This window comes from Rhodococcus sp. IC4_135, from assembly GCF_011602025.1.
In the GTDB taxonomy this organism is placed as follows: domain Bacteria; phylum Actinomycetota; class Actinomycetes; order Mycobacteriales; family Mycobacteriaceae; genus Rhodococcus_F; species Rhodococcus_F baikonurensis.
In genome coordinates this window covers 57284-111878 of sequence record NZ_JAAOLG010000020.1, presented here as the reverse complement: position 1 = coordinate 111878, position 54595 = coordinate 57284, and the positions used below count along the sequence as shown (strand labels likewise).

Sequence of the window (54595 nt, the reverse complement as noted above, 5' to 3'; positions counted from 1 at the left end):
TCCCCGCCTGGACCGACGCCCACCACATCAAACACTGGGCCAAAGGAGGACCAACCGTCATGGACAACCTGGTCCTGCTCTGCCGAACCCACCACACCCTGATGCACCGAAAACCCGGATTCACCGGACAATGGGAAATCCAGATGGGCACCGATCACCTGCCCTGGTTCATCCCCCCACCAGGCATCGACCCCGACCAAAAACCCCGCCGCTCCACCACCCGGCGCTGAACCCGGAGGTCACCGAGCACACGCCCCGGTGACCCATTCCGGCGTGCTTCGATAGCCGGAAAGGGCTGCGCTGCGTTCGCTATTGCTAGCGTTGAGGATGTGTATGCACAGGGACCAGATGCGTTGACGGTAAACGGCCAACCGACAGTTCAGCACATAGATTTCACTGTCTTGGATTCTTTTCGATTTCCCGACGGGCAGGGCTTCCCCGATTCATATCGCACATTCATCAGACACGCTGGCTGGGCACGGACCTTCGGACTCTGGCTCATCTATCCGCCCGTCCTTCCCGGATTTGCCGACGGCTGGCAAGGGCGTGCCCGCAACCTCACCGCTCATCTTCATTCCGTCTACAAAGACGGACGGGACGACGAGTTCGATTGGATGGTCGAACCCGACGGCGATTGGTCGCTCCCCGACTCGCTGCAGGTTTTCGGATGGAGCGAGAACGGCGACGCTCTGCTGTGGGACACTACATCCCGCGGCGCCGACGGGGAGTTTCCGGTTTGGGAATCGCGCTCGTTCAACTCCCTCCACCGCCTCGGCGGGAGCTTCCACGAAGCACTACCGTCCATTCGCACCCGGGCTCTGGGCCTGTTCGGACCTCACACCTTCGACATCGAACCTCTCCAGGCAAACGCGCTCTGATCTACGCGTCCGGTCACTGATCGACAGTGAAGTCCCGGGCGATCCTCAGAGGTGCACCGCGCTCAGTTTCTACGTCGACAGTGACGGTGTAGGCGCCAGGGTCGTAAATAGGGGTGTTGGTACCGAAGGCTCCACCCCCTTGGCAGATGTTGAATCCGGTGTCGTCGTAGCGCGCGATTTCTGTTCCTGCGCTGTTGGTAATTCGCGCGTGACCTCGGCAGTATCCGAGGTCGCTGCCTTCTGGTCGGTTCAACTTCCAGTGGTAATTGACGTCTACGTAGAATCGACCGTTGTTCTTGTGAACGTCCGAAATCTCGTAATGATCTGGCCCACGAGTGAATCCGAATCCGTTCGGGGTGATCTTCGTGATCAGTTCGAGAGTGGCGCCAGTATTGTTCGGCGACGGCGCAGTCGAGGTCGCGCGGGCAGGTCCGGTACTCTTCAGGGTGTATTCGAGGTGATTGTCACCATTGAATTCGCCGGCGATTCCCGTGATATTGGCCATCAACTGGCTCGGGAGCGTGGTGAACAGAGACGTCACGACACTCATCTTGTGCAGAATCCGACCTTGGCTGTTGCCCACTGCGCCTGTCGCCCCGGCAAGTCCACATTGAGCGAGATCGCCGAGTGCCTTGGTGAATTCGCCGACGTTGGCTTTACTCGGGTCAGTCAAACTTTCGTACACCGTCACCAAACAGTCGTAGGCAGATTTGGTCGTCTGAAATGCATCGACCAACTCGTCTCCTTCGATCCCGTACATGTCGAGACCGGTAAGAATCGTCTCCAATTGTAATGCGGCGGCGTCGACATCAAGGCGGACGACTCCCGTGGTCGTGCCGGCAGGTAACACCAGCGTGCCGTTGCCTTTCGGGGTCAACAGTCCCGATTTCCCGCCACCCAAACTGGATCGAAGCAATACCGCAAGTTGATCAGTCCCTTTCAACGGCCCTTGATTCACGAATTGGCCGGTCGGTTGAGAATTGACTTCGTAATATTGTGCGGATTTCGTCGCAAAGTCGACGGCAATCCCTTCCTCAGCAGCGCGGAGGCAAGCAGAAACTACCCCCGGCTTAGAGGGAGTGAGCGTATATTGCGTGCCTGCTAGTTCGAGTTCGCTTTTCTCAGAGCATAATTCATCGGTTTCTCCTGAACTCGCCGCCCATACCTGAGTGAATGAGTCGGTGAGCACTTGCCCAACGTCGGTAAGGAGGACTTGGAAACTGCTGAGGTGAGTGGTGGTGGTCGTCACGGATTTCGACACCGCGTTCCATTCGGCAGGAAGCAAGTCACTACTGGCAGGATCATCGGAGTTGACCGCGACGATCGGTCGAACAGAATCGCTGATCTGTCGGACGATCTCGGGTTGTCCGGACAAGTCGAAGGTCAACGTGATCGGCGTCTTGGGCTGTAGTCCATTTCCGAGAGTGAGCTGCGCCGGGGTTGTCGAGACCAACTCTGCAGGAAAGACTTTACGGTTCGTCCCGACGCCACTCGAGAGTGTGAGCGTGGTCCCGATGTCCGCGATTCCCGCGGGCGCTGTTGCAGTGACACCGATCTGACCGATCTTCCCGCTAACCGATACACCGTTCTCGCCGACTTCAGCCTCGACAGGTCCATCACCTGCCGAGGTGTCGACAGTTGTAGCCACGGGCACAGCTGCGGTCACGGGAGTGTCGGACGAACTACATGAAAGCAGCGGGAGACACAGCGCCGCCACCACGAATACCGCGACTGACTGGGCCGAAGGGTTTTTCACCGGTAGAACCTCCTGAATTTTCGCTCCCGAGCAGGGGCAGGCCACCGACAGGGCGAACTCAGAGAGTTCTAACACGACTTCGGACTGAGTATCTGTAGTTCATCCAACGGACACCGTGGCAGTCAGTAGCATTTCCAGCACAGTAGCGATGGTTACATATTTCTGTTAACGTTGTTTACATGAGTTCGAGAGCAAAAATTCTGGCCGCAGCGACCGAGCTGCTCAACACGTCTCCCAACGGCGACATCTCCACCCGCGCCGTATGCGAGATGGCCGGCGTCGGCGCCCCCGCGCTCTACCGCCAGTTCGGCGACAAGGACGGACTGCTCGCAGCCGTCGTCGACGCAGGATTCGCCGAATACCTCGAGGGCAAACGCGCTGCGACGCCGTCCGACGACCCTGTCGCCGACCTACGGGCCGGCTGGGATGCGCATACAGCCTTCGCACTCGCACATCCCGCCCACTACCGGCTGATGCACTCACCTTCCGCCCAGAGCGCCGACACCGCCCTGCAGGCCCAGGCGCTACTTCGATCAGTTCTCGAACGATGCGCTGCGGCAGGCGTTCTGACCGTGTCCGTCGATGTCGCCACCCAGATGGTGATGTCGGCGAATGTCGGGGTTGCTCTGATGCTCGTCGTCAGGCCGGAACAGTACCCCGATCCGACGCTGTCACAGCGAGTTCGCGACGGAATCATCGCGTCCATCATCGACGAGTCCGACGCCCACCCGGACGCCTCACTCAACAGAGTTGCATCGACTCTCGACGCCCAACTGGCCGGCGTGGATTCAACTTCCCTCTCCACCAACGAAGTTGGCCTGATGCGCGAGTGGCTCCGCAGGCTGTCCGATGCACCCGAAACCAGATCAGGAGTTACATCATGACTGACACCACCACCCGCGTAGCCATCGTCACCGGAGCTTCCGGCGGCATCGGGCGAGCGACTGCAGAAAAGCTCGCCGCCGACGGAATGGCTGTCGCCGTTCACTATTCGGGAAATCTTCAGCGCGCTCAGCAAACAGTTGACTCCATTGTCACAGCGGGCGGACGCGCCATTGCGGTACACGCCGACGTCGCCGACGAAGGTGAAGTCGCGGCCCTGTTCGATACGGTCGAGGAGGAGTTCGGGGGCATCGACGTCGTCGTCCACGCAGCCGGAATCATGATCCTCTCCACCGTCGCCGAACTGAACTTCGACGATTTCGATCGGATGCATCGGACCAACGTCCGAGGGACTTTCGTGGTCGACCAGCAGGCAGCCAGACGTGTCCGGCGCGGCGGTGCGATCATCAATTTCTCCACCTCCGTGAAGAAGTTGGCGTTTCCGACTTACGCCGCGTACGCCGCCACCAAAGGTGCCGTCGACGCGATCACCCTGGTTCTCGCGAAAGAGCTACGCGGACGCGACATCACGGTCAACGCCGTAGCCCCGGGACCCACAGCGACCGATTTGTTCCTGGACGGGAAAGACGAAGCTACAGTGGAGAACCTGTCCAAACTGGCTCCCTTGGAGCGGCTCGGCACACCGGTGGACATCGCGGAGGCTGTCGCGTTCCTCGCCGGCCCAGCTCGTTGGGTCAACGGCCAGGTCATTTACGTCAATGGCGGCGTGATCTAGCGCAACCGTCTACGAAGGACCACACCTTGGCAATTCCGACAAAACAGTCAAACCAGTCGACTTTGGTTGTAATGTGCAAACAATGGAAAACCAGGATCGAGGGTCCGCCCGGACGTCACGACGACAGTTCATCAGCGCTGCAGGACTTGCTGCAACCGCCGTCATAACCCTCGCAACCTCGTCGACCGCCAAAGCCGCCGGCCCAACGGCCCCCAATCCAGGTTCGAGGATCGGCGACGCTGCCGAAGCCCAGGCCGTACAGCGAGTCGCGGAGAGGCTGCTGAACAACGGCGTTCCCGGCCTTGCCTTCGTCATCGTCAAGCCGGATGAAAAGAACCGCAAGTCAAGTGTCACCACCTCATATCACTACGGTCTGGCCGACGTCGAGAACGGTGTGAGGGTTACTCCGCGAACGCAGTTCGAGATCGCCTCGGAGACCAAGACTTTCACCGCTGCACTGCTGGCGAGACTGATCGCTCGGGGAGAAGTCGGATTGGACGACCTGGCGAGCAAGTATTCGGATGGGAACCCTATGCCGAAAGGCAGTAATGGTTCCGAAATCACGCTTCGCCAACTGGTCACCCACCGTTCCGGTCTGAGCGACGACCCACCCAATCTCTCGGCTGGGTGCGCCGATCCCACACAATCGTGCCCGGACGAGAAAGCGAAGTACACGAGAGACATGCTCTGGGAAGGACTCCAGGCTCCCGGGGCCTTGGAGTTCTCCCCCGGAAGCCACTGGCTGTACTCGGACTTCGGGTTCGGACTACTCGGCACACTCATGGCAGATAAAATCATTCCGGGACAGGAGAAACCGCCCTTCGCGGCGGCAGTCGCCCGCGAGATCACCGACCCGCTCGGGATGATGGGTACCGTGATCGAGACCAAAGCCACGGACCTGGCCATCCCGTATTACCTCGACGGCACAAGAGCACCGCTGTGGAACAACACCGGTGCGATCGCCGGCGGCGGTGGCCTGGTCAGTACCGCTGACGATATGTCGATCTGGGCCGCAACAACTCTCGGCTATGGCAATAGCCCACTCAAACCGGTGCTGACCTCGATGCTCGAGCAGATCGATACCCAAGCTCCGGAAAATCCGGCCTTCGGAATGGGAATGGCGTGGCAGCTCCAACCGGCGACGCCGAACTTTCCGCAACGGTTCGCCAAGAAGAACGGAGACAGCTCGGGATCCAACTGCATCACCCTGCTGGTGCCCGACAGTGGCTGGTCGATCACGATTCTGGCGAACGGCGGAAATGCGGCGATGATCGACCCCGCAGCAGTGAACCTGATGCATGATCTGGTTCCGAGACGACCGATATTCGGTAGTTCGACGGGAAGTTCGTCGGGCAGCGACGTCGGCTTCCAGACCGGGTCGTTCGGATAGACCCACTTGCTTACGCGCGCTACATCTTCGTCGAGCGTGCCATCACGAAGCAGTAGAGCCCGTAGGTGATGATCCCCAATCCGGCAAGGATCAGCAGGGCCACTCCGTACGGCTGCGCGCCCAGGGTCTTGAACGCTCCGTCGAGCCCGGAGGACTTGCCAGGTTCGGAACTGTTGACCGCGAGAAGAACCAGAACGCCGACTGCAGCGATGGCCAAGCCTTTGGCGACGTACCCGACGGTTCCGAGTCGGCGCACGAAGTCACTCGGTGTGCCTTTCAGATCATCCAGGAAGTTCTGGCTCGCGCCCTTGTACACGTGGTAGACGCCAACAGCGATGATTGCGATCCCGCCGAGCACCAATGCGATGGTCCCCAGGGTGTTCTCCATCAAACGCGCCGTGATTCCCGCACTCTGACCGCTGCTGGACTTCCCGCTACCGCGAGCGAATCCGAATGCAGTGAAGGCAAAACCGAAATAGACGAGCGAAATGCCCAGAGCTTTCGCGCGGTTGAAGAACTCCTTCTTCTTGTCGTCCGAAGACGGCGACGACGAGCTTCCCAACGCAGCTTCGGCCAATCTCCACAACGCCATGGCAAGGAAGGCGACGACGCCGACCCACAGGGCGAAGACGCCCCCTGGCTTTCCTGCCAACTCGGCCATCGCACCCGATTGGTCCGCAGACCCGGATCCACCGAGAGCAAGGCGGATCGCGATATATCCGATCAGCAGATGAACGACACCGCTGACGACAAATCCTGCGCGGGCAAAGCGCTCGAAGACAGTGTTCTGTGCGACGTCAGCCGCCGTGGACGCGACGCTTTTCTGGTCCTGCGGTGACGATTCTTTGTTCATCATGATCGTCGAACCATATACGGACAGACGCTTCCCTCGAACGCCTGCGTCAAGTGTTTCGAGATCAAGGGTTTCGAGGGTTCTGATCCGGCGTCGACCGCGGTTCTTCGGGGTTGGGAACCTTGGGGTCGATCGTGTCTGCATGATCTCGTTGCTGGTTCAGTTCCTCGCGAGAACTCGTCGCCTCTTTCCGATGCTGCGCTGCATGATGTTGCAGCGCAGACGCTTCCGCCGCTTTGGCGTCGGCCTCTGCCTGCACCATGCGCGCTTTGGCTGCTGTCTCTTCTGCCCGCGCCTCGCGCTCGCCTACTTGCAGCGACTTGTCTGCGACGTCTTCGCGGATCTGTTCTGCCTCGATGTGACGACGCTCGTCGCGCCTGTTTCGCGCCACCCACAGGAGTGCGGCCACGATCGCTATCACCACGACCACGGCAACAATTATCCAGATAATGCTGCTGGTACTCATACTGCGAGAGGTACCCACCTGCGGCTTTCTCACACGCAGGCAAACAAAGACGCCGAAATTACAGGTCGGTCGGATGCGTGTTGGCACCGCACAAAACGACGCACAGCTCACCGTCGGACGGCGGTGTCACCGTTCCGTTCAGAACCGGAACCAACGCTGCCGCGGTGCCCAACTCCACCAGAATCCGGAACTCCCGCCACAAGAATGCCCGAGCCTGTCGGATCGAATCATCGTCGACCACAACACTGTCTACCGAACTCTCCTGCAGCGTCTCCCAGGCGATGGCGCCAATTCGTGTGGCCCCTAATGAGTCGCCGGCAATGCTGTTCACTTCGATGTCTACCGGACGCCCCGCATCGAGCGAGGTGTGCAGGGTGGCAGCTCCGGTCGGCTCGACGGCTACCACGTGATCTTCGGGGCGAGCCGCCGCCACGATTCCGGAGACCAATCCACCACCACCGACCGCGATGCAATACGTGATCGGCCCGGACACCTCGTCTTCGATCTCGAGAGCGATGGTGCCGGCCCCACTGACGATGTCGGGCAGGTCGTAGGCGTGTAGTTCGAGCGCACCACTGGTGCGTGCGATGTCCGCAGCAGCGGCAGCAGCGAGTGCATACCGGTCGCCGACCTTGTGAACGGTTGCACCCAACTCCCCGAGTGCCTTCACCTTTGCTTCGGGCGCCGTCTCCGGCACCACCACTGTGCAGGTGAGTCCCCGCCGTCGTGCTGCCCACGCAGCGCCGATCGCAGCATTGCCGCCGGACGCGATCACCACACCGTCATCGGGCATGGTGCCGTTGGCTACAGCTCGTTCCACTGCATTGAGACTGCCGCGCACCTTGAAGGAACCGCCGTGTTGGAGGTACTCGAGCTTGAACAGAACCGATACCTCACCGTGTGGCGTCGGCACCGCAGTTCGGAAGATCGGGGTTCGCCGCGCCAGCCCTGCGATACGAGTTCGCGCGGCTTCGACATCCGAGCGCTCAATTGCCAGTGGACCTGCATTGTTGTCGGCGGTGAGAGTCATACACCAACCCTACGGTTCGCAACTTCGACCCGAAGCAGTCGGCCTGCCGTCGTTGGAATGTCTGTTTTTCACCAAAGAGTGCCCGCATCTGACCGAGACAATGACCATCGGGGTGAATAAATTTACTACTACAAGAACAACAGCGTCATCAAGGAAAGGCACACCCCATGTCGAAGATCGCAGTATTCGGTGGAAACGGTTTTGCAGGAAGCGCAATCGCGAAGGAAGCCGCTTCACGCGGCCACGAGGTAACCGTCGTCGCTCGCAGCGCGCAGTCCGGAACCGACACGAATGTCGTGCAGGGTTCGGTTCACGACAACACGATCGTGGAGCAGATCACGGCGGACAACGACGTCGTCGTCGTTGCCATCCCCGCTCGTGAGATCGACGGCAAGCGCCTGCTCGACGCCGTCACTCCCCTCGCAGATGCCGCCGCACGCAACGGCGCTCGCATTGCAGTGGTCGGTGGAGCCGGCAGCCTGTTGGTCGCCGAGGGCGGTCCGCGCGTCGTCGATACTCCCGACTTCCCGGACGCGTACAAGGGTGAGGCGCTCGCTCACGCCGACGTCCTCGACGCGCTCCGCGCAACTGACAGCAATGTCGACTGGTTCTACGTGAGCCCGGCCGCAGCATTCGGCGCCCATGCCGGCGTCGCTCCGAAGGGATCCTTCCAGGTGGGTGGCGACATTCTGCTGACGGACGCCGAGGGGAACTCCGCCATCGCGGGCGAAGATTACGCACACGCTTTCGTCGACGAGATCGAGACTCCGGCACACCGTCGCCAGCGTTTCACCGTCGCACACTGAACATGAGCAACCTTCGTAGGCGCGCAGCCTGGATGACCGTTCCCGCTGCCGCCGCCCTCCTGCTCACCGCGTGCTCCAACGACGCGGAATCCGCAACGCCCAGCAGTTCTACGACGTCCACGAGCGTTGTCGCCGAACAGGGCGATCAACTCGAATCAAACAAAACCATCGTCACGGATTTCTACGAACTGGCGTTCAACGGCCGTCAGGTTCAGCAAGCCGCAGACCGGTACCTTGGCGATGTCTACATCCAACACAACCCCACCGCCGCCGATGGGGCAGCCGGATTCGTGAGCGGCATAGGCGGTTACGTCGCGGCCACACCCGGATTGCATGCCGAGATCACTCGCGTTTTCGCCGAGGACGATCTGGTTGCCCTCCAGTCTCACACCACGTCTGCTCCCGGCGACCGCGGCCAGGCCGTATTCGACATCTTCCGCGTCGACAACGGCAAGATCGTCGAACACTGGGATGCCATTCAAGACGTGCCGGAAACGTCCGCGAATCCGAACACGATGTTCGACGGACCCACCTCGTCGCCGTCCAGGACGTCAGAAGTTCTGGAGCGCAACACGGCCAACGCGTTGACGTTCCTGCAGCTCGCCTTCAACGAAGGCAAAGCCGCCGAGGCTGCCGACCAGTTGATCGGCCCGACCTACACGCAGCACAACCCCTCGTTCGCGGACGGTAGGGATGCGTTTGTCACGGCTCTGGCCGGGATCGAACCTGCTACCGGAGACAAGGCCACCACGTTTCCGCGAACGGTAGCCGAGGGCGACTTCGTCTTCGTGCAGACCTTCGCTTCGTCCGGTGAGGGAACGGCCGGCAGCGGCTCGATGGACATCTTCCGATTCGACGAGAACGGCACGATCGTCGAACACTGGGACGCCGTCCAGGACTACCCGTCGACGACTGCAAGCGGCAACACGGTGTGGGACGACGGTCGCTGAGACGACAACTCCGCACAGTTCAGAGAGGGCTGCGTGATCAGCCGACGTTGATTCGTTCCAGATCGCCGTCGTAGTAGTCCAGCAAGCGCTGATCCATCACCCGGCGCCACAGCGGTGGTATCCACGCGATCACGATCATCACTGCGTAGCCGGCCGGAAGTTGCGGGGCTTCGGCTGCGCTGCGCAGGCTTTGGTACCGCAACTTCGGGTTGGCGTGATGGTCGCTGTGCCGCTGCAGTTGGTAGAGAAACAGATTGCTCACGACGTGATCGCTGTTCCAACTGTCAGCGGGGCTGCAGCGGACGTACGAGCCGTCGGCACGCTTGCCGCGCAGCAGACCGTAATGCTCGAGGTAGTTCGCCGCTTCGAGGAAGGTGAATCCGGCAACTGCCTGCAGCAGGAGCCAGGGTGCAACCTCCCAACCGAAGATGCCGATCAGCGTCGCGAAGAGGACAACGCTCATCGCCCACGCATTGAGGACGTTGTTCTCGAGGCTCCAGGTTCGCTTGCCTTTCCGCTGGAGTCGAGCGCTCTCGATACGCCAGGCAGAACGCAGGCCGCCGAACACACTTCGTGGCAAGAACCTCCAGAAGCTCTCGCCGAACCGCGAGCTGGCCGGGTCCTGCGGAGTAGCTACACGCACATGGTGGCCGAAATTGTGTTCGACGTAGAAGTGCCCGTACAGAGACTGTGCAAGCGCCACCTTCGCGAGCCACTGCTCGACCTTCTCGCTCTTGTGCCCGAGTTCGTGTGCTGCGTTGATACCGACGCCGGCGACTACGCCCACCGTGAACGACATCGCGATCTTCTCCGCGATTCCCATCGGAGCGTTGATCCAGCACCAGCAGGCGAAGACCAGACCGGCGTATTGCAAGGGGAGGAACGCGTAAGTGCACCAGCGGTAGTAGCGGTCCTTCTGCAGCCCTGGGATCGCATCGTCCGGCGGACTTTCGCCGTCTTCACCGGCCAGCATGTCGATGATCGGGATGACGATGACCAGCAACCACGCACCGGTCGCCCAGAACAATCCGAGACGAAGGTTGTCGACGAGAAACCAGGAGATGAACGGGCTGAGTGGAATCAGCAATCCGAGCGGCCACAGGTACCTCTTGCGGTCGCGCCAGCGCGGATTTTCGCCGGACGGCGAGTCAGTGTTCTGGACAGCCTTCGATCCGGTATGCCGTGCGTCGGAAGTAGCTGTCATTCGCCGATCTCGCCTTTCATCCCCTCGAACGATTCGCCCCACGCACCGTTCACGCTCAGCAAACCACGACTCACGCGCTGACGGATGTGGCCGCGAACGCACGGCGCTCTACTGGAAACCGACCGGGACACATGTCCGGCACGCGCTCTCCCCCGAGAAGCGACTGTTCACCCCGACAGCTGATCCGGACAAAATACCCCATCGATCTGCGGCAATCGACACCGACACAGCCTTTCGCTGCGCGTCGAAACGTCAAGGGTTTGGCAAGATCAGCCCAGCTCCGCCTCAACGAGTAACGGTAACCATCAGTGACAGAAATCATAAGCAGGGGACAGGATTCTCGCCCGGAGCGGCAACCAAAAAGACTGCGCGCCCTCAACTGGTCGGTTGCGGGCGCGCAGTCCAAAGGTGAGCAAGCGTCAGAGCGTTGCAAACACCTTCGTTTTCACTTCGTTCAGCCAACCGTTCGCGGTCACGAAATCTGTGACGCTCGACTGCAATCCGAAGACGTGCCCAGCCTGCGCCGCCGGCAGCCTTGTGAAGAGGTTGTCGTCGAGGACCGCCTGAACCGCCGCACTGGTCGACCCGTCCGCATTCAGCGGGTACAGCACGACCGTCACACCGTTCATGATGTCGGCCAACTGCTCCATCGGGTAGGACTCGTATCCGGCATCGGTGTAATTGGTCGGAACACCGGGCCCATACGCCAATCCGAGTTCGTTGACGACCAAATTGCCGATCGCACCGGTGGGCTGCTGAACCGAGAACGCGCCGGGTGCGTCTCCGAGTGAAATGTGAATCCACTTGTTGTTCGCGATCACGTCCGCGTACTCGCCGCGAACACGTTCGAGATTCGTTTCGTAAGCAGTGCGCGTCGACTCGAGCACGTCGGTCTTGCCGATCGCCTCCGCGATCTCGGTGGTGATCGTCTTCCAGTCGCCCCGGCTCTCGCCCTTGACGATGACAGTGGGCGCAATGCCCGACAGACGGTCGAACGCCGCTTGGTCCACCTCGTCGGCGTCACCGACGATGATGTCGGGATCCGCCGCAGCGATCGCTTCGAAGTTCATTTCCCCGAAAGGCCCGATGGTCGGGAGCCCGTCGACGAAGGCCTGTTGCTCCGGCGTGAATTCACTGATCCACTTGCCGTAGTCCTGCACAGCAGCCGGTTTCACTCCGAGGGACATCAGCTGCCAAGGAGTGTCGTACGACGCGGCGACGACGCGCTGCGGTGAAACCGGAACCTCGATGTCCCCGTACGCCGACGCGACGGTCCGGACGTCAGTCTGCTCGGAATCGGCCGACGACGAGGAACATCCGGTCATCAGCATCGCACCGACAACGGCTGCTGCCGCCGCTGCGATGACTCTGGAACCGAAAGAAGATGATCGAATTGCGCGCACGCAGAACTCCTACAGGGTGATTGTTTAGCCAACCCTAAGTTGATGCTCGGGCGCTACACAAGTCCGATCGAGGCCCTTTGAGTCGCTGTTCGGACTAGTCCTGTAGCCAATCGGCCATCGGCGTGCGCGGATGATCGATCAGGCTTGCGAACTCGCCCGGAGTCACACCCATCGTTCGACGGAATGCCGCGCCGAACGCGCTTTCGGAACGAAAACCCGTCTTCCGCGCCACAAACGAGATGCTTCGACCGAGTGCCAGAAGTTGCATCGCGTGATGAGCCCGCAGTCGCATACGCCATTCCGAGAAGGTCAGTCCCGTCTCAACCGGAAACCTTCGCGTGAGGGTCCTCGTGCTGACTTTCGCGTCGGCGGCCCACTCCTCCACCGATCGGGTGTCGGCCGGGCTGGCAACCAACTGATCTGCGATCTGCCGAAGCCACGGCGTCGTCGGCAGCGGTACATCGAAAATCAGTCGCGGAACGGGTTCGACGAGGTCGATGGCAAACGCCTCGGCTCGCCGACGCTCCGCGTCCGTCAAGTCGTCTCGGGTGAGGTGATCGAGTACTTGTTCGAGCAGCGGCGGGGTGGACAAGGCCACCACACGATCCAACCCGGTCACATCGGATGCCACCAACCACGTGCACGACAATTCGGTGCCGCTGCGCGCCGTCACCTCGTGGGGAACAAAGGAGGGGATCCACAGACTGACCCCGCTCGGCACGGTGTACACGGTCTCCGGAGTACGGACCTCGAGAACACCATCGATCGCCCACAGCAATTCGTGATCGCTGTGGCGGTGCATGTCCCAGGTGTAGTCGGAATCGACCGCCAGCCGATTGGTCGCCAACCGCAGGTAACCGTCGGCGCTGACACGCAGCGGTCGCACCACGCGTTGCCACTCGGACAGTTCGTCGAGTGGACTGCTGAGCGGGTAGTCGATCTGCTCGCTCACCGCAGAGTCGACAGTTCGGGGTGGCCGAACAGGCCGGGTAACCCACCGGTGTGCAGGAAGACCGTTTTTGATCCCGCCGTGATGGCCTTGTCCTTCACGAGTTGGATCAATCCCGCAAAGGCTCGGCCGGTGTACGTCGGGTCGAGGAATATGCCCTCCGTACGAGCCAAACATCTGATCGCGCCGGCTGATGCTTCCGTAAGCGTCGAATAGCCTTGGCCAACTTGGTTTCGGACGATCTGAAGATCCTCGGCTCGCACAGTAGACCCGGGCATCTCGTCCACTAACCCAGCGACAGTCGACACTGGATCGGCAACAGCCCCGACATCGACGCCGACAACCCTGTCGACGCCCAGATGGGCGACAAGGCCAGCCATCGTTCCGCCCGATCCGAGCGCAACCACGACGCGATCCACTCCGGGGAGTTGCTGCTCGATCTCGCGTGCGCAGTCGACGTAGCCCTGCGCGGCCACCGCGCTGGTGCCACCGAAGGGAATGACAAAAGGAACTCCGCCCGAGTCAGCGACGGCCTCCACCGCGGCGTCGACCGCGGATGCCGTGTCCCCACCGGCCCAGACGATCTCAGCGCCCGCGAGTGCATCCAGAACGAGATTTCCCTGCACGGATTCCGGCTCGGCACCACCGAGCACCAGCACACAACGCAATCCCAACCGAGCTGCTGCCGCTGCAGTCAACCGAGCGTGATTGCTTTGCGGTGCGCCGGTAGTGATCAGAGTCGTCGCGCCGACCGCCAAAGCCTGAGCGCAGGTGTACTGCAGCTTTCGGATCTTGTTGCCGCCGCCGCCCAGGCCGATGACGTCGTCACGTTTGATCCACAGGTCTTCCGGACCCAATCCGAGTGCCTGCGCGCAACGCGCCACAGGTTCGACGGGCGTCGGCCAACTGCCCAGGCTGATCGGCGGAACGTCGGAACTGAACATTCGACGAGTCTAGTTCGACCGTGCACCTACAGGCTGTGCTCGAATACAGTCCGTACTCGCATACAGTCGGGACATGGGAACTTTCACGACGACCACACGTGACGTACCGCTGACCGTCAGTCGACCGGATTCGCCGAGTGAACCGTTGCATGCAGTAGTCGTTCTCCAAGAAGCGTGGGGCGTGAACAAACACATCGAGAGCATCCTCGAGCGCCTCGCCGCCGCCGGCTATCTTGCCGTGGCTCCGCACCTCTACCACCGCGGCGCACAAACGTCCTTCACCGACTTCCCGTCCGCGAAGGATGCGCTCATGGCACTCGACAGCACAAGCATCGGCCACGACGTACGTGCCGCCGTCGACTACAGCCGATCCGAGGGAGCAGACAGAGTCGGCTCCCTCGGATTCTGCATGGGCGGCACCGCGTCACTGTGGTGTGCCGCGGTACCCCTCGTCGATTCCGCTGTCACGTACTACGGCGGCGGTGTCGCCGAGGCCCGATGGGACGGAATCGCGGCAGGCACCGAACTTGCAGCGCAACTGCAGGTCCCGTGGCTCGGTCACTACGGCGACCTCGATCCGAGTATCCCACCGGAGAGCGTCGAGCAATTGCGCACAACCGCGTCCGATCTCGCCCGGGTGTACCGCTATGCCGACGCCGGCCACGCGTTCAACAACGACACTTCGACCAGCCACTACGCCCCGCATTCTGCTGCCCTCGCCTGGACCCGCACTATGGAGTTTTTCGCCGAAACCCTGTGATTGCCAACGTAAGTCAGGGAACCCGCTTGACCACCGTGCCGGTGATCTCGTCCTGAACCTGTTCAGCCGTTACCGCTCGACTCTGCGCCCGACGTGATCGGGTGAAGTAGTAGATGCCGATCACGGCAAGAACAAACGGCACCCCGAACACCAAGGTCATCTTGAAATCCTCGACCCACAATGTCGTGACGAGGATCGCGACCATGAGGACACCACCCAGTATCGTCCCCACCGGGAAGAACGGAATCGTGAACGAGAGGGTTCGTCCTTCGCTTGTCATCCGCTTGCGAAAGAACCAGTGCGTCACGAAGATCAGCAGCCACGTCGCCATCGCTCCGAACATCGACAACGAGATCATCAACGTGAATGCCTGCTCGGGAAAGAGAACGTAGACGATGGTCGCGACGGCGATGCCCGACGTCGACAGCAGCAAGGCGTTGACCGGCGAGCCGTTGGCCCTGACCTTTCCGAGAATGGCCGGCGCGTCACCAGCACGCGAGAGCGAGAACATCATTCGCGAAGACACGTACAGCTGACTGTTCATCGCAGACAGTGCAGCGATGATCACCACGAAGTTCAGCACGCTGTCTGCGCCCGGAATCTTCACGACCTGCATCACCGTGACGAAAGGGCTTCCGCCACTCAAGATTTTGTCCATCGGAGCGATTGCCAGAATCAAGGCAAGGGTTGCGATGTAGAAGACGAACAGTCGGACGATCGTCACACGGAACGCCTTCTTCACCGCTACCGCCGGGTTCTCCGCCTCACCGGCCGCAATGGCGATCATCTCGATGCTCAAGTAGCTGAAGATCGATACGATCACGGCAAACCACATGCCGGACAGACCATTCGGAAAGAATCCGCCACCGGCAGTGTAATTGTGAAATCCGTAGTCCGGGTTTCCGCTACCGAACACGACGTACGCTGCCATCACGATGAACGCCACGATCGCGAAGACCTTGATCGTCGAGAACCAGTACTCCATCGTTCCGAAGGCCTTGACGTTGAACATGTTCACGCCGATCAACACTCCGGAGAACAACACGATCCACAGCCACGACGGTACGTCGGCGAACCAGAACTGCATGTATTCACCGATCGCGGTGACCTCGGTACCGACCGCGAGGACGATGCATGACCAGTAGAGATAGCGAACGAGGAAGCCGATCAACGGTCCGACGTAGAACTCGGCGTACGCACCGAACGAACCCGATGTCGCATGTGCGACGGTCATTTCGGCGAGGGCACCCATCAGCAGCAGGGCGATCAACCCCCCGATCGCGTAACTGATGATGACGCTCGGGCCGGCAAATCCGATGGCGAACTTACTGCCGAGGAAGAGTCCGGTGCCGATTGCACCACCGAGCGCGATCATGCTCATCTGCTTGGGGCCGAGTTCGCGTTTGAGACCTGATTCTCGCTGCTGAATGTTTTTGAAATCACTCATGAAAGCTCCTTGCGAAAGGCGGTACCTCCCGGTCCGCGGAAACTTGGAAGAATCAGGTGACTGCGTCGCGCTCGCGGAATTCGGGGCGATCCCAGGACTTGTTCTCGAGGATGTCTCGCAACACGTCGACGGCATTCCACACGTCGGCATATCCGAGATAGAGCGGAGTGATACCGAACCTCAACACTCCGGGTTCGCGGTAGTCGCCGATGACGCCCCGCGCGATGAGAGCCTTCATGATCGAATAGCCCTCGGGATGAACAAAACTCACGTGCGATCCACGACGCTCATGTTCGCGAGGCGTGATCAACTCCAAACCGTAGGCAGCGCAACGCTCCTCGACGAGGTCGATGAAGAGATCGGCCAGCGAGAGCGACTTGCTCCGGATGTCGGCCATGTCAGCTTTGAGCATGACGTCGAGACCACACTCGACGAGCGACAACGACGTGATGGGCTGAGTACCACTCAGAAACCGTCGTATTCCCGCGCCCGGTTCGTAGGCCGACTCCATCGCAAACGGTCGCGCGTGCCCCCACCACCCGGACAGCGGCTGGATTCCGGTGTTCTGATGGCGACGGTTGACCCAGATGAATGCAGGTGAACCCGGACCACCATTGAGGTACTTGTACGTACACCCGACCGCGAAGTCGGCGTCGGCGCCGCCCAGGTCGACTGTCACGGCGCCAGCAGAGTGTGCGAGGTCCCAGATCATGAGCGCGCCACGTTCCTGCACTGCTGCAGTGACTTCCGCCATCGCATACAGGTTTCCGGTGCGGTAGTTGACGTGCGACAACATCACCACGGCGGTGTCCGGCCCTACCGCCTCGGCGAGGTCACCCGGTTGGTCGATCAGGCGTAGTTCGTATCCCTGGTCGAGCAGCGAGATGATGCCCTCCGCAATGTAGAGGTCAGTCGGGAAATTGTCTCGCTCGGAGACGATCACCTTTCGGCTGGGGTCCTGTGCAGCCGCGATGGACAGTGCGGAGGCCAATGCCTTGAACAGGTTGATCGACGTCGAATCCGTCACTACCACTTCGCCTTCACCTGCTCCCAGCAACGGGGCAAGTTTGTCACCGAGGCGGACCGGGAGGTCGAACCATCCAGCCTCGTTCCAGCTGCGAACCAAGCCGTTGCCCCACTCGTCGCCGATCACTCTCGCGGCGCATTCCTGTGCGGCAATGGGACGCGCGCCGAGCGAGTTTCCGTCGAAGTAGAGAACGCCCTCCGGAATCGCGAACTCGCGGCGGAACTCCCTCAGGGGATCCACTGCGTCGGCCTTGACGCAGTCTTCCAACGAAAGGGTGGTTGTCGATGTCATGACGATTCTTCTCCTGCATGTGTCGGCGTTGAGGGTGATGAAGGCAGAGTCCGGAGCACGGCCCGTACCGGGCTGGCATCGAGGTCGAGGAACTTCAGCGGCAGTGCGATCAACTCGTAGTAGCCTTCGTCGACGTCGTCGAGGCAAAGTCCTTCGAGGATCGCGACGCCACGATCGCTTGCCGCGTGGTGCCCGTCCATGGTCTTGCTGTCCATCGGATCGAACGACGCGCCGTCGATTCCGATCAGAACTCCACCGCGGTCGGCGAACCAGTGGGTCAGGTCCGGAGAAACACCGGCGAAGTCGTTCTCCCACTCGCTCGGGTACTTCGGGTACGTCCTCAGAATCAGCCGTTGCGGCAGATGGCCGCCGAGTCGCTCCACGGTCTCTTCGACGGGCTTGATGCAGGCGGCACCGTCGACCCCCGTCATGTCGACCACCAGGGCCTCACCGAGATAGGGCCCGAGGGGAACGGAACCGATGGGCGCACCGTCGATGCGGGTGTGCGCCGGTGCGTCGGCGTGAGCACCGATATGAGGTGTGGTGGTGATTCGGTTGATGGTGACGGCGTCACTGCCGCCGAGGTCCGACGTAACAGCTCGGGTGAAGGCGGTATCACCTGGCCACACGGGCGTCGATTCGGAGATCGGCGGGCTGATGTCGATCAACCGCGCCCCCGAATCGCCCGTGTGTCGGCCGATCCTCGGAACCATCCAGACCCCTTCGTCGCAACAGTCGACCGTGTCGATCTCGACCGTTTGATAATTCGATGTGTTTGGCAAAAGCTAGAATCATCGGCGGGCGCGGTCAATAGTTGCTGAATATTTTCGCGACGGCAGGGAGAAATCGGATGATTAATGCGATCGAACGGGCGGCAGCCGCGGCTCGGCCGAATCATGTTCGGCTCGACGACGTCGATACGGCGATTCTCCGCGAACTCGTCCGGGATGCACGCATCCCCAACAATGCACTCGCCGAGAAGGTCGGGATAGCTCCGTCGACCGCTCTGGCGCGGATGCGCGCTCTACGCGAATCGGGCGTCATCAAGGGGTTTCATGCAGACATAGACCTCGAGCTACTCGGCCTCGAAATCTCGGCGATGGTGTCGATTCTGATTCACTCCCACGCCAGGAGCCGGATGACGGAAATTGCCGAGCACCTGAGCGGACTGGATTCCGTTCAGCGAGTGTTCCTGATGAGTGGGGACCGTGATCTCCTGGTGCACGTGTCGTGTGAATCTCCCACTCGGCTTCGCGATTTCGTCAGCGCACACCTCAACGATCCGGCCATCGCCAATACCCAGACCAACTTGATCTTCAGCGAACTGCGTCATGGCGACTGAAATGCCACTCGGGTTGTCCATGCTCTGGGAATCGGTGGAGCCGGAAGCCGCATTGAAGCAGCGATTCGGATTCGACAGCTTCCGCGCAGCCACCCATTGGGTCTCGGCGGTACTCGAGCAGACTTGGGGATTGACGGCCCTCGAGTGCTCGCGAATGGCGATCAGTGACCAGAACGCGATTGTGTGGGTTGCGAGCGACCGAGGTGGGCTGGTGGTGAAGTGGTCGCGCGCCACCGATCGCTTCCCGAAGCTGGAGGCGTCGACGCGGTTACTGAGCACACTCGCCGGGCAGGGTGCGCCCGTTCCATCGCCGATCACGTCCCTGAACGGATTGGACCGGGAAACACTGCTGGTCCGGGAAACACTGCTGGATCGGGAAACACTGGAAGGGCCTTCGTGCGCAGTGTCGTTCACCGTACTGCCGGAGCTGGCGGGAGATTGGTTGGACGTGCAGGACCACGCGGCGGTCCGGTCGGCAGGAGCATGTCTGGCAGAGATACACCGAACGCTCGGCGCCACCCACGTCGACGGATCGGTATTCTCGTCGCGCAGCACCGGGTTGAAGGAGCGCATCGGTGGTTGGCTCGAGAATTTCGACCGCGGGTTCGCACCTGAGGCGACGCGCAGGCTCGCGGACTTCTTGTCGCGGGCACACGACCTCGATGACCAACCACAACTGGTACACAACGACTTCCGTGCAGCCAACATCTTGACTCGAAATTCTCGGATCACCGGGGTACTCGACTTCGACGACGTGGTGATCGACCACCGGGTGAGCGACCTGGCCAAGGCATGCGTCTATCTGGGCACCCTGTTCACCGATTGGCGACCGACACCGATCGCGGTACGGCAGAGCCTGCGCGCCGGCTACGATTCCGTACGTCCCCTCAGCCGATCCGAGACAGAATGGTTCGAGATCCTCGAACTGTGGCACGGTCTGATGGCGATCCCGGGCGAGAACGACACCGCCGGTTGGGCATCAGGGTTGTGACGACAACATGCCCGACAGTCGAACGACCGTCGGGCATGCGAGTTTGAATTGTCCGACCATCACGCCGGCAGAGTGACAAGGCCTTCCTGCGCGACGGTCGCCAGCAGGAGACCGTCTCGCGTGTAGATCCTTCCGTGAGAAAGTCCCAAACCGTTCCCGGCGAATGACGATTCCTGAACCAGCGCAATCCATTCGTCGACGCGTCCGTCGTTATGCCACCACATCGCGTGGTCGAGGCTGGCAGTGATCACGCCGGGGTCTGCCCATGCCGCACCGTTGTTCCGAAGGATCGGCTCGAGCAACGTGTAGTCACACAGGTAGGCGAGTGCCGCCCGATGGACATTCACGTCGTCGGGCAGTCGCTCGTAAGCCTTGAGCCACACCGTCTGCCGACGCGTACGCTCACCGTCTGCCGAGATGTAGATCGCTTCCGGTGAATGCCTGATGTCGAAGCTGCGATCGTTGGCCCAATACTGCGCGTCTCGCACTGTCGAATCGCCGAGCGCTTCTGCTGCGGTCGGCAACGTCTCGGGATCTGCGAGGTCCACTGGCATTGGATCCTGGTGTCGTACACCGTCAGAAGCGACGTGAAAGGATGCCATCCCTTGAAATATGGTCTTCCCTGATTGGATACCGCGTACGGCGCGCTGGGAGAACCCTCGACCGTCACGTAGGCGATCGACCTCGTAGACCGTCTGCTCATGAACGTCGCCGGCACGAAGGAAGTATCCGTGGAACGAGTGAATACCCCGGTCATCCGCAACCGTCTTGATCGTCGCGGCAACAGCCTGGGCGACAACCTCGCCGCCGTACGCGCGCGCAGACGGAATGACTTGGTGCCGACCAATAAACGTGTTGTCACCGTCTCGCTCGAAGTCCCAAGATGCGAGCATCGGCTTACTGGAGAGTGTCATGCGCGTCGATACCCTTCGAGTGAGGCGTCATCCACATCGGGGAGGTTGACTACGATATTGTCCGGTGTGCGGGTGGTCAGCCAGACCAACTCATCGGTGAGAGACATGTTCACCTCGACGTGCGGCATGTACGGCGGCACAAAAACGAAGTCACCCTCGGTCATGTCCACAAATTCGGTGTAGTTCTCTCCGAAGTAGATACGGCCATGGCCGGTAAGGACATATCCACCGGTTTCTGCCTCACCGTGGTGATGTGGAAGCGAGCGGTAGCCGGGTTCGTTGGTGACCTTGCCATACCAGATCTTGGTTGCTGGGGTGTGTTGGATGCTCACGCCCGAGACGCGCTTGGCGCCGCCTGACTGCGCGGTCGCCTGATACTCGAATCCCTTCCTGGTGACGACAGGGACAACTTCGGTGACGGAATCATTCGACATATGCTGTGCTCCTTCGTGATACAAGTGCTTCTGATTTGTGGACAAGCTGTATGCGCGGAAATCCCGTGGGTACGGAAAAACCTGTGGCCCGAATCAGTTATCCGAGTCGCACGGTGTTGGACACCTTGCCGATTCCTTGAATTTCGACTTCGACAACCGCACCGTTCCCCAAGAATGTCGGCGGCGTCATGCCCGCGCCGACTCCGCCCGGCGTGCCGGTCAACACCAGATCTCCCGGTGCAAGTCCCGTGAATTGCGATATGTAGGAGAGCAGTTCGGCAGGGTCGAACACCAAATCATCGGTGGTACCGGTCTGAACCTTCTTCCCGTCCACGGTGCACGTGATTGTTGCCCCCGACGCCGGGTCGAACTCATCGGGGGTGACCAGGACCGGGCCGAGAGGAGTGGTCGCGTCGAAAGCCTTGCCCTGCAACCACTGCAGGGTTCGACGTTGCCAGCTGCGAACCGAGATGTCGTTGGCCACCGTGTACCCCGCGATGCCGCGGCGAGCCTCGTCGACATCTGCATTCCGCAGGTTCGCACCGACAACAACTGCAAGTTCAGCTTCCCAGTCGACATCAGTAGCGTATTCGGGAAGAAAGATGTCGTCGTTCGGGCCGGTCAAGGTATCGGCAAACTTGGCAAAAAGTGTGGGGAACGCGGGTTCTTCACGATTCATCTCACGCACATGCGCGCGATAGTTCAACCCGCAACAAAGAATCTTCCTCGGATTCGGAACGACCGACATGACCTGCATCTGATCAATATTGACCATTTTGCCCGAATCCACAGCACGGCTCACCAATTCGGATTTCTGACCGTCACCCAGAAGCGTGCCGACATCCGGGGAAGCAATCAACCGCGCTCCACCAGGCGTCATGACCGCCGCACTGGTCTGACCGTCCGAGAGACGAACTGTGAGTAGCTGCATGGCCGTCAATGCCTCCGTGCATCGAATCGAGCAAATGTCCGTCGACCCGCAATCTGTCGAGTGACATTTTGTTGCGTCCTGCTTACGATGGTCAATGTAACACGATAAAGGGGGCGGCGACAGAGTTTCCCCCACCTACTCAGGGGACACAGACATGGCCATTTCTCGAATCAATCCGTCGACAATGCTCAAGCCGTCAGGATTTGCCCATGCGGTACGCGCCGGCAACACCGTGTATCTCGCTGGTCAGACCGCGCTCAACGCCGAAGGCAAGATAGTCGAGGGTGGGATCATCGAACAGTTTCGGCAAGCGATGTCCAACACGTTGACCTCGTTGGTCGAGGCAGGCGGTAAGCCGTCTGACCTGGTGAGTGTCACCATCTATCTCACCGACATTCCGGATTACCAGGCCAACGGGCGGGAAATCGGTCGACTGTGGCGCGAAATGGCGGGGACAGAATATCCGGCAATGGCCGGCATCGGCGTCACGTCACTGTGGCAGAAGGAAGCGCTCATCGAAATTCAGGGTATCGGCGTCGTCGCCGACTGACAGGGCCTCACGAACGAGACTCCGGAGTGGTTGCGCGCGAATTGTTTTGCGCGCAACCACTCCGGAGTAGTCCTGCTACAGCGTGTCCATCAGGGGTGAATTGTCTCCAGGGCATGTTCGCGCGCCGGCCCACTGAGCGCGGCGTTGAGTTCGCGAAAAAGCTCCTCCGCCACAACGCTGTTCCATCCATCCGGCAGCAGATCCAGCGGCAGCCCAGGATCTCGATACGGGAGTCGTCGCCACATAGTCAACATCTCCACGTAGTGAGCAAATGCCTCCCCAGGCGTAAATCCATCCTTGTCGGATTGTTTCAGGATCGGACGGTATGCATCTATGAATTCGGCGTACAGTGCAGTCAATTCGTCCAAGTCCCACCAATCTCGGACTTTGGACCGCAGATCGCCGAACGCGATGTGACTACCGTTGAAGATGTCGACATAGCGATGCAAATCCCTACGCTCCAAGGTTTCTCGAACCTCGCGCTCGATGTTCCCCGGGGCGATCCATACTCCGGAAGCGGCTGTGCCGAAACCGAGGCGAGTCAACTCGGTGCGAAGTGCATGCCGGTTCTCGCGCTCGGATTCGGGCACTGAGAAGACCACCACGAGCCAGCCGTCGTCGATACTTGCGCGAGTCCGACCGAAGATGCGAGCGTCACCTTCGGCGAGCACGTCGAGCAACCAGGGCGACATGGAGTACCCGGCTGACGTTCCGCGTCGTGAACTCGCGAGAACCTCACGACGCTTGAGACGCGAGATCGACGAACGCACTGCAGGTCCGTCGACGCCGAGTTCGCCCATCAAACGCACCAACGCGGCCACCGATAGCCAGTTCTTCTCCGCTCGCCCGTAGAGGCCGAACAATGTCACGATCAACTGACGAGGGGCCGGATCGCCAGTGATCCGAGCGTCAGCGTCAGAGCGTTCTTTCGTCACGACCGTCATACCACCACGATAGTCCGTCATGGTGGCATGACTGTCGTTGATGCCGCAGCTACTCCATCAGGGTGCGCGGACACCTTGCCGCCCGGAAACCGATCCCGCGCCGGTCTGAGCAGCGTCTGTGCTCCGTGGCACCAAGGCAGCAACAGCAGCTCCGGCTACGGCGACAGCACCGAAGACATAGAAGTTCACCTGATATCCGAAGGCCAGATCCGCGATGACGCCACCGATGACAGGCCCACAAATCGCACCGACCCGACCGACTCCCAACGACCAGGCAAGCGCATTCGCGCTCAGCCGCTGTGGGTAGTGCGTGGCACAGAACCCACCTACCAGGATCTGTGTTCCCACACTTCCCAACCCCGCAAAAGCGACGAAGACAAACAAAAGCGCCATCGGCAGATTCACACTCAACAACATCACTGCGCCAAAGGCGACCAGAAAGGAGGTGATGACAACCTTCTGAATACCTATCCGGTCAGCGATATACGACGCACTGATCGATCCGACAATCGCGCCGAGATTCAGAACCAGGAGGAATGCGAGAGCACTGCCCAATGCATATCCTGCCGACCTCATGATCTGAGGCAGCCAGGTATTCAATCCGTAGACCAGAAGCAACCCACAGAAGTTGGCGAGCGCAAACAAGATCGTCGATCGTAACCAACGAGGGGTGAACAACTCGCGCATACCCGATTGCACAGTGTCTGTATCCGGCTTTGCCACAATCGGTTCCGCAGATACGACGTCCTCGTAGAGCACTCCGAACTGCGCCGCGGTGACACGCGCTTCATCGTCTCGCCCTGTCCGAGCAAGGTAGGAAATCGATTCCGGCAGAAACTTGTAGGCAACGGGCAGCAGAGTCACCAGGGGAAGCGCACCAAGCAGGTACAGAACTTTGAAGTTGATATCGGGCAGCAATGCGATCGCCGATACCGCAGCGATCACGCCGCCGACCGAGTACCCACTGAACATAACGGCGTTGGCAAGATTTCGGCGCTCCTTGGGCGCAAATTCCACGGTCAGCGCAATGCAGGTGGGCACCACACCACCGAGTCCGATACCAGTGAGGAATCGCAAGACTCCGAATACATACTCGTTGGGCGCAAATACGGTCGCCAGCATGCAAATCGAGAACCACACAATGGAACCGAGCATGATCCTGCGTCGCCCGAGTCGGTCGGTCAGAAAGCCGACGGTCATCGTCCCGAGGAGCATGCCCACCAAAGCCATACTGCCGATCAGGCCGGCCCCACCGGAATCGAGATTCCAGTCATCGTAGGCAATCAATGTGGGCACTGTTGATCCGTAGACAACCAGGTCGTACCCGTCGAACACGATCGTGACGAAGCAGAGAATCAACACCAGAATTCCCGTGCGCTGTTTGGCCCCTGGCCGTTGCGGTACATCCGGTCGCGACATATGCCTGCTCCTTGGTGGTCGACTGACTCCGATCAGAGGCGCGACGCGAGATCCGCACAGCCTACGAGGGCTACTACCGCGAACGCACCAGACAGCAAAGTGTGATACACGCCATCCAGAGCGGAACCTATACCGCATTGTTGACGTTCGTCAAGAATACGCATTACGCCAGGCAGACGTCACACGAATCGAGTCAATCCACAGAAAAGTATTTCGTTTCTCTTGCGATCGTCTAGATTACGTCATACATTGAGCTTCTCAACCAATACTCGAAAGGTCGAGAATGGCACTCACCGCAACGGCACACGTCGATACCTACTGCCGTGACAATCTGCCTCCGGAATCACAATGGCCCGAGTTCCTTTTCGAACTCCCCGACCTGCAGTATCCAGAACGCCTCAACTGCGCCACCGCACTCCTGGACGACACCGTCGCAGCACTCGGCCCCAACCGACCATGCCTGCGCTCGCAGACCTCAACCTGGACGTACGGAGACCTGCTCCGCCATTCGAATCAGATTGCGCGAGTACTCACCGAAGACTTCGGCGTTGTTCCCGGCAACCGAGTTTTGCTGCGCGGCAGCAACAACATGTGGATGGTGGCCTGCTGGTTCGCCGTGGTCAAAGCCGGTGCCGTAGTGGTCACAACCATGCCGTTGCTGCGTGCGCCCGAACTCCGAAAACTGATCGCAATCACCACGCCGACTGTCGCTATCGCCGACAGCGCCCTCGCCGAAGAACTCCTCGAAGCAGCAGGAACGATCCCTGTCATCACTTGCGGAACAAACGAATCCACCGATCTTCATACCCGCGCATCGTCGAAACCCGACACCTTCGAGAACGTAGACACGGCAGCCGACGACGTGGTTCTACTCGCCCCCACATCCGGCACCACCGGCGTCCCCAAGGCGACAATGCACTTTCACCGCGACGTATTGGCAAACGCCGACACGTTCTCGAAGTACATAGTCAAACCGACCGCAGACGACATCTTCACCGGCACACCGCCACTGGCCTTCACTTTCGGTCTGGGCGGACTTGTCATCTTCCCCATGCGGGTCGGCGCATCGACACTTCTGATCGAACGCGCAACTCCGAGCGAACTGGCAGACGCTCTGCTCGAGCATCACATCAGTGTTCTCTTCACTGCTCCTACCGCCTACCGAGCGATGCTTCGAGCCGGTAAAGACCAAGCGCTACGAAGTGTCCGTCGTCTGGTGTCCGCGGGTGAGCATCTTCCGGAAAGTGTCTGGCGTGACGTCAAGGAGCGCACCGGGAAGTCGATCATCGACGGCATCGGCGGCACTGAGATGCTTCATGTCTTCATCTCTGCCTCCGATGACGACATCAGGCCCGGGTCCACGGGTCGAGCCGTTCCCGGATTTCGCGCCGAAATTCACGACATCGACGGAATCCCTGTTCCCGACGGAACAGCCGGACTCCTGGCTGTCAAGGGACCTACCGGTTGCCGCTACCTGTCGGATCCCCGGCAAACCAGTTATGTGCGCGACGGATGGAACATGACCGGTGACAGTTACATTCGCGATTCCGACGGATACTTCTGGTACCAGGCCCGCAGCGACGACATGATCGTCTCCTCCGGGTACAACATCGCGGCGCCAGAGGTCGAATGGGTGATCGACCAGCATCCGGACGTTCTGGAATCGGGTGTTATCGGACTACCCGACGACGAGCGCGGAATGGTGGTCCACGCAATCGTCGTCCTGGCACCTGGTGTTCCCCGAGACGAGGCCAAGGTCAAGGAACTGCAGAACTTCGTCAAACAAACTGCCGCACCGTACAAGTACCCACGCAGCATCACCTTTGCGGATGAACTACCCAAGACACCGACTGGCAAGCTTCAAAGGTTTCGGCTGCACGATTGCTCCACGGGGGCCGGATCATGACACTCGCATCTGTCCGGATCGAGCGCGTCGTCGATTGGCAGGACACCGATGCTGCGGGGCACTACCACCATTCGACAATCATCCGGTGGGTCGAAGCAGCCGAGTCCGCACTGTACGAGCGATTGGGATGCCTTCACTTGTTCGGCGTAATCCCACGCATCAAGTACGACGTGGAATACAGCGAACGTCTGTGGCATCAGGACCACGTCCAGATCGAGCTGACTGTGTCTCGAATCGGCACGAGCTCAATGTCTTTCGAATTTCGAGTCGACCGCGACGGGACGGTCGCCGCTACCGGCACCCTGACTGTCGTTCACACTGACGGAGCCAGGGGTGGATCCAGTCCATGGCCTGAACACATTCGAGCCGGCTTCGAGACCGGCGGGCAACAACAACCCTCGCTCACCCCCACCAACACAACGAATTGAGGAATACCATGCGTATTGCAGTAGTGGGCGGCGGCCCCGGCGGTCTGTACTTTTCGGCGCTGATGAAACAACTCGACCCAAACCACGAAGTGACGGTGTGGGAGCGCAATGCTCCCGACGACACTTTCGGCTTCGGAGTTGTCTTCAGCGACGAAACACTGGGCGGAATCGAACATGCCGACGTGGCAGTCTACGAGCAGATGGCTGAACAGTTCGCGCGCTGGGACGATATCGACGTCCACTACCGTGGAACCACCCTCACTTCCGGTGGGCAGGGCTTTGCGGCGATGTCACGCAAGGAACTCCTTCACATCCTTCAAGAGCGCTGCCGGGATCTCGACGTCGATCTCCGATTCCGAACCGTCGCACCACCGGTCGAGGACCTGAGTCGCGAATACGATCTTGTCCTCGCGTCCGACGGCATCAATTCCTCGATCCGCAATACGTATGCAGAAACCTTCAAGCCAACTCTCGACCCACGGAAAAGCAAGTTCATGTGGCTCGGAACTGACAAGGTATTCGAAGCCTTCAAGTTCTTCGTCAAGGAAACTCCACACGGCATCATGCAGATTCATGGATACCCGTTCAGCGATCAAGGCAGTACCTTCATCGTCGAAATGCACGAAGACGTTTGGAGGAAGGCAGGATTCGAGGCATTCGCCGCGGCGGAGTTCCGCCCTGGTGAGAACGACGAGAAGTCGATCGCGATGATCACCGAAATATTTGCCGATGTCCTGGACGGTCACAATGTCCTCGCCAACAACTCGAAGTGGATCAACTTCACAACGGTCCGGAACGAACACTGGCGCCACGAGAATGTCATCCTTCTCGGCGACGCGGCCCATACCGCGCACTTCTCCATCGGGTCCGGAACCAAACTGGCGATGGAAGATTCGCTGGCCCTCGCCGCATGTCTACACGAGCACACCAGTCTGGAGTCCGGCCTCGAAGCCTACGAGATCGAGAGACGGCCAGTTGTCCTGTCGGTTCAGCGCGCCGCCCAGGCCAGCCTCGAGTGGTTCGAGAACATCGGCCAATACATGGATCAGAACGAGAAGCAGTTCGCGTTCAACCTCATGACCCGCAGTCGCCGAATCACCTACGACAACCTCCGCCTACGGGATCCTGCTTTCGTCGAGATGGTCGACGACTGGTATGCAGCCAACCAGATCGAGGAGGGACAGGCCGCCGAAACAACCGCGCGCCCACCGATGTTCCACCCGTACCGAATTCGCAGTCTCGAACTGGAGAATCGAATCATGGTCTCGGCGATGGACATGTATTCGGCCGTCGACGGCGTCCCCGGGGATTTCCATCTCGTCCACCTCGGCAGCAAAGCACTCGGGGGAGCCGGGTTGGTCATGACCGAGATGGTATGCGTCAGCCCCGAAGGGCGCATCACTCCCGGTTGCACCGGCCTGTACAACGCCGAGCAAGAAGAGTCGTGGCGGCGGATAGTCGACTTCGTTCACGAACAGTCCAACGCAAAGCTCGGTGTGCAACTCGGCCATTCGGGACGCAAAGGCTCAACAAAACTCATGTGGGAGGGTATCGACCAACCGCTCGAAGAAGGCAACTGGGACGTCGCAAGTGCCTCGGCATTGCCTTACTCCTCGGCCAACCAGGTTCCACGCGAAATCACCGTCGCCGAGATGGACACAGTGAAAGCGCAGTTCGTCGAGGCCGCACGCAGCGCAGATCGAGCCGGATTCGACCTCCTCGAACTGCACTGTGCACACGGTTACCTGCTGTCGTCGTTCCTGTCTCCCCTTTCCAACACACGTACCGACGCATACGGCGGAAGCTTCGAGAATCGGCTTCGCTTCCCGCTCAGTGTCTTTGACGCCATCCGCGCAGTCTGGCCAACAGAGAAGCCGATATCAGTACGTATATCCGCGGTCGATTGGGCAGAAGGTGGCAACACCATCGACGATTCTCTTCGTATCGCCGAGGCCTTTGCAGAGCACGGCGCCGATGTTCTCAACGTCTCCTCCGGGCAGATCGTCAAGGACGAAGCCCCTGCCTTCGGCCGCAGTTATCAGACACCTTTTGCCGATAGCATCCGAAACACCGTCGGACGTAAACACGGTGTCGGAGTTATTGCAGTGGGTGCGATTTCGTCGCACGACGACGTCAACTCGGTACTACTCGCCGGCCGGGCAGACCTAGTGGCCCTCGGTCGCCCGCACTTGTACAACCCGGCCTGGACTCTGCATGCCGCAGCCGAGCAGGAGTACAGCGGTCCCGGAGTGTCCTGGCCCGACCCGTTCAAGGCGGGCAGCCGTAAACCGCCGAGCGGACGCACCGACGGCCCACCACCTCGATTGACTCTGATCCGAGACGGGGTATCCGAGACGCGGCACTCGCGTTGGACACCGCACGTACAGCGCACATGACAATGGTGGGTGCGAACACAAGTCGTGTTCGCACCCACCATTGTCTCCTGCGATCAGGATCCGGCGCGGATCCATTCTTCGAGATGCGGCGCCTCGGTACCGATCGTCGTGCCGTCGCCGTGACCGGTGTGAACCTTGGTCTCGGCGGGGAGCGCGAACAGCTTGTCGCGAATGGACCCGATGATGGTCGGGAAGTCGGAGTACGACCGCCCGGTAGCACCGGGTCCACCGGAGAACAAGGTGTCGCCGCTGAACAGTTCCCCCGCCTCGGGCAGGTAGAGGCAGGTCGACCCCGGGGAATGGCCCGGTGTGTGGATGGCCAGAATGTCCGTGCCCGCCACAGCAATACGCTGATCGTCTTCCAAGCTCAGATGCTTCACTCCAGGGTGAGTCATCTCCCAGAGGACATCGTCGGCCGGGTTCAGGTAGATCGGAGCGTCGAGCTTCTCGGCCAGCTCGGGCGCAACGGTGACATGATCGTTGTGGCCGTGGGTGCAGACGATTCCGACCACCTTGCGTCCACCGACAGCGTCGATGATCGGCTGCGCGGTGTGCGCTGCGTCGACGATCACCACTTCGTTGTCGTCACCGATCAGCCAGATGTTGTTGTCGACGTCCCACGTTCCGCCGTCGAGGCTGAACGTGCCCGAGGTGACGACGCGATCGACTCGCAATGTCACAGGACCACCACCGAACGGAGGACCTCGCCGCGGTGCATCGTCTCGAATGCCTTCTCCACCTCGTCGAGCTTGATGCGCTCGCTGACGAACTTCTCGAGCGGCAGACGCCCCTGCTGGTACAGGTCGACCAGAACGGGGAAGTCACGCTCGGGCAGGCAATCGCCGTACCACGACGACTTGAGGGCTCCGCCGCGCGAGAAGAAGTCCACCAGAGGCATTTCCAGCTTCATGTCCGGCGTCGGAACTCCCACCAGCACTACGGTTCCTGCGAGGTCACGGGCGTAGAACGCCTGCTTCCACGTCTCCGGGCGGCCGACGGCGTCGACGACCACGTCGGCACCGAAACCTCCGGTCAGCTCCTGGACTGCTTCGACGACGTCGTCGACCTCGGTGGCATTGATCGTGTGCGTGGCGCCAAGTTCTGTGGCCCACTCCAGCTTTCGGGGATCGCGGTCGATCGCGATGATGGTGTTGGCACCGGCCAGGCGTGAACCCATGATCGCTGCGTCGCCGACGCCGCCACACCCGATCACGGCCACTGAATCACCGCGTCCGACGTTGCCGGTGTTCATCGCGGCACCCATGCCGGCCATGACACCGCAACCGAGCAGTCCGACCACGGCCGGATCGGCCGAGGCGTCGACCTTGGTGCACTGGCCTTCGTGAACCAGCGTCTTGTCTGCGAATGCGCCGATACCGAGTGCCGGCGTCAGTTCGGTGCCGTCTTCGAGCGTCATCTTCTGCTCGGCGTTGAACGTGTCGAAGCAGTACTGCGGGCGGCCACGCTTACACGCACGACACTGCCCGCACACGGCACGCCAGTTGAGGACGACGAAGTCACCCACCTCGACGTGAGTGACACCGGGGCCGACGCTCTCGACGATGCCCGACGCCTCGTGCCCGAGCAGGAACGGGTACTCGTCGTTGATTCCGCCGTCGCGGTAGGTCAGGTCGGTGTGGCACACACCGCACGCTGCAATGGCGACCACTACCTCGTTGGCGCCGGGATCGGGAATCGTGATGGGGACGATTTCGACGGGGGCACCCTTGGATCGGGCGATGACGCCGCGTACCTGCTGTGGCATGGCTTTGCTCCTGGCTTCGTGCGATTGAGGACGTGTCGTCACATTGCGCCGTGTTTTCACATTGCGATATGTGCACTCGTTGAAAGGTTAGCCCGAAGCAGGTGCCCGCAACCCTGGTCGAACTGACTGACCGACCTGGCCGAAAGGACTAGGGCGCGGGCTTCACGCCGGCCTCGGCGCCCGCGGCGGCGGCCGCACCCCGACTCTCGACGCCCAATTTCCGCAGGACCCCGGCAACATGAAACTTGATCGTGCTCTCACTGACACCGAGTCGCTCCGAGATCGCCTTGTTGCGCCGTCCGGCCACCAGATGCTCGAGTACCTCGAACTCCCGCGGTGCCAGTTCGGTGAGGACGTCGCGGTTCGGTAGGGCGACGGGGGCGTCGAGAGGGATGGTTGCACTGATCCGGTTCCCCCACCCGGGCGTCGACTCGGATTCGACTGTTCCACCCAAAGTCTCTACCCTCGAACGCAATTGGCGTTCCACGTCAACTACGTCGGCTTCACCGCCGCCGTCGTCGCGAATGTCGATCGAGAGCGAAGCCGCGTCGAGAGTCCAGGCCACCCGGATTCGCGAGAGCGTCTGCTGATCCGACAATGCCAGCACCGCGCCGCGGACGACCGCGCGGGCGCCGTGCGCCACTTCGCCGGGTAGCCCGCGCCCGTCGACGGGTGGCTCCACCAATTCCAATGCGATTTCGCGATGCTTGAGCAGCGAACGCAATTCCCCTCGCATCCGAGCAAAAGCCGTGGTGGTGGACTCTTCGGCCAACTCGCGATGCACGTCGACGGCTGAACGAAGGCCGATCAGGGCCGAGGCCGCAGTCTCCCTGGCCGAGGTTCGCGCACGTGTGTCGTCGAGATCGGCCGAGCGCAGCGTCGCCAGCATCGTTTCGAGGGTGGCCGCGTGCACCTCCGTCATCTCTGCCACGGTGCGCGCACGCTCGGACGACGCCGCCCGCGACTCGGCGAGATATGCGGGGCTCGCGTTCCGGACCTGGAGCTGGATTCCGGTTGCAGTCACTGCGAACAGCGCCTGGATCAATTCGAGAGATGCCGTTTTCACCGGTCCGGGGTGCGGCGTCAGAACGAGGAGCGTATCGGTTCGATCGAGCATCGCAAGCACTTCACGGTCCCGGCCGGCGATAGCGCACTTTCCCCGAAAGATTTGTCCGACAGTGAGATCTGTACGGATGCGGTCGAGTTCGGCGATGGTCACACGATCGACGACGGCTGGATCCCCGGCGACCTTGCGCGGCCTACCGGTGCACTCACGGGTGAAGATCACCAGAGAGGTGTGCGGCGCCATGTCCGCGATCAGCGTCGAGAATCGTCGGCCGATCTCGGGAAGTGGCCCCACCAACACGTCGCGAAGGGCGGTGATCAGTAACGCGTTGTCGGTGGTGCTCACCGTTCAACGATAACCATCCGGTTCACTGATGCAGCGTGGTCTTCATGAGCATGACGTTGTAGTCGGACCAGGTGGTGGCGAGAAAGTAGAGGTCCTGCCCCTGCGACCAGGGGTGCATGTAGGCGCCGTAGAGCCCCGGAACCGCGTCGGTGCCGATCACGACGTCCGGTGCACTCCACGGACCGGTCAGATCCGACGCCGTCCGCAGCACCAGGGCGCCCCACTCGTTGGAGTACATCGCGACGAACTTGCCGAGATAGTTGTTGTACTGCACCGACAGTTCGCTGACGTCCCCGTCGAGAACTACTGCAGCGGCAGCGGGATTGTTGGGGACCCATGCTTTTCCGTCCCAGTATTCGTACGCCGCGACGTCCGCGGTGGAGGTTTCCTTCACGCGTGAGAGGCGCCCCTCGCCGAAGCGTCCGGCAGGGGTACCGAAGTTGTAGACGTAACCACCGTCTTTGACGAAGGAACCCATCTGGAAGTTGTCGTTACCCGTCAACGGCAGATTGGGCCGGGACGAGGCCGGTTCGATCTGCCAGGTCTCACCGTTGTCGTGCGAGGACGCGATCTGCGAGAAGTTGGTGACCCACTCGCCCGACCCTCCCCACGAACGAATCGACATGTAGTTGACGTATTGAACGCCGCCCACCGAGATACCCGTCGTCGGAATGCTGCTGGTTTCGACGCCGGTGACTTTCAGACTTCCGATGATCTCGCGAGAATGATTCGGCCGGTCGGTCGGCGAGGAGTCGATGTTCATGCCGTCGGACAGGTTTCCGTCCGAGCTACGGAACAGGACGTTGCTGCGCCAGTCACCGACCACCCCGGAGCACAGGGGGTCAGATCCGATTCCGACGGTGTCACCGAAAGCAGTCAGGACCTGACCTGCGCCGTTGTCCCACATGATGCCGAGATCCGTGCCGAGAACATTGAACCGCTCGACGGTTTGGTTCGGGCTGAGTGCGCCCGTGATGTATTCGACGGCGGACGTGCGCCCCTGCAGTTCCGGCAGTTTGCCGTCCGTGCCGTTGAGCCAGGGAATCGGATTGGTCGGCCCACCTGATTGATCCAAGCTGCCGGTGACGTTGCAATCCCACGGGGACGCATGCGCCTGGGTCGCTCCCAAGACCGCGGTCGACGCGAGTACACACGTCACTGCTGCTGTCGATATCTTCCGTATCCGGCGCATCGCTCCCCTTTCGCGGGGGAGATCCGGACTCTACGAGGTGTCTTGCTCGACCGGATCGGTTCATCCACCCACGAGAACACAAGGTAACAGGTAAATCGGTCAATCTAGACAAAACGGGCCTATTTGGCGGAGATGGATTTCAACCATTTCTCCATCACCGCTACGGCAATCTCGAGCCCCTGCGACTCGGCAGCACCCAACTGCTCCATGAAGATGCGCGGACCGTCCGCCCCCAACGAAGCATGCAGCGAATCGCGGTACTCGGCCAGTTCCATCCATTCGCGCGCCACCTCGGACGACGCTTCGAGGTGAAACTGAACGGCGTAACTCTGCTTGTACCGGAAAAGTTGATTCGGATACTTGGCAGAGCCGGCGAGCCGCACCGCGCCGGTCGGAATTTCGAAGGTGTCCGAATGCCATTGCATCGCAGGAAAAGTGGAGGGTAGACCTCCCCACACCGGATCTTGCCGCCCCTCGGCAGTCAAGGTGATCTCCTCGACTCCGACTTCGGGCACCGCGCCAGTGTAGACGCGAGCACCCAGCGCTGCGGCGAGCAACTGCGAACCCAGACACACTCCCCACACCGGGACGTCGTTCTCGACCAGATCGCGAATGTACTCGATCTCTGACGTCAGCCACTCGACCTCGCCTTGATCGCCGACGCCCATCGGCCCGCCCATCACGATCACGGCGTCGAACCGTCGATGGTCAGGAAGCGGGTCGGTTCCCAGAAGAACAGTCTGCACGTCTCCGTAGCTCTCCAGGACGGGCGCATACGCCGCTGGGGGTTCGCACTGCGCGTGTCGTAGTTCCAGAAAATGCATGCCCGCGGTCCTTTCGCTCCCGATGCCGGCAAGCCTATGACCCTTTCCGCTGCCGGTCGCGGCGGCGTCACGCTTGACAACTACTTGCCATTTCCCGCACCCTGATCAACAAAATGTAGCATCCAATATATTGGATGTCAGAAGGGTGTACTTGTCACATGAGGATGGCCACGAGCGAACCCGTCATCGGAATACTCGGCGGGATGGGCCCCGCCGCTACTGCGGACTTCTACTCCAAACTCGTTGCCCTGACGCCAGGTTCGACGGATCAGGAGCACCCCAAAGTTGTCATCTGGGCCGATCCCACCGTTCCCGACCGGACTTTGGCACTCACCGAGAACGGCCCGGACCCCACCCCCTGGCTGATCCGAGGTGCGCGCGTCCTCCGAGAGTCGGGCGCTACGACGCTCGCCATTCCGTGCAATACCGCCCACGCCTTCCTGCCCGGCATCTCGTCCCAACTTGGGCTTCCCGTCGTCCACATGATCGACGAAGTTGCGCGGCACATTCGGACGCTTGCGCCCGCCGTCACGTCCGTCGGGCTATTGGCCACCACGGGGACAGTCCACACCGGGTTGTATCAACAATGGCTGTCGCAATACTCGATCGACGTCCTGGTGCCCGAACCGGCGATTCAGGACGAATTGGTGATGCCGGCGATCCGAGCGATCAAGAGCGGCAACCTCGGGGACGAGACCGCCGACAAACTCGTCAGGGCCGCTGATCTTCTCGCCGAATCGGGCGCGCAGGTCGTCGTGGCCGGATGCACCGAGATTCCGCTCGGACTGCCCGCCGACGCCACAACCTGTCAGATCATCGATCCGGCAACAATTCTCGCCCGCGCCCTACTCCGGCGGGTTGCGGATGCCCGGAAACACGCGTCACTGGCCGACCTGGGCTGACCTGCGACAAGCAAGGTGCAGAGTACGATATCCAGTATGTTGCGTGGCGGTAAACCGGTTGAGCGAGCACGAATGAGCGACATCGCTCTCGAACGCATTCGCGAAGCGATCGTCACCGGCGAACTGGCGCCGGGCTCGAAGATCAAGGACAGCGAACTCGCCGAGTATCTGGGATTGAGCAGAACTCCGGTCCGCGAAGCGCTCGCAAGGCTGGTCGACACCGGACTCGTCGAAGCGAAACCCGGAGCCTACACACGCATCACCACCCTCGATCGCGGCGACGTCGAGGCAACACTCGCGGTCATCGAAGCTCTCGACCAACTGGCCGTCGTCACCGCCGTACCGAGCCTCACCGACGAGATGATCGGGGCGATGCGCTCCGCCAACAAGGACTTCGCCGCTGCCGTCAAGCGAAACGACATAGGCCGAGCCCTGACCGCGGACGATCGCCTACACAGCGTCATCATCGACGCTGCTGCAAATCCACTGTTGAAGAAGCTGATCCACCAGGTTCACCCGCAAATTCACCGCATCTACTACCGCAAGTTCTCGAGCCTCCTCGGCAGCCAGGACTCCGTCGACCATCACAACAAGCTGATCGCCCTGTGCGCCGACCACGATGCCGAGGCAGCAGCGACGCTGTCGGCCGAACATCGACGCCATCTCGGTGGGCTGATCGGTGAACTCTTCGACGCTGACGAGTTCGCGCTCTCGGATTGACCGTCCCCCGACTGCAAGTTTCGGCGCTTGCCTATATTGGCCATTGCCGATATAAATGACTGGTGCATGCGTTCGACGTTCTCGGAGACCCCGTTCGGCGACGAATCATGGAACTCCTGTCCGGCGGCGAGCGCTCGGCGGGTCAGATCGCCGAAGTCGTGGCAGCGGAGTTCGGGATCTCGCAACCGACCGCGTCCGGGCACTTGCGAGTGCTCCGAGAAAACGGATTCGCCACCGTCCGCAGCGAAGGCACCAGGCGCCTCTACGCAGTCGAGCCCGCGCCATTGCAGGAAGTGGACCAATGGCTCGACGGATTCCGGCAGTTCTGGAGCGGCCCTCTCGACGCACTGGCCACAGAACTCGCACGCGGGAAACGACGCGGCTCGAAGCGGAGCAGATCTTCACCATCGAATTCTTCCGACGAAGGAGACTCACAATGACCGAGATCGCCAACCAGGACACCAGCCTCAACGCGGTAGAGCGGAGCATGGGCAACCGCGACATCGCGGAAGGTGCGGCTCGAACAGCCGTACTCAAGCGCCGCTACGACGCCTCGGTCGACGACGTCTGGAACGCCATCACCACCCCTGACCGGATCAACCGCTTCTTCCTGCCGGTGAGCGGAGACTTCCAGGTGGGCGGCTCGTACGCTTTCGAAGGCCAGGCAAGTGGCGAGATCCTGGCTTGCGACGCTCCACACCTGCTGCGACTGCAGTGGACCCCACCCGGCGATCGCGGATACAGCGATCAGGTCGAGATCCGGCTGACCGCAGACGGCCCCGACGCCACCTGGCTCGAGTTGGAGCACGCCTCCGTAGCCGACGTCTTCCGCAACGACCCGGACACTGGCTGCTACGGCGTCGGAACCGGATGGGAAGGCCCTCTTCACTACCTGGGCGAACACTTGCGCGGCACTCTCCCCGATGCGCCGAGCACCGAGTGGTACACCTTCGATGAAGCAGAGGAGCTTCGCCTCGCCAACTTCCGAGGGCGGGAGTGGGCAAAGATCGAGGCAGAGCACGACGGCCGGTAACGCCCAATTCTTCGAAAACGGTCACAGGATGGCCGTTTGCTTTGTATCGTGACCGAGCTGGACGTATGTCCAGCAGTTTTGGTGGCTTTCTTTCGTGCCACAACTGCTTCGGTCCACGAGAAGAGAGCTCCACATGGCGCCACAACCCGTAGTCGACAGCGCGGCAACGACGCGACGCACGCACATCATCCGGACAGTTCTCGCTGTCCTCGTCATCGCACCGCTGTCGATTGCGGCGTTCTACATGTGGGCACTGTGGGATCCGGGCGACACGGTCAACCGCTTGCCCGTCGCCATCGTCAACGCGGATGCGGGCACGGAACTCGACGGAACACGCCTGCAAGCCGGCGACGAAGTTGTTGCCGCGCTCGTCGAGAGCGGAGACGTCGCGTGGAAGGTAGTTTCCGAGCAGGAAGCCGCCGACGGCGTCAACGACGGCACCTATTACTTCTCCGTCGTCATTCCGAAGACTTTCAGCGCGGACGTGGCCAGTGCCGCATCGGGTTCGGGCCGCAAGGCCGAGCTCGACGTTCTGTACAACGACTACAACAGTCTGGTCGCCGGCCCGGTCGGTGAAAGCATCATCGCTCAGGTGCGCTCGGCAGTCTCCGAGTCGATCGGCGAGCAGTCCATCGACCAGGTGCTGGTCGGGTTGGGCGAACTCGGAACAGGATTCGGTGAAGCAGCCGCGGGCGCGCAACAACTGTCCGACGGGTCCTCCGAGGCACTGGCCGGAACCAACGAGCTCTACGCCGGGAGCAAGGAACTCGCAACCGGCATGGGTGAAGCCAATCAGGGCGGCAAGGAGCTGGCCGCCGGAGCCGGCGAGCTGGCCACTGGAGCTGGCGAAGCTGCTGCAGGTTCGGGCGAGTTGAGCAGCGGACTCAACCAGTTGGTCGGGGGCACCGACGAACTCGGCGCTGGAGCTCGTCAGATCAGCGAGGTGGTAGACATGGTCACCACCCCGGTACTCGACCTCGCGGGGTCCTCCGACGCCGTCGTCGGTCAGATCGATGCCCTCACCTCGATGCTTCGGAACTCGACCGATCCGGTCTCCACCGGACTCGTCGAAGCGCTCGGCGGACTGCGGGCCTCCCTGACCGCACAACCCTCGGACGACGACGTGATCGGTCAGCTCGGTCAGCTTCGCGACGGTGCGCGGGAGATCTCGCGGCAGCTCACCGACCCGAGCAGCGACTACCGTGGCGGGCTTCTTGCCGCGGCTGCCGGTGCGGGTGAACTGAACACGGGACTAGGCCAACTGTCCGACGGCGCAGGCCAACTCGCTACCGGCGCACAGGAACTCTCTACCGGACTCGGGCAGTTGGACACCGGAAGTATCGCGCTCCGTGACGGTCTCGGGCAGCTATCGGCCGGCGTCGGCGAGCTCGACGCGGGCAGCGCAGAACTCGCCACCGGTTTGTCCGACGGCGCCGCCCAGGTGCCGCAGTTCTCGGACGACGAACGCGCCACCACAGCCAATCTGCTCTCGTCCCCGGTTGCCGTCGACGCGCGGAACAACTACCCCGCAGCCGGTTTCGGGCCGGGAGCCGTCCCTGCCGTGATCTCGGTGGCACTGTTCCTGTGCGGAATTCTCACCTGGTTCGTTGTCCGCCCACGACACGGACGTTCGCTGAACTCGCACACGAGTGTGGTGCGCGAGGGGCTGCGCCGCTACCGCATTCCCGCCCTGGTCACCTTGGTCGCGGCGCTCGTGTTGTCGGTGGTGTCACTGACCGTGGCACACGTCGAACCGCCGAGCGTCCTGGCGATGATCGCCGTGATGATCCTGGTGGGTGCCGCCGCGGTCAGCTCGGGCAGGCTCTTCACCGTTGTGTTCGGTGCCGTCAACGGAACCTTCATCGCCCTGGGCGCCTTGATGATTCAGATCTTCGCCTTCGGCGCGGTGTATCCCATCGAACAGATGCCGACCGTTCTGCAGTGGCTGCACGCTCTGATGCCACTGACCTGGGCGCGCAACGCCATGCGCATGGTCCTCGTCGGCTACTACGGCCCGAAATTCTGGGTGGCAGTATTCGCTCTGGCTGCCTTGGTGATCGGTGCCGTCCTGTTCACCATCTGGTGGCGCCGCCGACAAGAACCGCCGACAGACGCCGAGGACGACGCGCCGATCACCGAGGAGATCGTGTACCTCCAGCAAACGCAAGCGTGAGTCGGATCAGCGAACGAGCGTCGTACGCATCAACATGACGTTGTAGTCGGCCCACGTGGTGGCAAGGAAATACAGTTCCGAACCGCTGGACCACGGGTGGATGTAGGCAGCGTAGATACCGGGAACCTCGACCAGATTGACCAGTGTTTCCGGCGCTGCCCACGGACCGACAGGACTGGGCGCGGTACGCATCACGATCGAACTGAACGCGTCGGCGTACATCGCGACGAACTTGCCGAGGAACTCGTTGTACTGAACGGAGACCTCACCGATGCGGCCGTCCATGACGGGTACGGCCGCAGCTGGATCGGCGCGGATCCAGCCGTTTCCGTTCCAGTACTCGTAGGCGGACAGTTGAAGGATCGAATCCTCGGGGACGCGAGAAAGCCGAACCTCGCCGGATCGTCCCGCGGGGGTTCCGTAGTTGTAGACGAACCCGCCATCCTTCACCATCGAGCTCATCTGAAAGTTCTCACTACCGGCAACAGGACCTACACCGGCGGGAAGAACACCACCGATGTTGGGGCGCAGCGTTTCCGGATGCGTGGCCCACGTTTCGCCGTTGTCCGAGGAAGTGGCAATCTGTGAGTAGTTCGTGCTCCACTGCCCGGCCTCACCCCAGTTACGCACCGACATGTAGCTCAGATACTGCACACCGTTCACCGCAATGCCGCTGGTGGGGATACTGGACGCCTCGACGCCCGGAACCTTCAGACCGGCAATGATCTCGCGTGCCTGCCCGGCGCCGTCCATCGGCGCGCTGTCGATGCGCATACCGTCGGCCAGCACCCGATCCGAGCTGCGGAAGAGTACATTGCTTCGCCACTCGCCCACCAAACCGTCGCAGGCGGGGTTGCGACTGAGCCCGGTGGTGTCACCGAAAGCGGTTAGAATCTGACCGGCACCGTTGTCCCACATGATGCCCAGATCCGTGCCCAGAACATTGAAGCGATCGACCGTCTTGTTGGGACTGTATGTCCCGGTGACTTTTTCGATCGCGGTAGTACGCCCGGACAGGCCCGGCAACCCTCCGGTGTTGCCGTTGAGCCACGGCGCCGCATTGGCCGGCCCTCCGGTACTGCCGACACCACTCACTCCGACGCATCCCGGCGCCGCCGTCGCCGGCGAAGCCACCGCCGTGACGGCAGCGGCCGCAATCGCAGCAACTGTTCCGAACACTCCCAACGATCTCCCCGCGCGAAACATGACTCCCCCAAGGCCGGGATTGTTGGTGTTGTCGTCGTCGTTCCCCCCGAACCTCGGACAATCTAGCAACCTCAGTCACAGATAACCCAATCGGACAAAGACACGAAAAGGCCTGAAAGTCATAGTAGTTCAGACTTTCAGGCCTTTTCGGACAGAGAAGATCAGTCAGACGGTCAGCGCGCTCCGCTCGCACCGCCGTCGAGTGGGATCACCGCGCCGGTCAGATAAGCCCCGGCACGCGAAGCCAGGAAAATTGCAAGACCTGCAGCGTCCTGGGGAGTTCCGACCCGGCCCAACGGGACCGAGTCCGCCACAGCCTTTGCGCTCTGCTCGTCCTCCAGGAGGAATGCCATCATCTTCGACGGAAACGGACCCGGCGCAATGGCGTTGACCGTGATCTGTTCCCCCGCAAGCGTCGCCGCCAACTTGCGCGTCAACATGTGTACCGCAGCCTTACTGGCACCGTACGAGAAGTTTTCCGAGCCCGACACCACAAGTCCGTCGATCGATCCGATATTGATTACGCGCGCGGGATCTTCGACCTTGGCCGCAGAACGCAACTGCGGCAACAGCTTCTGGGTCAAGAGGAAGATGGCTTTGACGTTGATGTCGAAAATCTTGTCGAAGCCGGCGGCCGGAAAATCGTCGACCGGAGCTCCCCACGTCGCACCGGCGTTGTTGACCAGTACGTCGAGCGTCGGCGAAATCTCGGCGACCTTCGCAGCGAGGCTCTCGATCCCCTCGTCCGTGGACAGATCGGCCGGATGCGAGATGCAGGTGCCGAACTCCGAAAGCTCCCGCGCGGCTTCGTCACAAGCTTCGGCTTTTCGAGCCGAAATGACGACCGTCGCACCGCCTTCGACAAATCCGCGAGCGATCATGTATCCGATGCCACGTGATCCACCGGTAACCACAACGGTCTTGCCACTGACGTCGAACAGTCCCTCGATCAAGCTCATGCGACCTCGAAAAGCCCGGCAGCACCCATGCCGCCGCCGATGCACATGGTCACGACCACGAGTTTGGCTCCGCGCCGTTTTCCTTCAAGAAGTGCATGGCCGACCAGACGAGCACCCGTCATACCGTACGGATGGCCGACGGAGATACCGCCACCGTCGACGTTGTACTTCTCGGGATCGATCCCGAGCTTGTCACGGCAGTACAGGGCCTGAGAGGCAAAGGCCTCGTTGAGTTCCCAGAGATCGATGTCGTCGACCTTCAGCCCGTGCAGATCGAGCAGGCGGGGAATCGCGAACACCGGCCCGATGCCCATCTCGTCGGGAGCGCAACCCGCGACGGCCATGCCACGGTAGATACCGAGAGGAGCCAACCCGCGGCGTTCCGCCTCGCCTGCCTCCATCAGCACGGAAGCGGAGGCACCGTCCGAGAGCTGAGACGAGTTGCCCGCAGTGATGGAGGAATTCGCACTGACAGTACCGTCGGCCAGAACCGGTCGCAGACTCGCCAGACCTTCCAACGTGGTGGAAGCGCGGTTGCCTTCGTCCCGGGTCAGCGTCACGGACTCGCTGCGGATCTCACCCGTCTCCTTGTCCTGCACCTGCTTGATCGAGGGCAGCGGGACGATTTCGAGATCGAACCGACCTGCGTTCTGAGCTGCTGCGGTCCGCTGCTGCGAGACGAGCGCGAATTCGTCCTGCTGCTCGCGGGTCACTCCGTAGCGCTCGGCGACGATTTCGGCCGTGTGCAGCATCGGCATGTAGATCGACGGCTTGTTTTCCTTCAGCCACGGATCAGCCGCGCGGAAGTTGTTCATGTGATCGTTCTGTACCAACGAGATCGATTCGACGCCGCCGCCGACCGCGATCTGCATTCCGTCGTCCACGATCTGCTTGGCTGCGGTTGCGATGGCCATGAGCCCGGACGAGCACTGACGGTCGATCGTCATTCCGGAAACCGAGTCCGGAAGCCCCGCCCGCAGTACCGCTTGCCGTGCGACGTTGCCGCCGGAAGATCCCTGCTGCAACGCAGCGCCGAGAACGACGTCCTCGACCTCGCCGCCTTCGAGTCCCGCGCGCTGAACTGCATTCGAAATGGCATGTGCAGCGAGCTCTTGAGCCTGAGTGTTGTTGAACGCGCCGCGGTACGCCTTACCGATCGGGGTACGGGCAGTGGAAACGATGACAGCTTGCCTCATCGGGGAAACCTTTCGTCGAACACGAAGTGCTGTGCGCCTTTATTAACCGCCGGGGGTTAATAAAGGCGCACAGCAGAGAATCAGGGCTGGAACACGACGCGACCGACTGTGGTGCCGTCGCCGAGGCGGCCGATACCGTCGGCCACGTCCGTCAACGACAACCGCTCACTGATCAGTGGTTTGACCAGACCGGCATCGGCGAGCCTGGTGAGCTCGACGTGGCAATCGTCGATGGCCTGCTGGTTGTAGGCCTTGTACAGCCCCCAGTGCAGACCGATGATCGAATAGTTCTTGATGAGAGCATGATTGAGTGCCGGCTGCGGAATCGTGCCGCCCGCGAAACCGACGATGACGATCCGTCCCTCGAAGGCGATGCACTTGGTGGACTTCGCGTATGCGTCACCGCCGACCGGATCGAAGACGACATCGGCGCCCTTGCCACCGGTGAACTCCTTGACCGCTGCCACGAAGTCCTCACTGTGACGGTCGACCACGAGGTCTGCGCCCAGCTTGCGCGCGTACTCCGCCTTGTCCGGCCCACCGACGACACCGATCACCTTGGCGCCTGCCGCCTTGCCGAGTTGCACTGCAGCACTGCCCACACCACCCGCAGCGGCGTGAACCAACAAGGTTTCACCTTCGAGCAGTTGAGTGCGCCGGTGCAGAGCGAACCACGCCGTCTGGTAGCCGATGCTCAGTGCGGAGGCTTCCGCGTCGTCGAGAGCCGACGGCGCCGGGAACGTGTTGTTCTGATCCAGCACCGAGTACTCGGCGAATCCACCGGACGGCAGACTCGGATTACCGATCACCCGGTCCCCCGCCGCGAACTTGGTCACCGATTCACCGACCGAGACCACTTCACCACACAGTTCGACGCCGGGGGTGAAGGGCAGCGGCGGCTTGATCTGGTATTCACCCCGGCACATGAGGACGTCGGGGAAGTTGGCCGGAGCGGCCAGCACCTTCACCAACATCTCCGTCGCACTGGGGGTGGGATCCGCGGTTTCCTCCAACGCGAGTACATCGCGGGGTTCGCCGAGTTCGTTGACGCGCCAAGCCTTCACAGCAATTCTCCAGACAGATAGTGGGTGGGATTCAGGACGAGATCGGGAGGTCGACCAACTCGGCGAGGCGTGCCCGATGCTGATATGCGGTTCCCAGCGACAACTGATCGCTCTTCGCCCGTTTGAGGTAGAGGTGCGCCGGATACTCCCACGTCATTCCGATACCACCGTGGAGTTGGACGCATTCCTCGGCGGCATGAACCGCGACGCCGCTGCAGAATGCCTGGGCTACCGTCGCCGCGATCGCCGCATCGTCGTCGCCGCGTGCATAGGTGTCCGCCGCATAGCGTGCTGCCGCGCCCGAGGAACTGACTTCGAGCCAGAGATCGGCCAGGCGGTGCTTGATCGCCTGGTACGAACCGATCGCCCGGCCGAACTGCTTGCGCTCCTTCACATACGCGAGAGTCGTTTCGAGGCACCACTGAGCTACAGCGAACTGTTCGGACGCCAGAAGTGCGCTTCCGCAGAGCAACGCTTCCTCAACCGCTTGCGCCGCATTGCCGCCGTCGACCCGGACCGACGGCGACCCCGAGAACTCGACGTCCGCCAAACGGCGCGTCATGTCCAGGGACAGAACGGGCGTGACGGCAGCGTCGGCGATCCGAACGGTGTGCAACTCCAGACCGCTCTCGCCGGCAACCGGGACAACAAGAACATCGGACTCGGCGACACCGGCAACCGTTGTGACACTGCCGACGAGTCCACCCGCCGTCACCTTGACAGAGGGTGTGAAAGATTTTGGCGCAGTGGACAACGGGACGACCAGAGCAGCCGTCGACTCCCCAGCGGCCAATTGACCGAGCACCTCGGTCTCACCTGCCTTCAGCAACGCCGTCGTCGCCAGCACCGCGCTGGTGAAGAACGGAACGGGCGCGACCGCACGTCCGATCTCCTCCATCACGACCGCCGCCTCACGCGTCGACGCACCTGCCCCGCCCAGTTCCTCGGGTACCAGCAGTCCCGCCAAACCGAGTTCCGACGCCAGCGACTTCCACAGCCCGGTGAAGTCGGCGGACACGTCGTCGTATGCCGTGACCACGGTGTCGGCGCCGGCACGCTCGGTCAGCAGTCGTCTGACGCTGGCTCGCAGATCTTGTTCGGTCTCGGAGTACAGCAGATCGGCGCTCATCGGGGTAGGTCCTTCCAGGCGATGTCCTTGTCGACGCGATGCTCGGGTGGCAACCCGAGTACGCGTTCTGCGATGACGTTGCGCAGGATCTCCGACGTTCCGCCCTCGATCGAATTGCCCTTGGCTCGCAGGTACCGGTATCCGGGTTCACGCCCGGTGAAGTCGACGGAATCCGGTCGACGCAGTGTCCAGTCGTCGTAACGCAGACCGGCTTCGCCGTGCAACTCGAGGTCGAAACCCGAAATCTGTTGGGCCAAAACGGCAAAGGCGAGCTTCATTCCCGAGCCTTCGGGGCCGGGCTGGCCGGCGGCGAGCTGCTGACGCAGTCGCTCCCCGGTCAGACGCGCAACTTCGGATTCGGTCCAGAGACGCATCAACTCGTCGTGCATTGCCGGATTACGCAACTCGGGCTCGTCGCGCCAGGCCTGAGCGACCTTTCCGATCATGCCGCCCTCACGCGGTGCGCCCGAACCGATGGCAACACGCTCGTTGTTCAGGGTGGTTGTCGCAACCTTCCATCCCTGACCTTCGGCTCCGAGGCGATTGGCGTCCGGAATCCTGACGTCCGTGAGGAATACCTCGTTGAATTCGGCCTCGCCGGTGATCTGACGGAGCGGCCGGACGTCGACGCCCGGGTCGGTCATGTCGCAGATGAAGTAGCTCAGACCCGCGTGCTTCGAGCGTGACGGATCGGTCCTGGCCACCAGAATCGCCAGCTGCGCGTTCTGCGCACCCGACGTCCACACCTTCTGCCCGTTGACTATCCAGTCGTCGCCGTCGCGGACGGCACGGGTAGCGACGGCCGCGAGGTCCGAACCTGCACCCGGTTCACTGAACAGCTGGCAGTAGACCGTCTCCGCAGTCCACAACGGGCGCAGGAACTTCTGCTTCTGCTCCTCGGTACCGAAGGCAGCGATGGTCGGTGCCGCCATGCCCAGTCCGATCCCGTTCTTGCCGGTGGCCGGGCCGGGTGCACCGGCAGCCTCCAGCTGAGCGTTCACCTGCCGCTGAAAGCTCTGCGGTACACCGAGTCCCCCATGACCTTCGGGGAAATGAACCCACGCCAGTCCGGCGTCGAATCGTGCGCCAAGGAAATCCGATACCGACACACTGCTCGGATCGTTTTCCGCGAGAAGCACGTTCACCTTGTCGGTGATGTCACGCGATACTGCCTCTTCGTCGAAAGCCATGCCCATTCCTTCGGTTCGAGCGGTGAGCGGACTGTCAGTCCTTGGGTCCACCGGCGACGTAGACGACCTGACCGGAAACGAAGCTCGCGCCTTCACTGACGAAGAACGACGCGGTGTGCGCGATGTCCTCGGGCTGACCGACGCGGTTGACCGGAATCTGCGAAGCGGCAGCGGTCTTGAAGTCCTCGAAGCCGACTCCCATGCGCTCTGCCGTTGCGGCGGTCATCTCGGTTTCGATGAATCCGGGGGCAATGGCGTTGGCGGTGACGCCGAACTTGCCCAGCTCGAAGGCCAACGTCTTGGTGAATCCCTGCATGCCGGCCTTGGCTGCGGAGTAGTTGACCTGTCCGCGGTTGCCGAGAGCCGACGTGCTCGAGAGGTTCACGATGCGGCCGAACTTCGCTTCCACCATGTACTTCTGCACCGCACGCGACATGAGGAACGCTCCACGCAGGTGGACGTTCATCACCGAATCCCACTCGGCAACGCTCATCTTGAACAGAAGGTTGTCGCGAGTGATGCCGGCATTGTTGATCAGCACGGTAGGTGCACCCAGTTCTGCGGCAACACGATCCACCGCTGCAGCAACCGAGGCCTCGTCGGAGACGTCAGCGCCGACGGCCAAGCCCTGGCCGCCTGCAGCCTTGATCGCGTCGACGGTTCCGGCACACGCCGCTTCGTCGAGGTCGAGCACGGCGACGGCAAAACCGTCGTCCGACAGTCGCTTCGCTACGGCCGCACCGATTCCGCGTGCTGCACCCGTGACAATTGCGGTTCTACGTTCCTGGCTCACTGGCCCTCCATACTTTCGTGATTCGACGGACACCGGACGATCTCGTCAGATCCCGGCCTGATCTGCAATTTCCCTGGCTTTGGCGACCAAGGCGTCAATACGTTCCACGGTGGGAGTTCCGCTCTCGGCGGCATTCTGCGGTTCGTCGCGAGCGCGACGCATCACGCCCTCGGCGATCACGGCAATCTTCCACAGCCCCAAGGTGTGCCAGAACTTCAGCGCAGCCGGATCCCGTCCGGTGGCCTCGAGATAGATCCGGGAGATCTCCTCTCGCGAGGGGAATCCGGGGAGCGCCGACGCCGGAAAATCGCCGCCGGTGTCCTCCCCAGCCGCCGGCCAGTACGCCAACAAGCTTCCGACGTCCGCCAACGGATCACCGAGTGTGCACAGTTCCCAGTCGAGGGCCGCGACAACCTCGCCGTTCTCAGCCGAGGTGATCACATTGCGTAGGTGAAAGTCGCCGTGCACCAACGTGGTTTCAGTGTGATCCGGCTGGGCCGCAATGAGTCGTCGGGTGAGATCGTCCAGATCAGGGCATTCCCGCGTCTTCGACTGTTCCCACTGACCACCCCACCGCTTCAGCTGCCGCGCGGCGTAGGGCTTGTGACTTGCCAAGTCGTCGAGACCTGCCTGCTTCAGATCCACGGCGTGAATCTTCGCGAGCGTCTGAGCCAGCGAGATTCCGATTGCCCTGCGACGCTCTTCCGACAACGCCTCGGCAAGAGGCATCCGGTCGACGACTTCGCCGTCCACGAATTCCATGAGAAGCAGCGGAACTTCGGTGACGGACGGATCCTCGGTCAACCCGAATACTCGCGGCGAAGGCACGTCGGTGGATTCGAGAGCGCTCAGGATTCGAGCCTCACGCGCCACGTCGTGAGCCGAGGCGAGAAGGTGACCGAGCGGTGGGCGTCGTAGAACCCAACGGTTACCGTCCTGATCACGAACCAGGTACGTGAGGTTGGACTGCCCCAAACCGATTCGATCGAAGGACAGCGGCCCGGTGAAGTCGATCCCCAGGCCTGCGATCCACCCGGTAACCGCCTCGGTATCGAGTCCCACCACTTTGACGCTAGCCACCGACGGACGCCCCTTGCCGGAACGGGAGTGCGTCGCCCAACAACTGGCCACCGTCGATGGTCATGATCTCTCCGGTGATCCACTGGGCTGCATCCGAAACCAGGAAGGCGATGGCCGCGGCCACGTCCTCGGGTTCACCGATGCGTCCGAGAGCGGTCGACGCGGACACCGCTTCTTCGTGTTCTTTCCACAGTGCTTCGGCGAGTTTGGTTCTCACCACTCCCGGAGCAACGGCGTTGACACGAATCTTCGGTGACAACTCGAGGGCCAACTGCTTGGTGATGTGGATCAGAGCAGCCTTCGACGCGTTGTACGTACCGATCCCGGCCTCGAACGCCATGCCGCCGATCGAGGCGGTGTTGACCACGGAACCACCGTGCTCGCCCATCCAGGCCCGCGCTGCCAGGCCGGTCCACAGGACTGGAGCCCACACGTTGACGTCGAAGGTCTTGGCGAAGCGCGAGTGATCCTGGTTGATGATCGGCCCGAACGACGGGTTGGTGCCCGCGTTGTTCACCAAGATGTCGAGACTGCCGAAACGCTCGATCGTCTGCTCGACGCACGTTCGTGCAGCATCCTCGTCCGTCGCGTGAGCGCCGACGCCGATCGCGTTGCCGTTCACCTGTGCGGCAGCCGCATCTGCGGATTCCTGTGAGCGCGAAGTCAGTACGACGCTTCCGCCCGCCGCCGCAATCGCCTGCGCGGTCGCGAGGCCGATGCCCCGCGATGCGCCGGTGACGATTGCCGTCTTACCTGTGAGATCCAGTCCTGCCATGTCAGTTCGCCTTGACTTCGCGGTACTTGCGCAGTTCCTGCTTGGCGATGGCGCGCTTGTGCACCTCGTCCGGGCCGTCGGCCAGGCGAAGGGTGCGCATGTGGGCGTAAGCCATCGCGAGCGGGAAGTCATCCGTGACGCCGCCGCCGCCGTGAACCTGGATGGCGCGGTCGATGATCTTGAGCGCGATGTTCGGCGCCGCAACCTTGATGGCTGCGATCTCGGTGCGCGCTTCCTTGTTGCCCACCGTGTCCATCATGTGAGCGGCCTTGAGCGTGAGGAGTCGAACCATCTCGATGTCGATACGAGCCTCGGCGATCCAGTCCTGGATATTCGCGTTGTCACTGACGGGCTTTCCGAAGGTGATGCGGGTGGATGCGCGCTTGCACATCAGTTCCAGTGCGCGCTCGGCCATTCCGATTGCACGCATGCAGTGGTGGATGCGGCCGGGTCCGAGGCGAGCCTGGCTGATCGCGAATCCTTCGCCCTCGCCGGCGAGAATGTCCTTGGCCGGGACGCGCACGTCCTCGAAGGTGATCTCGCCGTGTCCTTCACGGTCCTGGTAGCCGAAGACCGGCAAGTTGCGCAGGATCGTGACGCCGGGAGCATCGATCGGAACGACCATCATCGACTGCTGACGGTGGGTGGCGGCATTGAAGTCGGTCTTGCCCATGACGATCAGAACCTTGCAGTTCTGATGCAAAGCGTTGGAAGCGAACCACTTACGGCCGTTCAGTACGTACTCGTCGCCGTCACGGTCCATACGAAGCTGGATGTTGGTGGCGTCGGAACTGGCAACCTCGGGCTCGGTCATCGCGAAAGCAGAACGGATTTCGCCTTCGAGAAGCGGCTTGAGGTACTTCTCCTTGTGCTCGTCGGTGCCGAAGAGCGTGAGCACCTCCATGTTTCCCGTGTCCGGAGCGGCGCAGTTGGTGGCTTCGGAAGCCAGGTGGCTGCGGCCCATGATCTCCGCGAGCGGTGCGTATTCCAGGTTGGTCAGGCCGGGGCCCCATTCGGGATGCGGGTGAAAGAGGTTCCACAGCCCGCGCGCCTTGGCTTCCTTCTTCAAGTCGTCGATGATCGGCGGCTGGAAGTGCGGGTTACCGGACTCACGCATCTGCTCTTCGTAGACCGCTTCGGCCGGATAAACGTGCTTGTCCATGAAATCGAGCAGTTCGGCCTGGTACTTCTTGGTGCGATCCGAGAACTCAAACACTGACATGTGAACTCCTGACAGAGAGGGAAGGAAAATTGGGGGCTCGATGTTCGAGATGGCTGTTGACGCCTTCGACGACATCCGGGCCGTGAAATGCATTCAGCATCAGCGATTCCGCACGCCTGGCGGAATCGGTGAAGGTCGAGTGCGCGTCGGCACTCATCTGAGACTTGATGACGGAGAGGGACGTCGGCGAGCAGTTGGCCGCGATGTCCTCGGCGTAAGCAATCGCCGCATCCAGAGCGTCACCGCCGGTGACCAGGTGGTCGATCAAACCGATGCGGTACGCCTCGTCGGCATCCACCATCCGGCTGGAAAGCAGCAGATCGACTGCTCGACTGTGACCGACCAATCGGGGCAACATCCAGGAGATGCCGTACTCCGCAATGAGGCCTCGACGCGCGAACGCGGTAGTGAATCGTGCTGCACTCGAACCGAAACGAACGTCGCAGTACAGAGCCTCGACCATTCCGAGGCCTGCGGCGACGCCGTTGACGGCAGCGATCAGCGGCTTGCGGATGGTGGTCGGGAAATCACGATCTCGCGGTCGGACCAGATCACTTTCGGAAACGCCGCCCACGTTCTTCAGATTGCCGAGGTCAGCCCCCGAGCAGAATCCGCGGCCCGAGCCGGTGACTACAATTGCTCGGACACCGGGATCTTCGTCTGCTGCGGCCAAAAGGTCGTAGTACTGATCTTCGAGCTCGTTGGTCCACGCGTTGAGAACGCGGGGCCGATTGAATGTCAGAACCAGCACCGCGCCTCTCTGCTCGGAGAGGACGAGTTCCTCGGTCATCGCGTTCCCGCGAGCAGCGACGCCTGGTACCGACGCATCCCGCGCAGCCAACGGTCGTAGTCGGCGCCCTTCTGCCGGTACATGTCCAGCACGTTCTTGTGCGGAAGGATGAGGAATTCCTCGGCATCTACTGCGGCCAGAACGATTTCGGCGCATTCAGCCGGCTCGAGAACGTTGCCGGCGGCAAGCACGGCTCCGGTTGCGGCCTTGCCGACCGGATCGCCGGAATTCTCGCCTTCGTAGAGAAGCTTGGTGTTGACGCCCATCGGACACAGGCAACTGACGCGAACGCCCTGATCTCCGTAGGTGATCGAGAGCCACTCCGCAAATGCGACCGCGGCATGTTTGGTCACCGAGTACGCGGCCGAGCCGACCTGGCTGAGCAAGCCGGCCGCAGAGGCGGTGCTGATGAAGTAGCCCTCCCCGCGCTCGGTCCAACCGGGGACGAGGAGCCTGGCAGCGCGAATGTGAGCGCGAACGTTGACGTCGATCGTCGTGTCCCAGACGTCCTCGCTGATGTCGAGGCCCATGCCTCCGGTGACGCCGGCATTGGCGAAGTAGAGGTCGACCGGGCCGAATTCCTTCTCCGCCTGCGCGATCAAGCCTGCAATGACCGTCTCGTCGGAGACGTCGCCACCCGCGGACACGGCCGCTCCGGGATGCTCCTCGTTGATCGCCTCGGCTACCGCTGACGCCGCCGCTCCGTCGAGGTCGGCCACTACGACGCGAGCGCCCTCGGCAGCCAGTCGCTCGGCCAGCGCACCGCCGATCCCCCCGCCGCCACCGGTGACAATTGCTACCTTCTGGGCAACCTTCATGAGCGATTCCTCTCGCTTGCGTCATACCTACGCGCTGACAGTGATCCACGTCTCCCCTCATGTATAGTTGAATCCGGCGTCAGTTTCAACCGTCGAATCGTGACGGTCACCCGAACGGCCCGTTCCGTCCTCCTGAACTGCGAGTAAAGGGATCAACGATGACTGAAAACCAATTGCCCGTCCGCCCGTCCACCTTCGCCGAGCTCGAGAAGCTCATCGGCCAGGAACTTGGCCCGACGGAGTGGTACGACATCACCCAGGAGCGCATCAACGCGTTCGCCGAAGCCACAAACGATCATCAGTGGATTCACGTCGACCCGGAACGAGCCGCATCGAGCCCGCTCGGCAGCACCATCGCGCACGGACTCTTCAGCCTCTCGCTGGGCCCCCAGTTCTCCTACCAACTCATCCACTTCGACGGCTTCGCCCACAGCCTCAATTACGGCTACGACAAGGTTCGCTTCCCCGCTCCCGTTCCTGTGGGATCCCGGGTCCGCATGCGCGCAACCGTCGTGTCCGCAGAGCAGTTGCCCGGCGGAATCCAAGTGAAGATGAGCCAGGTGGTCGAGCGCGAAGGTTCCGACAAGCCCGTGGTCGTCGCCGAATCCGTCGCTCGCGTCGTCGAGAAGAGCTGAATCGAGAAGGGCTGAACCTGCATACCCCGGCCGCTCCGAGCCTCCCGGCCCGGGGCGGCCCCTCGTCAGAGACGGTCAGGAAATTTGAGAGCGTTCGCCCACAGATCGGTCACCGTGGCGACAATCTGATCGAACTCCGGCGAACGCCCGTCCACCTCACCCTCACGGAGGGTGAACAGACTGTAGGCGAGTCGACTCACCATGCCGGACAGAGCAATCGACGCCGTCATCGGATCCAGCGTCGTGTCCGCGATGCCGCGGGACTGCAGATCTGCAATCCCGCGGGCATTACGGCGTATGAACGCATTGGCACGTTCGCTGCGGAACTTCCGGAACTCCGGGTCGATGTGAGCGACCTGCTCCATGAGCCCCATCAACTTCGCATTGCGTTGGTACGCGGCCAGATACGCTCGATTGCTCGCCTCCAGCACGGCGTACGGATCGTCCGCGCCCGCAACGCGTCCCATGCCCGGATGCATCATGTCGTCTCGCGCGACCTCGAGGACGGCGGCGAACACCTCTTCCTTGTTCGCGAAGTACGTATAGAACGATCCCGTAGCGCAGCCGGCTTCTTTGGCGATGTCGATCAGACGGGCATCGAGATAGCCACTACGCTCGAAAACCTTACGGGCAGCGGCAACTAATGCCGCACGCGTGCGGGTACCCCGCTCGGTGGTCGGTCGATCACGGAGCAGCGCTGGCGGAGCCACCGGTAAGGCGGCAATTCGCGATTCGTCGTCGAGCACGGTGCGCTCCTCATCCTTCCGAGTCAACATCATTTTCGGGACAATCCCAGCAGACTCGATGTTGACGCCGGATTCAAGTGTACGCTCTGGTGAGACCCAGGACACACAATCGGTCGATTCCTCCCGAAAGGCAGAACCATGGTTAGCGTTCTCGACCCGGTGACCCGTCACGCGGAAGCCACTCCGGACAATATTGCAATTCGCGGCACGGATAATCATTGGACATACCGGCAGCTTCACGACGCATCTCTGGCGTTCGCCGGCCGCATTCGCGACGAAGGGTTGAGCGTCGGCGACCGCGTTCTGCTCGCAGCGCCGTCGGTGCCGGAATTCATCGTGGCGTACATGGGAATTCAGGCCGCAGGTTGTGTCGTGGTACCGATCAACACGATGTCGGCGCAACCCGAAGTCGAGTACGTTCTCGACGACGCGGAGATTTCCCTCGCCATCGCGTGGCATCAACTCGGGTCCGCAGTCCAGGATGCAGGGAGTGCGCGGGGCGTCCGGGTGTGGACGCTCACCGAAGAATCGGCGAAGGCCGATCATGCACCCGCAACTGTGGTCGACCGTGCGGCAGCAGACACCACGGCGATTCTCTACACCTCCGGCACCACCGGACGCCCGAAGGGCGCTCAGCTGACCGTCGGGAATTTGTTGTCCGCCGGTGAGATCGGCGCCGAGAGCAGCCGCGGAAACCCTTCGGACCGAACCGGAACCGGACTGCCGCTCTTCCACATCTTCGGCCAGGGCTCGGTCATGATGGCAACCTTCACCGGCGGCGGATCACTGTCCCTGCTCGCCCGGTTCGACCCCACCGCCATGCTCGATCTGGTGCGCCGGGACAAACTCACCGTCATGGCCGGCGTCCCCACCATGTGGAATGCCATGCTGCACGCCGCCGCCGACGTGGACAGCTCCGACTTCGAGCAACTGCGGATCGCAATC

The 54595-nt window shown here is 61.6% G+C and carries 56 protein-coding genes (1 of these 56 only partly in view); 22 read left to right on the top strand and 34 right to left on the bottom strand.

The features are described from left to right. Positions 1-230, top strand: a 230-nt coding sequence (locus G8767_RS26655) for an HNH endonuclease signature motif containing protein (protein ID WP_166812784.1), incomplete at its 5' end; no start/stop codon positions are given. Positions 231-401: 171 nt separating this feature from the next. Beyond that, positions 402-878: a hypothetical protein gene (locus G8767_RS26650; protein ID WP_124568144.1), complete on the top strand. Its 477-nt coding sequence runs from the start codon at positions 402-404 to the stop codon at positions 876-878. Positions 879-891: 13 nt separating this feature from the next. On the opposite strand, the gene G8767_RS26645 is transcribed toward G8767_RS26650, so the two are convergent. Beyond that, the gene (locus G8767_RS26645) at positions 892-2127 is read right to left on the bottom strand and encodes a hypothetical protein (protein ID WP_124568143.1); all 1236 of its coding nucleotides are present in this window, start codon (positions 2125-2127) and stop codon (positions 892-894) included. Between G8767_RS26645 and G8767_RS26640 the strand changes: the two genes are divergently transcribed. From G8767_RS26640 to G8767_RS26625, 4 genes are all read left to right on the top strand, one after another. Continuing rightward, on the top strand, positions 2117-2437 hold the full coding sequence (locus G8767_RS26640) for a hypothetical protein (protein ID WP_124568142.1): 321 nt from the start codon (positions 2117-2119) through the stop codon (positions 2435-2437). The two genes, G8767_RS26645 and G8767_RS26640, sit on opposite strands and share 11 nt — an antisense overlap. A 376-nt stretch (positions 2438-2813) precedes the next feature. Then, positions 2814-3518, top strand: a complete 705-nt coding sequence (locus G8767_RS26635; protein WP_166812782.1) for a TetR/AcrR family transcriptional regulator — start codon at positions 2814-2816, stop codon at positions 3516-3518. Then, positions 3515-4252, top strand: coding sequence for an SDR family oxidoreductase (locus tag G8767_RS26630; RefSeq protein WP_124568140.1), 738 nt, complete (start codon positions 3515-3517; stop codon positions 4250-4252). Before G8767_RS26635 ends, G8767_RS26630 begins: the two co-directional genes overlap by 4 nt. Before the next feature lie 82 nt (positions 4253-4334). Beyond that, complete coding sequence (locus tag G8767_RS26625; protein ID WP_166812780.1) at positions 4335-5642, top strand: serine hydrolase domain-containing protein; 1308 nt, start codon at positions 4335-4337, stop codon at positions 5640-5642. Positions 5643-5661: 19 nt separating this feature from the next. On the opposite strand, the gene G8767_RS26620 is transcribed toward G8767_RS26625, so the two are convergent. The 3 genes from G8767_RS26620 to G8767_RS26610 form a co-directional block, all read right to left on the bottom strand. Continuing rightward, positions 5662-6498: a DUF1206 domain-containing protein gene (locus G8767_RS26620; RefSeq protein ID WP_124568138.1), complete on the bottom strand. Its 837-nt coding sequence runs from the start codon at positions 6496-6498 to the stop codon at positions 5662-5664. Between the two features lie 61 nt (positions 6499-6559). Then, positions 6560-6961: a hypothetical protein gene (locus G8767_RS26615; protein WP_020971062.1), complete on the bottom strand. Its 402-nt coding sequence runs from the start codon at positions 6959-6961 to the stop codon at positions 6560-6562. A gap of 58 nt (positions 6962-7019) precedes the next feature. Further along, entirely contained in the window at positions 7020-7991 is a 972-nt protein-coding gene (locus G8767_RS26610) for a serine/threonine dehydratase (protein ID WP_166812778.1), read from the bottom strand. Between the two features lie 167 nt (positions 7992-8158). On the opposite strand from G8767_RS26610, the gene G8767_RS26605 reads away from it, so the two are divergent. Together G8767_RS26605 and G8767_RS26600 are read left to right on the top strand one after the other, a co-directional pair. Then, positions 8159-8797 carry an NAD(P)H-binding protein gene (locus G8767_RS26605; protein ID WP_166812776.1) on the top strand — a complete coding sequence of 213 codons (639 nt, stop codon included), beginning with the start codon at positions 8159-8161 and terminating at the stop codon, positions 8795-8797. Positions 8798-8799: 2 nt separating this feature from the next. Then, positions 8800-9747: a nuclear transport factor 2 family protein gene (locus G8767_RS26600; RefSeq protein ID WP_166812774.1), complete on the top strand. Its 948-nt coding sequence runs from the start codon at positions 8800-8802 to the stop codon at positions 9745-9747. Between the two features lie 37 nt (positions 9748-9784). Here the strand turns inward: G8767_RS26600 and G8767_RS26595 are convergent, their stop codons facing one another. The 4 genes from G8767_RS26595 to G8767_RS26580 all read right to left on the bottom strand — a co-directional run bounded on the left by G8767_RS26595 (position 9785) and on the right by G8767_RS26580 (position 14247). Then, on the bottom strand, positions 9785-10951 hold the full coding sequence (locus G8767_RS26595; RefSeq protein WP_095972739.1) for an alkane 1-monooxygenase: 1167 nt from the start codon (positions 10949-10951) through the stop codon (positions 9785-9787). A gap of 419 nt (positions 10952-11370) precedes the next feature. Continuing rightward, entirely contained in the window at positions 11371-12354 is a 984-nt protein-coding gene (locus G8767_RS26590; protein WP_166812772.1) for an ABC transporter substrate-binding protein, read from the bottom strand. A gap of 94 nt (positions 12355-12448) precedes the next feature. Next, positions 12449-13306, bottom strand: a complete 858-nt coding sequence (locus G8767_RS26585; RefSeq protein WP_095972741.1) for an AraC family transcriptional regulator — start codon at positions 13304-13306, stop codon at positions 12449-12451. Then, on the bottom strand, positions 13303-14247 hold the full coding sequence (locus G8767_RS26580) for a D-cysteine desulfhydrase family protein (protein ID WP_166812770.1): 945 nt from the start codon (positions 14245-14247) through the stop codon (positions 13303-13305). The genes G8767_RS26585 and G8767_RS26580 overlap by 4 nt, the downstream gene beginning before the upstream one ends. 73 nt (positions 14248-14320) lie before the next feature. Here G8767_RS26580 and G8767_RS26575 point away from each other — a divergent pair, with 73 nt between their 5' ends. Beyond that, positions 14321-15007, top strand: a complete 687-nt coding sequence (locus G8767_RS26575; protein ID WP_166812768.1) for a dienelactone hydrolase family protein — start codon at positions 14321-14323, stop codon at positions 15005-15007. A 13-nt stretch (positions 15008-15020) separates the two neighbouring features. Here the strand turns inward: G8767_RS26575 and G8767_RS26570 are convergent, their stop codons facing one another. The 3 genes from G8767_RS26570 to kynB are packed head-to-tail and all read right to left on the bottom strand — an operon-like array spanning position 15021 to position 18485. Continuing rightward, complete coding sequence (locus G8767_RS26570) at positions 15021-16454, bottom strand: amino acid permease (RefSeq protein WP_166812766.1); 1434 nt, start codon at positions 16452-16454, stop codon at positions 15021-15023. Between the two features lie 52 nt (positions 16455-16506). After that, the gene (gene kynU / locus G8767_RS26565; protein ID WP_166812764.1) at positions 16507-17772 is read right to left on the bottom strand and encodes a kynureninase; all 1266 of its coding nucleotides are present in this window, start codon (positions 17770-17772) and stop codon (positions 16507-16509) included. Beyond that, positions 17769-18485: an arylformamidase gene (gene kynB / locus G8767_RS26560; protein WP_166812762.1), complete on the bottom strand. Its 717-nt coding sequence runs from the start codon at positions 18483-18485 to the stop codon at positions 17769-17771. Before kynB ends, kynU begins: the two co-directional genes overlap by 4 nt. A gap of 137 nt (positions 18486-18622) precedes the next feature. On the opposite strand from kynB, the gene G8767_RS26555 reads away from it, so the two are divergent. Next, the gene (locus G8767_RS26555; protein WP_124568128.1) at positions 18623-19114 is read left to right on the top strand and encodes an Lrp/AsnC family transcriptional regulator; all 492 of its coding nucleotides are present in this window, start codon (positions 18623-18625) and stop codon (positions 19112-19114) included. Beyond that, complete coding sequence (locus G8767_RS26550; RefSeq protein ID WP_240952830.1) at positions 19104-20105, top strand: phosphotransferase; 1002 nt, start codon at positions 19104-19106, stop codon at positions 20103-20105. The genes G8767_RS26555 and G8767_RS26550 overlap by 11 nt, the downstream gene beginning before the upstream one ends. 59 nt (positions 20106-20164) lie before the next feature. Here G8767_RS26550 and G8767_RS26545 read toward each other — a convergent pair whose 3' ends face one another. The 3 genes from G8767_RS26545 to G8767_RS26535 form a co-directional block, all read right to left on the bottom strand. Continuing rightward, positions 20165-21019 carry an acyl-CoA thioesterase domain-containing protein gene (locus tag G8767_RS26545; RefSeq protein WP_166812760.1) on the bottom strand — a complete coding sequence of 285 codons (855 nt, stop codon included), beginning with the start codon at positions 21017-21019 and terminating at the stop codon, positions 20165-20167. Then, positions 21016-21453: a cupin domain-containing protein gene (locus G8767_RS26540; RefSeq protein ID WP_042953132.1), complete on the bottom strand. Its 438-nt coding sequence runs from the start codon at positions 21451-21453 to the stop codon at positions 21016-21018. The genes G8767_RS26545 and G8767_RS26540 overlap by 4 nt, the downstream gene beginning before the upstream one ends. A 97-nt stretch (positions 21454-21550) precedes the next feature. Next, entirely contained in the window at positions 21551-22384 is an 834-nt protein-coding gene (locus G8767_RS26535) for a fumarylacetoacetate hydrolase family protein (protein WP_166812758.1), read from the bottom strand. A gap of 154 nt (positions 22385-22538) precedes the next feature. On the opposite strand from G8767_RS26535, the gene G8767_RS26530 reads away from it, so the two are divergent. Beyond that, positions 22539-22934: a RidA family protein gene (locus G8767_RS26530; RefSeq protein WP_166812756.1), complete on the top strand. Its 396-nt coding sequence runs from the start codon at positions 22539-22541 to the stop codon at positions 22932-22934. Between the two features lie 89 nt (positions 22935-23023). Here the strand turns inward: G8767_RS26530 and G8767_RS26525 are convergent, their stop codons facing one another. Then, positions 23024-23878, bottom strand: coding sequence for a PaaX family transcriptional regulator C-terminal domain-containing protein (locus tag G8767_RS26525; protein WP_166812754.1), 855 nt, complete (start codon positions 23876-23878; stop codon positions 23024-23026). A 57-nt stretch (positions 23879-23935) separates the two neighbouring features. After that, complete coding sequence (locus G8767_RS26520; protein ID WP_206029811.1) at positions 23936-25297, bottom strand: aromatic acid/H+ symport family MFS transporter; 1362 nt, start codon at positions 25295-25297, stop codon at positions 23936-23938. Between the two features lie 283 nt (positions 25298-25580). On the opposite strand from G8767_RS26520, the gene G8767_RS26515 reads away from it, so the two are divergent. Genes G8767_RS26515 through G8767_RS26505 form a run of 3 tightly spaced genes read left to right on the top strand, consistent with a single transcriptional unit; the run spans position 25581 to position 30027 of the window. Continuing rightward, on the top strand, positions 25581-27203 hold the full coding sequence (locus G8767_RS26515) for an AMP-binding protein (RefSeq protein WP_166812752.1): 1623 nt from the start codon (positions 25581-25583) through the stop codon (positions 27201-27203). Beyond that, the gene (locus G8767_RS26510; protein ID WP_166812750.1) at positions 27200-27631 is read left to right on the top strand and encodes a thioesterase family protein; all 432 of its coding nucleotides are present in this window, start codon (positions 27200-27202) and stop codon (positions 27629-27631) included. Before G8767_RS26515 ends, G8767_RS26510 begins: the two co-directional genes overlap by 4 nt. Positions 27632-27639: 8 nt before the next feature. After that, positions 27640-30027 carry a bifunctional salicylyl-CoA 5-hydroxylase/oxidoreductase gene (locus tag G8767_RS26505; protein ID WP_166812748.1) on the top strand — a complete coding sequence of 796 codons (2388 nt, stop codon included), beginning with the start codon at positions 27640-27642 and terminating at the stop codon, positions 30025-30027. A gap of 53 nt (positions 30028-30080) precedes the next feature. Here the strand turns inward: G8767_RS26505 and G8767_RS26500 are convergent, their stop codons facing one another. The 5 genes from G8767_RS26500 to G8767_RS26480 form a co-directional block, all read right to left on the bottom strand. Next, complete coding sequence (locus G8767_RS26500) at positions 30081-30707, bottom strand: MBL fold metallo-hydrolase (RefSeq protein ID WP_166812746.1); 627 nt, start codon at positions 30705-30707, stop codon at positions 30081-30083. Next, positions 30704-31792 (bottom strand): S-(hydroxymethyl)mycothiol dehydrogenase, encoded by a 1089-nt coding sequence (locus G8767_RS26495; RefSeq protein ID WP_007730860.1) that lies wholly within the window; start codon positions 31790-31792, stop codon positions 30704-30706. The genes G8767_RS26500 and G8767_RS26495 overlap by 4 nt, the downstream gene beginning before the upstream one ends. Positions 31793-31940: 148 nt before the next feature. Further along, positions 31941-33203 carry a LuxR C-terminal-related transcriptional regulator gene (locus G8767_RS26490; protein WP_166812744.1) on the bottom strand — a complete coding sequence of 421 codons (1263 nt, stop codon included), beginning with the start codon at positions 33201-33203 and terminating at the stop codon, positions 31941-31943. 22 nt (positions 33204-33225) lie between these two features. Beyond that, positions 33226-34395 carry a DUF4185 domain-containing protein gene (locus G8767_RS26485; protein WP_166812742.1) on the bottom strand — a complete coding sequence of 390 codons (1170 nt, stop codon included), beginning with the start codon at positions 34393-34395 and terminating at the stop codon, positions 33226-33228. A 119-nt stretch (positions 34396-34514) separates the two neighbouring features. Further along, a complete protein-coding gene (locus tag G8767_RS26480) occupies positions 34515-35219 on the bottom strand; it encodes a type 1 glutamine amidotransferase (protein ID WP_240952829.1) in 705 nt (234 codons plus the stop codon). Positions 35220-35377: 158 nt separating this feature from the next. Between G8767_RS26480 and G8767_RS26475 the strand changes: the two genes are divergently transcribed. The 5 genes from G8767_RS26475 (at position 35378) to G8767_RS26455 (ending at position 40047) form a co-directional block, all read left to right on the top strand. After that, positions 35378-36121, top strand: coding sequence for an amino acid racemase (locus tag G8767_RS26475; protein ID WP_240952828.1), 744 nt, complete (start codon positions 35378-35380; stop codon positions 36119-36121). 36 nt (positions 36122-36157) lie between these two features. Then, complete coding sequence (locus G8767_RS26470) at positions 36158-36841, top strand: GntR family transcriptional regulator (RefSeq protein WP_166812740.1); 684 nt, start codon at positions 36158-36160, stop codon at positions 36839-36841. A 62-nt stretch (positions 36842-36903) separates the two neighbouring features. Next, positions 36904-37281: a metalloregulator ArsR/SmtB family transcription factor gene (locus tag G8767_RS26465; protein ID WP_124568124.1), complete on the top strand. Its 378-nt coding sequence runs from the start codon at positions 36904-36906 to the stop codon at positions 37279-37281. After that, positions 37278-37874 carry an SRPBCC family protein gene (locus G8767_RS26460; protein WP_166812738.1) on the top strand — a complete coding sequence of 199 codons (597 nt, stop codon included), beginning with the start codon at positions 37278-37280 and terminating at the stop codon, positions 37872-37874. Before G8767_RS26465 ends, G8767_RS26460 begins: the two co-directional genes overlap by 4 nt. Before the next feature lie 133 nt (positions 37875-38007). Continuing rightward, positions 38008-40047 (top strand): YhgE/Pip domain-containing protein, encoded by a 2040-nt coding sequence (locus tag G8767_RS26455; protein ID WP_166812736.1) that lies wholly within the window; start codon positions 38008-38010, stop codon positions 40045-40047. Positions 40048-40053: 6 nt separating this feature from the next. On the opposite strand, the gene G8767_RS26450 is transcribed toward G8767_RS26455, so the two are convergent. The 12 genes from G8767_RS26450 to G8767_RS26395 all read right to left on the bottom strand — a co-directional run bounded on the left by G8767_RS26450 (position 40054) and on the right by G8767_RS26395 (position 52269). Then, entirely contained in the window at positions 40054-41253 is a 1200-nt protein-coding gene (locus G8767_RS26450; protein WP_166812734.1) for a DUF4185 domain-containing protein, read from the bottom strand. Positions 41254-41426: 173 nt separating this feature from the next. After that, a complete protein-coding gene (locus tag G8767_RS26445; RefSeq protein WP_166812732.1) occupies positions 41427-42212 on the bottom strand; it encodes a RhlG family 3-oxoacyl-ACP reductase in 786 nt (261 codons plus the stop codon). After that, the gene (locus tag G8767_RS26440) at positions 42209-43408 is read right to left on the bottom strand and encodes an acetyl-CoA C-acyltransferase (RefSeq protein WP_166812730.1); all 1200 of its coding nucleotides are present in this window, start codon (positions 43406-43408) and stop codon (positions 42209-42211) included. Before G8767_RS26440 ends, G8767_RS26445 begins: the two co-directional genes overlap by 4 nt. 80 nt (positions 43409-43488) lie before the next feature. Next, positions 43489-44472: an NADPH:quinone oxidoreductase family protein gene (locus tag G8767_RS26435; protein ID WP_166812728.1), complete on the bottom strand. Its 984-nt coding sequence runs from the start codon at positions 44470-44472 to the stop codon at positions 43489-43491. Between the two features lie 31 nt (positions 44473-44503). After that, on the bottom strand, positions 44504-45601 hold the full coding sequence (locus tag G8767_RS26430) for an acyl-CoA dehydrogenase family protein (protein WP_166812726.1): 1098 nt from the start codon (positions 45599-45601) through the stop codon (positions 44504-44506). Further along, a complete protein-coding gene (locus G8767_RS26425; protein ID WP_166812724.1) occupies positions 45598-46791 on the bottom strand; it encodes an acyl-CoA dehydrogenase family protein in 1194 nt (397 codons plus the stop codon). The genes G8767_RS26430 and G8767_RS26425 overlap by 4 nt, the downstream gene beginning before the upstream one ends. A 34-nt stretch (positions 46792-46825) precedes the next feature. Beyond that, positions 46826-47584, bottom strand: a complete 759-nt coding sequence (gene fabG / locus G8767_RS26420) for a 3-oxoacyl-ACP reductase FabG (RefSeq protein WP_166812722.1) — start codon at positions 47582-47584, stop codon at positions 46826-46828. A 45-nt stretch (positions 47585-47629) separates the two neighbouring features. Further along, on the bottom strand, positions 47630-48664 hold the full coding sequence (locus tag G8767_RS26415; RefSeq protein WP_166812720.1) for a phosphotransferase family protein: 1035 nt from the start codon (positions 48662-48664) through the stop codon (positions 47630-47632). Beyond that, positions 48657-49439 carry an SDR family oxidoreductase gene (locus G8767_RS26410; RefSeq protein ID WP_166812718.1) on the bottom strand — a complete coding sequence of 261 codons (783 nt, stop codon included), beginning with the start codon at positions 49437-49439 and terminating at the stop codon, positions 48657-48659. Before G8767_RS26410 ends, G8767_RS26415 begins: the two co-directional genes overlap by 8 nt. A gap of 1 nt (position 49440) precedes the next feature. After that, complete coding sequence (locus tag G8767_RS26405; RefSeq protein ID WP_019745701.1) at positions 49441-50661, bottom strand: acyl-CoA dehydrogenase family protein; 1221 nt, start codon at positions 50659-50661, stop codon at positions 49441-49443. After that, a complete protein-coding gene (locus G8767_RS26400) occupies positions 50648-51451 on the bottom strand; it encodes an enoyl-CoA hydratase-related protein (RefSeq protein ID WP_124568118.1) in 804 nt (267 codons plus the stop codon). Before G8767_RS26400 ends, G8767_RS26405 begins: the two co-directional genes overlap by 14 nt. Further along, the gene (locus tag G8767_RS26395; RefSeq protein ID WP_166812716.1) at positions 51448-52269 is read right to left on the bottom strand and encodes an SDR family oxidoreductase; all 822 of its coding nucleotides are present in this window, start codon (positions 52267-52269) and stop codon (positions 51448-51450) included. Before G8767_RS26395 ends, G8767_RS26400 begins: the two co-directional genes overlap by 4 nt. Before the next feature lie 158 nt (positions 52270-52427). Between G8767_RS26395 and G8767_RS26390 the strand changes: the two genes are divergently transcribed. After that, positions 52428-52904 carry a MaoC family dehydratase gene (locus G8767_RS26390; protein ID WP_003942878.1) on the top strand — a complete coding sequence of 159 codons (477 nt, stop codon included), beginning with the start codon at positions 52428-52430 and terminating at the stop codon, positions 52902-52904. A 65-nt stretch (positions 52905-52969) separates the two neighbouring features. On the opposite strand, the gene G8767_RS26385 is transcribed toward G8767_RS26390, so the two are convergent. After that, a complete protein-coding gene (locus G8767_RS26385) occupies positions 52970-53683 on the bottom strand; it encodes a TetR/AcrR family transcriptional regulator (protein WP_206029810.1) in 714 nt (237 codons plus the stop codon). A 105-nt stretch (positions 53684-53788) separates the two neighbouring features. Here G8767_RS26385 and G8767_RS26380 point away from each other — a divergent pair, with 105 nt between their 5' ends. Then, positions 53789-54595 carry the 5' portion of an AMP-binding protein gene (locus tag G8767_RS26380; protein ID WP_166812714.1) on the top strand. The gene runs 696 nt beyond the window's last position, so only the first 807 of its 1503 coding nucleotides appear in the window; it begins with the start codon at positions 53789-53791; the stop codon falls past the right edge of the window.

Bases quoted from the DNA above. Each gene is read 5' to 3' on its own strand.
- G8767_RS26400 (WP_124568118.1), bottom strand. From the start codon at position 51,451: ATGACCGAGGAACTCGTCCTCTCCGAGCAGAGAGGCGCGGTGCTGGTT.
- G8767_RS26600 (WP_166812774.1), top strand. From the start codon at position 8,800: ATGAGCAACCTTCGTAGGCGCGCAGCCTGGATGACCGTTCCCGCTGCC.
- G8767_RS26495 (WP_007730860.1), bottom strand. From the start codon at position 31,792: ATGCCACAGCAGGTACGCGGCGTCATCGCCCGATCCAAGGGTGCCCCC.
- G8767_RS26475 (WP_240952828.1), top strand. From the start codon at position 35,378: ATGAGGATGGCCACGAGCGAACCCGTCATCGGAATACTCGGCGGGATG.
- G8767_RS26385 (WP_206029810.1), bottom strand. From the start codon at position 53,683: ATGATGTTGACTCGGAAGGATGAGGAGCGCACCGTGCTCGACGACGAA.
- G8767_RS26580 (WP_166812770.1), bottom strand. From the start codon at position 14,247: ATGTTCAGTTCCGACGTTCCGCCGATCAGCCTGGGCAGTTGGCCGACG.
- G8767_RS26575 (WP_166812768.1), top strand. From the start codon at position 14,321: ATGGGAACTTTCACGACGACCACACGTGACGTACCGCTGACCGTCAGT.
- G8767_RS26440 (WP_166812730.1), bottom strand. From the start codon at position 43,408: ATGAGGCAAGCTGTCATCGTTTCCACTGCCCGTACCCCGATCGGTAAG.
- G8767_RS26485 (WP_166812742.1), bottom strand. From the start codon at position 34,395: ATGCGCCGGATACGGAAGATATCGACAGCAGCAGTGACGTGTGTACTC.
- G8767_RS26605 (WP_166812776.1), top strand. From the start codon at position 8,159: ATGTCGAAGATCGCAGTATTCGGTGGAAACGGTTTTGCAGGAAGCGCA.
- G8767_RS26410 (WP_166812718.1), bottom strand. From the start codon at position 49,439: ATGGCAGGACTGGATCTCACAGGTAAGACGGCAATCGTCACCGGCGCA.
- G8767_RS26460 (WP_166812738.1), top strand. From the start codon at position 37,278: ATGACCGAGATCGCCAACCAGGACACCAGCCTCAACGCGGTAGAGCGG.
- G8767_RS26625 (WP_166812780.1), top strand. From the start codon at position 4,335: ATGGAAAACCAGGATCGAGGGTCCGCCCGGACGTCACGACGACAGTTC.
- G8767_RS26545 (WP_166812760.1), bottom strand. From the start codon at position 21,019: ATGACACTCTCCAGTAAGCCGATGCTCGCATCTTGGGACTTCGAGCGA.
- G8767_RS26480 (WP_240952829.1), bottom strand. From the start codon at position 35,219: ATGCATTTTCTGGAACTACGACACGCGCAGTGCGAACCCCCAGCGGCG.
- G8767_RS26505 (WP_166812748.1), top strand. From the start codon at position 27,640: ATGCGTATTGCAGTAGTGGGCGGCGGCCCCGGCGGTCTGTACTTTTCG.
- G8767_RS26510 (WP_166812750.1), top strand. From the start codon at position 27,200: ATGACACTCGCATCTGTCCGGATCGAGCGCGTCGTCGATTGGCAGGAC.
- kynB (WP_166812762.1), bottom strand. From the start codon at position 18,485: ATGGTTCCGAGGATCGGCCGACACACGGGCGATTCGGGGGCGCGGTTG.
- G8767_RS26570 (WP_166812766.1), bottom strand. From the start codon at position 16,454: ATGAGTGATTTCAAAAACATTCAGCAGCGAGAATCAGGTCTCAAACGC.
- G8767_RS26470 (WP_166812740.1), top strand. From the start codon at position 36,158: ATGTTGCGTGGCGGTAAACCGGTTGAGCGAGCACGAATGAGCGACATC.
- G8767_RS26615 (WP_020971062.1), bottom strand. From the start codon at position 6,961: ATGAGTACCAGCAGCATTATCTGGATAATTGTTGCCGTGGTCGTGGTG.
- G8767_RS26630 (WP_124568140.1), top strand. From the start codon at position 3,515: ATGACTGACACCACCACCCGCGTAGCCATCGTCACCGGAGCTTCCGGC.
- G8767_RS26620 (WP_124568138.1), bottom strand. From the start codon at position 6,498: ATGATGAACAAAGAATCGTCACCGCAGGACCAGAAAAGCGTCGCGTCC.
- G8767_RS26455 (WP_166812736.1), top strand. From the start codon at position 38,008: ATGGCGCCACAACCCGTAGTCGACAGCGCGGCAACGACGCGACGCACG.
- G8767_RS26530 (WP_166812756.1), top strand. From the start codon at position 22,539: ATGGCCATTTCTCGAATCAATCCGTCGACAATGCTCAAGCCGTCAGGA.
- G8767_RS26425 (WP_166812724.1), bottom strand. From the start codon at position 46,791: ATGGCTTTCGACGAAGAGGCAGTATCGCGTGACATCACCGACAAGGTG.
- G8767_RS26390 (WP_003942878.1), top strand. From the start codon at position 52,428: ATGACTGAAAACCAATTGCCCGTCCGCCCGTCCACCTTCGCCGAGCTC.
- G8767_RS26520 (WP_206029811.1), bottom strand. From the start codon at position 25,297: ATGTCGCGACCGGATGTACCGCAACGGCCAGGGGCCAAACAGCGCACG.
- G8767_RS26395 (WP_166812716.1), bottom strand. From the start codon at position 52,269: ATGAAGGTTGCCCAGAAGGTAGCAATTGTCACCGGTGGCGGCGGGGGG.
- G8767_RS26540 (WP_042953132.1), bottom strand. From the start codon at position 21,453: ATGTCGAATGATTCCGTCACCGAAGTTGTCCCTGTCGTCACCAGGAAG.
- G8767_RS26535 (WP_166812758.1), bottom strand. From the start codon at position 22,384: ATGCAGCTACTCACAGTTCGTCTCTCGGACGGTCAGACCAGTGCGGCG.
- G8767_RS26515 (WP_166812752.1), top strand. From the start codon at position 25,581: ATGGCACTCACCGCAACGGCACACGTCGATACCTACTGCCGTGACAAT.
- G8767_RS26555 (WP_124568128.1), top strand. From the start codon at position 18,623: ATGATTAATGCGATCGAACGGGCGGCAGCCGCGGCTCGGCCGAATCAT.
- G8767_RS26525 (WP_166812754.1), bottom strand. From the start codon at position 23,878: ATGACGGTCGTGACGAAAGAACGCTCTGACGCTGACGCTCGGATCACT.
- G8767_RS26635 (WP_166812782.1), top strand. From the start codon at position 2,814: ATGAGTTCGAGAGCAAAAATTCTGGCCGCAGCGACCGAGCTGCTCAAC.
- G8767_RS26595 (WP_095972739.1), bottom strand. From the start codon at position 10,951: ATGACAGCTACTTCCGACGCACGGCATACCGGATCGAAGGCTGTCCAG.
- G8767_RS26550 (WP_240952830.1), top strand. From the start codon at position 19,104: ATGGCGACTGAAATGCCACTCGGGTTGTCCATGCTCTGGGAATCGGTG.
- G8767_RS26610 (WP_166812778.1), bottom strand. From the start codon at position 7,991: ATGACTCTCACCGCCGACAACAATGCAGGTCCACTGGCAATTGAGCGC.
- kynU (WP_166812764.1), bottom strand. From the start codon at position 17,772: ATGACATCGACAACCACCCTTTCGTTGGAAGACTGCGTCAAGGCCGAC.
- G8767_RS26430 (WP_166812726.1), bottom strand. From the start codon at position 45,601: ATGAGCGCCGATCTGCTGTACTCCGAGACCGAACAAGATCTGCGAGCC.
- G8767_RS26405 (WP_019745701.1), bottom strand. From the start codon at position 50,661: ATGTCAGTGTTTGAGTTCTCGGATCGCACCAAGAAGTACCAGGCCGAA.
- G8767_RS26445 (WP_166812732.1), bottom strand. From the start codon at position 42,212: ATGAGCTTGATCGAGGGACTGTTCGACGTCAGTGGCAAGACCGTTGTG.
- G8767_RS26450 (WP_166812734.1), bottom strand. From the start codon at position 41,253: ATGTTTCGCGCGGGGAGATCGTTGGGAGTGTTCGGAACAGTTGCTGCG.